This window comes from Rhizobium sp. 10PS4 (assembly GCF_032464805.1).
Lineage (GTDB): Bacteria > Pseudomonadota > Alphaproteobacteria > Rhizobiales > Rhizobiaceae > Rhizobium > Rhizobium laguerreae.
In genome coordinates, this window is the sequence record NZ_JAWDIW010000005.1 from 56,411 (window position 1) to 113,191 (window position 56,781).

Sequence of the window (56,781 nt, forward strand, 5' to 3'; positions counted from 1 at the left end):
CCGTCTTCATCCTCGGCGGCGCACGCTCGGGCAAATCCCGTTTCGCCGAAGACCTCGTCACGGCAACCGGCCTCGATCGCCACTATCTCGCGACCGGCCGCGCTTGGGACGAGGAGATGCAGGCGCGCATCGCCCAACACAAGGCCGACCGGGGTCCGTCCTGGACAACGCATGAAGAGCCGCTCGATCTGGTCGGCAAGCTCGCCGCCATCGACGGCGAAGTGCGCATCGTGTTGATCGATTGCCTGACGCTCTGGGTCACCAATCTGATGATGGAGGAGCGGAACATGGCGACGGAATTTGCCGCCCTTGCCGATTTCCTTCCCGCCGCGAAAGCGCGGCTCGTTTTCGTTTCCAACGAGGTCGGTCTCGGCATCGTGCCCGACAATCGCATGGCGCGGGATTTTCGCGATCATGCCGGCCGTTTGCACCAATCGATCGCGGCGAAGGCCGCCGAAGTTTATTTCATCGCGGCAGGCCTGCCGCTGAAAATGAAGGGTTAAGTCCATGAACCAGCAAAAAATTCCCGCAACCGTCATCACCGGCTTTCTTGGCGCCGGCAAGACGACGATGATCCGCAACCTGCTCACCAATGCCGGCGGCAAGAAGATCGCGCTGATCATCAACGAATTCGGCGATCTCGGCGTCGACGGCGACGTGCTGAAGGGCTGCGGTGCGGAGAATTGCACCGAGGAGGACATTATCGAGCTGACCAATGGCTGCATCTGCTGCACCGTTGCGGACGACTTCATTCCGACGATGACGAAGCTGCTCGAACGCGAACAGCGGCCCGACCATATCGTCATCGAGACTTCTGGTCTTGCTTTGCCGCAGCCGCTGGTCGCCGCCTTCAACTGGCCCGACATTCGCACCCAGGTGACCGTCGACGGCGTCATCACGGTGGTCGACAGCGCTGCCGTTGCCGCCGGCCGTTTCGCTGACGACCATGATGCCGTCGATGCGCGCCGCGCCGAGGATGAATCGCTCGATCATGAAAGCCCGATCGAGGAGCTGTTCGAGGATCAGCTGACCTGCGCCGATCTCATCGTGCTCAACAAGACCGACCTGATCGATGCCGCCGGCCTTGTCAGGGTACGCGACGAGGTCGCCTCCCGCACTGTGCGCAAGCCTGTGATGATTGAGGCGCGGAACGGCGAGGTGTCGGCCGGCATCCTGCTCGGCCTTGGCATCGGCACCGAGGACGATGTTGCCAATCGCAAGTCGCATCACGAGCTGGAGCATGAGGATGGTGCGCCGCACGACCATGACGAATTCGACAGCTTCGTCGTTGAGCTCGGACCCATTGCCGATCCGGCCGGCTTCATCGAAGCGCTGAAAGGCATCATTGCCGCCCATGACGTGCTGCGCCTCAAGGGTTTCGTCGATGTCTCGGGCAAGCCGATGCGCCTGCAGCTCCAGGCCGTCGGCAGCCGGATCGACCATTATTTCGACCGCGCCTGGACGTCTGGCGAAAGGCGCGCCACGCGCCTCGTCGTCATCGGCCTGCACGAAATGGATCAGGACGCGGTGAGAGCGGCGATCGAAGCGCTGGCCTAACGCGATGCATCTGCTTCTGGCTCAACAGGGAACGATCAGCGACGGCGAGGAGGCAATCGACCTTGGGCAGACGCCGGGCGACATCCTGTTCCTGTCGGCGGCCGACAGCGAGCTTGCCGCCATCGCAACCGCCCATCGCGAGCGCGGGGCGGGGCCTTCGCTCCGGCTCGCCAGCCTGATGAGCCTCAAGCACCCGATGTCGGTCGACACCTATGTCGAGCGCACGGCGCGGCATGCCAAGCTGATCATCGTGCGTGCGCTCGGCGGTGCCAGCTACTTTCATTATGCGCTGGAGGCGCTGCATGCGGCAGCAGCGCGCGCCGGTGCGCTGATCGCGGTGCTGCCGGGTGACGCCAGGCCGGATGCGGGGCTGGTGCCTTTCTCCAACATTCACCTCGACGATCTCAACGCGCTCTGGGCCTATCTGATCGAGGGTGGCGATGCCAACGCGCGGGCGTTTCTCGACTATGCCGAGGCGATGCTGTCTGGCGTGGAGAAGCCGGCTCCGGCCGTGCCTTTGATGAAGGCGGGCATCTGGTGGCCGGGGCGCGGGTTGATCGGGGTTGAGGAGTGGCGGCGGGTTGTTGCGGAGGTGTCTTCGCGCGTGGTGCCCGCCTTATCCGCCGAGCTCGAGATACCCCCCTCTGTCCTGCCGGACATCTCCCCCACAAGGGGGGAGATTGGCAAGTCGCTAAGGCTTCCCAAAAAAGAAACGTTGGAGGCTGCCGCACTTTCGTCCGAAGAGATGGAGCGAGACCTCTCATCCCTGATCTCCCCCCTTGTGGGGGAGATGTCCGGCAGGACAGAGGGGGGTACTACGAACTCGACGCAACAGGCACCTCCCATCGTCGCCATCAGCTTCTACCGCGCCCTCGTCCAAAGCGGCGAGACCGGGCCGATCGAAGCGCTCGTCGAGGCACTGGCCGCACTCGGCCTCCGTCCGCTGCCGATCTTTGCCTACAGCCTCAAGGATCCCATCTCCACAGGCATTCTCGAAAGCGTGTTTTCGACGCTGAAACCCGATGTCGTCATCAACACGACGGGCTTTGCGGTCTCCGCACCGGGTGCGGACCGGCAGGCGACGGTGCTGGAGGCGAATGAAGCGATCGTGCTTCAGGCGATCCTGTCGGCCTCGTCGAGGGAGGCATGGCTCTCTTCCTCACAAGGCCTGTCGGCGCGCGATCTCGGCATGAACGTGGCGCTTCCCGAGGTCGACGGCCGGGTGCTGGCGCGGGCGATCTCTTTCAAGACGGCGGCGCGCTACGATGCTGCCGTCGAGACCAATATCGTCGCCAGCCAGGCCGAGGCCGGCCGGGTGCATTATACGGCGGAGCTTGCCGCCAATTGGGCACGGCTGCGGAAGACTTCCGCCGGCGACCGGCGCATCGCGCTCGTCATGGCGAATTATCCGAACCGCGACGGTCGACTTGGCAACGGCGTCGGCTTGGATACGCCGGCCGGCACCATAGAGGTGCTTCGCGCCATGCGGGCGGCGGGTTATCCGGTCGCCGAGATTCCGGCCGACGGGGACGCGCTGATCCGCCACCTGATGGAAGGGCCGACCAATTCCGGTTCCGACGGAAAGATCATCCGCGAGACGCTTTCTCTGAGTCGCTACAACGGCTTCCTGGAATCTCTTCCCAATAAGATTCAGGATGAGGTGAGAGCCCGCTGGGGCAGCCCGCAAGACGATCCGTATTTTCGCGAGGGCGTCTTCGCCCTGCCTTTCGCCCGTTTCGGCGACTTACTCGTCGGCATCCAGCCGGCGCGTGGCTATAATATCGATCCGAAGGAAAGTTATCATTCGCCGGATCTCGTGCCGCCGCACGGCTATCTCGCCTTCTATGCTTTCCTGCGCCGCGAGTTCGGTGCCCATGCCGTCATCCATATGGGCAAACACGGCAATCTCGAATGGCTGCCGGGTAAGGCGCTGGCGCTGTCTGAAAGCTGTTATCCCGAGGCGATCCTCGGTCCGCTGCCGCACCTCTATCCCTTCATCGTCAACGATCCAGGCGAGGGCACGCAGGCCAAGCGCCGCAGTGCTGCCGTCATCATCGACCACCTGACGCCGCCTTTGACGCGGGCCGAGAGTTACGGGCCGCTGAAGGATCTGGAGGCGCTGGTTGACGAATATTACGAGGCCTCCGGCGGCGATCCCCGCCGCATCCGTCTGCTCAGCCGTCAGATCCTCGATCTCGTCACCGATATCGGCCTCGACCGTGATGCCGGCATCGCCAAGGACGAAAGCGAGGGCGAGGCGCTGAAGAAGCTCGACGCCTATCTCTGCGACCTCAAGGAAATGCAGATCCGCGATGGACTGCATGTGTTCGGTGTGTCGCCAGAGGGGCGGCTGCTGACGGACCTCACCGTGGCTTTGGCGCGGGTGGCGCGCGGGCTGGGTGAGGGTGGGGATGCGAGTTTGCAGCGGGCGATTGCGGTGGATGCGTTCGGAAACGCCTCACCCCTTCGCCAGGTAAAAAACCCCTCCCCAACCCCTCCCCACAAGGGGGAGGGACTTACCTCCGCGCTTGCGGCAGACTCAGTTGCCAAAGCTGATGTTGAGACGGCGCATCCTGCAAGCCCCTCCCACCTGTGGGGAGGGGTTGGGGAGGGGGCTTCTTTCGACCCTCTCGACACCGACATGGCCGCCGTTTGGACCGGACCGCGACCTGAGATTCTCGCCGATATCCTCGATGCCCCATGGCGAACCAACGGAGATACCGTCGAGCGCATCGAACTGCTGGCGGCAAAGTTCGTTTCCGGTGAAATGGAGTGCCCGACCCTCTGGTCCCAAAGCAGATTGGTGCTCTCCGAGATCGAGATCCGCCTCAAGCCCTCCATCCTCGCCTGCGGCTCGGCCGAGATCGAAGGATTGCTCAAAGGGCTCGACGGCCGCTTCGTCGCACCCGGACCCTCGGGTGCGCCGACGCGCGGGCGGCCGGATGTCTTGCCAACGGGCCGCAATTTCTATTCGGTCGACAGCCGCGCCGTGCCGACGCCGGCGGCCTACGAGCTCGGCAAGAAATCCGCGGAGCTGCTGGTGCGCCGTTATGTGCAGGATCACGGCGAATGGCCTGTCTCCTTCGGGTTGACGGCCTGGGGCACGTCAAACATGCGCACCGGCGGCGACGATATCGCCCAGGCCCTGGCGCTGATCGGCGTCAAGCCGCTCTGGGACATGAGCTCGCGCCGTGTCACCGGCTACGAGATCATTCCGCCGGCGATGCTCGGCCGGCCGCGCGTTGACGTAACGCTCAGGATCTCCGGCTTCTTCCGCGATGCCTTTCCCGAGCAGATCGCGCTGTTCGACAAGGCGATCCGCGCCGTGGGCGCGCTGGAGGAGGATGCTGCCGACAATCCCATTGCCGAGCGCATGCGCGGCGAGGCGGCAAGGCTTGCGGCTGCCGGTCTTGATGAAGTCTCGGCAAAGCGCCGGGCGGCCTACCGCGTCTTCGGCTCGAAGCCCGGCGCCTATGGCGCCGGCCTGCAGGCGCTGATCGACGAAAAGGGCTGGGAGCGGCGCGCCGATCTCGCCGAGGCCTATCTCGTCTGGGGCAGCTATGCCTATGGTGCCGGCGAGGAGGGCAAGGCCGAACGCGGCCTGTTCGAGGAGCGGCTGCGCTCGGTGCAGGCTGTGATCCAGAACCAGGACAATCGCGAGCATGACCTGCTCGACAGCGATGATTATTACCAGTTCGAGGGCGGCATGGCGGCGGCGGCCGAACAGCTCGCCGGCGCGCGCCCTTCGATCTATCACAACGACCATTCCAGACCGGAAAAGCCGGTGATCCGCTCGCTGGAGGAGGAGATCGGCCGGGTCGTGCGCGGGCGCGTCGTCAATCCGAAATGGATCGCGGGCGTCATGCGTCACGGCTACAAGGGCGCTGCCGAGATCGCCGCTACGGTCGATTATCTCTTCGCCTTTTCGGCGACGACGGGCGCAGTCGGCGAACATCATTTCGAGGCCGTCTACCAAGCCTTTGTCGCCGATGCCGGCGTGCGCGACTTCATGATCGAGAAGAACCCTGCGGCATTCGACGAAATGAGAGAGCGGCTGTGCGAGGCGATCGAACGCAGCCTCTGGACGCCGCGCAGCAATTCGGCCCGGTTCCACCTGGCTGCAAACAACAGAATGAGGTGAGCTATGAGTGACGAGATCCCGGAAAACGAAACCGGCAAGGATGATGCACGCCACGCCGAGAAAATGGCGAAGAAGAAGGCCGCGCGCGACAAAATCATGGCCACCAAGACGGATGGCAAGGGGCTGATCATCGTCCATACGGGCAAGGGCAAGGGCAAGTCCTCGTCTGCCTTTGGGATGATCTTCCGCCACATCGCCCATGGCAAGCCGTCTGCCGTCGTGCAGTTCATCAAGGGCGCGATGTGGACCGGCGAGCGCGACCTGATCGAGAAGCATTTCTCCGATCTCTGCCAGTTCCACACGATGGGCGAGGGTTTTACCTGGGAAACGCAGGATCGCGCCCGCGATGTCGCCGCAGCCTCCGCCGCCTGGGAAAAGGCCAAGGAGCTGATCCGCGACGAGCGCAATTCCATGGTGCTGCTCGACGAGATCAATATCGCGCTTCGCTACGACTATCTCGACACCAACGAAGTCGTCGCCTTTCTGAAGAGCGAGAAGCCCCATATGACGCATGTCGTGCTGACGGGGCGCAACGCCAAGGAAGAATTGATCGAAATCGCCGATCTGGTGACCGAGATGGAGCTCGTCAAACACCCCTTTCGCTCCGGCATCAAAGGGCAGCCGGGTGTGGAGTTCTAAACATCCGGGACTTGTTGATGTCGATAGTGCGCGAAAACCTTGGTGGTGGGGCGTTCATCATGGGTGAAGTGAAATTCGACGCCGTCCGGCGCCTCGTCCTCGGGCTCGGCTGCGAGCGCGGCACGCCGGCACAGGAGGTGTTGGCGCTAGCCGAACAGGCGCTTCGCGAGGCCGGGGTCAGCTGGGAGGCCCTTGCGGCCGTCGCCTCGATCGATAGCCGCACGAACGAGCCCGCGGTGCTTTCAGTCGCCGCCCATTTCTCTGTGCCGGCGGTATTCTTTGCCGCCGGGCGGCTGGAAGAGGAGACGCCGCGGCTCGCGAATCCCTCCGCGATCGTCTTTGCCCGCGTCGGCTGCCATGGTGTCGCCGAGGGTGCGGCGCTGGCTGCGGCGGGGCCGGATGCCGAGCTTGCTGTCGCCAAGATCAAATCTGCACATGCGACGGCGGCAGTGGCCCGCAGCGGGTTGCAGAAAGCCTGATCGGCGTTATGTTGGCGCCAATTCGCGGCGCCGTCCGGCAGCCTCACGGTTCACATCTAGAGGATATCTCATGCACAAGGTCATTTATGACACCGACCCTGGCGTCGACGACGCCATGGCGCTTCTCTTCCTGCACCGTCATCCCGAAATCGACCTTCTCGGCATCACCACGGTCTTCGGCAACGCCTCGGTCGAGACGACGACGCGCAATGCGCTCTTCCTCAAGAGCGAGTGGAATATTCCGGCACCCGTTTCCAAAGGCGCCAGCGTCACCATCGATTCCGCGCGCGCGGAGCGGCCATGGCCGGCCATGGTGCATGGCGATAACGGTCTCGGCGATATCGACGTGCCGGAGACGGTCGACCTGCCGCTCGATCCGCGGCCGGCGTATCGCTTCATCATCGACACGGTGCGCGCCCATCCGGGCGAGGTACGCCTCGTCGCCGTCGGCCGAATGACCAATCTGGCGCTGGCACTGAGGGAAGACCCCGAGATTGCGACTCTGGTCAAGGACGTTGTCATCATGGGCGGCAACTTCTATGTGCCGGGCAATGTCTCGCCGGTCGCCGAGGCCAATATCCACGGTGATCCCGAGGCTGCCGACATCGTCATGACCGCGCCCTGGAAAGTCGCCGTCATCGGCCTCGACGTCACCGCAATCACCACGATGAGCCGCAGCTATCTCGGCGAGATGGCGGCTAGGGGCGACAAGGCGGTCAAGCAGCTCGACGCACTCTCGCAGTCCTACATCGATTTCTACAGCCATGCGGTCGAAGACGGCATGATGGTGCATGACAGCTGCGCCTGCGTCTATGCCGTGGTGCCGGAGCTGTTCTCGTCAATATCGGGTGCGGTGCGTGTCGTCTGCGGCGGCATCGCCGATGGCCAGACGATCGTCAGGCCAGATGCACGGCGTTTTCCGCCTGATGACGCCTGGGACGGCTTGCCGAGCCAGATCGTCTGCACCGGCATCGAGTCGGACAGGGTCCTGGACCTCATCCGCAATACGCTGCTTGCAGCCTGACAAGCTCGAAGGCTGGCAACATCGACAGGCCTCGTTCTTTAGTCGGCGTCATCCTCGGCCTTGTGTGTGCCGAGGATCTGCTGCACCGGCTGCAGATGCTCGGGACAAGCCCGAGCATGACGAAAGAGAAGTTGGCCGACTTTGTCAGCAGTCCGTGCCGTGGCTGGCCGTTCGGGTAATATTCTAATATATTCATATTGTTGCGCGGCTTTTCTGCGTAATCGAATCCGACACTTCACGAAGTGAGTCACGATCATCTCAGCAACTTCAAGTGAGGTGACGAGCGCGGCGTTGACCTTGCCCTTTGCGGGGCCTAGATCAGCAACATGATCGATGCCGCATTCTCCCATCTTCCGGCGCTTGAGCCGGGCAGCGTCTGGCTCGTCGGCGCCGGTCCCGGCGATCCTGGGCTTTTGACGCTGCTCGCCGCCAAAGGGCTTTCCGAGGCTGACGTCATCGTCCACGACGCGCTGGTCAACGAGGAATGCCTGGCGCTGACGCGGCCGGAAACGCTGGTGGAATATGCGGGCAAACGCGGCGGCAAACCTTCGGCGAAACAGCGCGACATCTCGCTGCGGTTGGTGGAGCTGGCGCGCGCCGGCAAGCGGGTGCTGCGGCTGAAGGGCGGCGATCCCTTCGTGTTCGGGCGCGGCGGCGAGGAGGCGTTGACGCTGGTCGAGCACAATATCCCCTTCCGCATCGTGCCCGGTATCACCGCCGGTATCGGCGGGCTCGCCTATGCCGGCATTCCGGTGACGCATCGCGACATCAACCATGCCGTGACCTTCCTTACCGGCCATGATTCCTCCGGCATCGTGCCCGACAGAATCAACTGGGAGGCGATCGGCCGAGGTTCGCCCGTCATCGTCATGTACATGGCGATGAAACATGTCGCCGAGATCAGCGCCAATCTCATCGCCGCCGGCCGGCTGCCGACCGAGCCCGTCGCCTTCGTCTGTAATGCCGCGACCGGCCGGCAGCAGGTGCTGGAGACGACGCTTGGAGAGGCGACGGAGGCCGTTGCCGCCTCCGGCCTGGAGCCGCCGGCCGTGGTCGTCGTCGGCGAGGTGGTGCGGCTCAGGGCCTCGCTCGACTGGCTCGGCGCCCTCGGCGGACGGCGCCTGCAACCCGATCCATTCCGCCGTTCCGGCAAGGTGACGGCATGAGCGGCCTCCTGATCGCAGCACCTTCCTCCGGCGCCGGCAAGACGACGGTGACGCTCGGGCTGCTCCGGGCGCTGCGCCGGCGCGGCATCGCGGTCGCGCCCGGCAAGGCCGGCCCTGACTATATCGATCCCGCCTTCCATGCGGCAGCGAGCGGCACGCTCTGCCTGAATTTCGATCCCTGGGCGATGCGCCCGGAGTTGATCTCGGCCAATGCCGCCCTTCACCGTTCCGGCGACCGCATCCTCGTCATCGAGGCGATGATGGGGCTTTTCGACGGCGCGGCCGACGGAAAGGGAACGGCGGCCGAACTCGCCACTCAACTGGGGCTTTCCGTGGTGCTCGTCGTCGACGCCTCGCGCATGTCGCAGTCAGTGGCGCCGCTGGTTGCCGGTTTTGCCGGCTTCCGCGCCGATGTCCGCGTCGCCGGCGTCATCCTCAACAAAGTCGGCAGCGAACGGCACGAGGCGATGCTGCGACAGGCGCTGGAGGCTATCCGCATGCCCGTCATCGCCGTCATCGGCAGCGACAAAGGGCTTTCCCTGCCGGAACGTCATCTCGGGCTCGTCCAGGCCGGCGAACATGCGACGCTCGACAACTTCATCGACCATGCGGCGGATGCGGTCTCCGAGGAATGCAATTTCGAATTCCTGCTGCGCATTGCAAAGCAGGGGCTCAACCGGCCATCGGCCGCCAATATCGACCGGCTGCCGCCGCTGGGCGCACGCATCGCCGTGGCGCGCGATGTCGCCTTTGCCTTTTCCTACGAGCATATGCTGCTCGGCTGGCGCCGCCGAGGTGCTGCGATCTCCTTCTTCTCGCCGCTCGCCGACGAGGCGCCGGCTTTGGATGCCGACGCGATCTATCTGCCCGGCGGTTATCCCGAGTTGCATGCCGGACGGCTCGCCGAGGCGCAGAATTTCCGCGCCGGCATGCTCGATGCGGCAGCGCGGGACATCCGGATCTATGGCGAGTGCGGCGGCTACATGGTGCTCGGCGACGGGTTGATCGACGCGGAGGGCAAGCGCCATCAGATGCTCGGCCTGCTGCCCGTCGTCACGAGCTATGCCGAGCGCAAGCGCCATCTCGGTTATCGCCGTGTTGTGCCGCTCGACGGCGCCTTTTTCGCGCGGATGATGACGGCCCATGAATTCCACTATTCAACCGTCGTCTCCGAGGGCGAGGGCAAGCGGCTTTTTCAGGTGCAGGATGCGCTCGGAACCGATCTGGGGGCTGCCGGGCTCCGGCGCGACCAGGTAGCGGGCTCCTACATGCACCTGATCGATCTCGCCGGAGCTGCCGGATGAGCGCACCGATCGCCCATGGCGGCGGCATCACCGCCGCTGCCGCCGCCTTCGGTGGTAGGCCGGAAGACTGGCTTGATCTTTCCACAGGCATCAACCCGTGCCCCGTCGCTCTGCCGGATATTCCGGCAAGAGCCTGGCATCGCCTGCCGGACCGGCATCTTTTTGATGAGGCAAGGCGTGCAGCGCGTGACTACTATGGCAGCGGTGAGATCCTGCCGCTGCCGGTGCCAGGTACGCAGTCGGTCATCCAGCTTCTGCCGCGTCTCGTTGATCCGAGCGGACGGATCGCCGTGACGGACAACAGGGTCGCCGTGACGGACAACAAGATTGCCGTGGCGGACAACAGGGTCGCCGTGACGGACAACAAAATTGCCGTGGTATCGCCGACCTACGGCGAATATGCCCGCGCCTTCGCCTCTGTGGGGTTTGCCGTCGATGCGGTCGGCGATATTGCCGCGATCGGCGGTGGGCATCGGTTGGCTATCGTCGTCAATCCCAACAATCCCGATGGGCTGATATGGCCGACCGAAACGCTGATTGCCCTGCATGACAGGATGAAAGCAGCGGACGGGCTTCTCGTCGTCGATGAGGCCTTCGGCGATACTGATCCGGCGCCGAGCCTTACATCCCGTGCGCCGCAGCTTTCCAACCTCATTATCTTTCGCTCCTTCGGCAAGTTCTTCGGGCTTGCTGGCCTGCGGCTCGGTTTTGCGATTGCGCGGGACGATATTCTTGCGCGTTTCGACGACTGGCTCGGCCCCTGGGCGGTCTCCGGCCCGGCTCTTTCGATTGCAGGTTCGCTGCTGCGCTCGGACGTTTCTCCGATTCGCGGCCGCATCGATGAGCGCTGCGCCGGCCTGCATACCGTGCTGGAGGGCGCCGGGTTGCAGATTTCAGGAGGGACGGCACTCTTCACCCTTGTCGCCGATGCGAGGGCCGGCGACATTTACACGCATCTCTGCCGCCATCATATTCTCGTCCGCAAGTTCGACTATGCGCCGGATTGGCTGCGTTTCGGGCTGACGCCTGACCCGGCGGCAGACAGGCGGCTTGGCGAAGCCCTTCAGAGATTTGAGCGATGACGATCGACGAAAACCTTCTCGTACTGCTGCTGGCGCTGCTGCTTGACCGTATCGCCGGCGATCCGCAATGGCTGTGGTCGCGGATGCCGCATCCCGTCGTCATTTTCGGTGCAGCGATCTCCTATGCCGACCAGCAGCTCAACCCGGCAAGCCTCACGGGCTCGCAACGCCGAATGAACGGTATCGCCGCCATCATGGCGCTGCTTCTTTTGGCGGTGGCCGCAGGCTTCGTGTTCAACCGGTTCTTCGCGCTGTTCGGCCTTGCCGGCATCTTGCTGGAGACCGGGCTGGTGGCGATCTTCCTGGCGCAGAAAAGCCTTGCCGATCACGTCGCGGCCGTCGCCGTCGCCTTACGCGACGAGGGGCTTGCCGGCGGGCGGACCGCCGTTTCCCGCATCGTCGGACGCGATCCCGAGACGCTGGACGAGCCAGCCGTCTGCCGCGCGGCGATCGAAAGCCTTGCCGAGAATTTCTCCGACGGCGTCGTGGCGCCGGCGCTCTGGTATGCCGTCTTCGGCCTGCCAGGGCTCTTCGCCTACAAGATGCTGAACACGGCGGATTCGATGATCGGCCACAAGTCGGAAAAATACATCGACTTCGGCTGGGCCGCCGCCCGCCTCGACGATATCGCCAACTGGCCGGCCGCCCGGCTCTCCATCCTGCTGATCGCTGCCGGCGCCTGGATCCGGCGGGGAACAAGCGCCGGGCGCGAGGCGATCCGGGTGGCGATGCGCGACGGGGCCTTGCACCGCTCGCCGAATTCCGGCCGGCCGGAGGCGGCCATGGCCGGCGCGCTGAATGTCCAGCTCGCCGGGCCGCGCATCTATGGCGGCGTCATCGTGGCCGAGCCGATGATCAACGACACCGGCCGCGACGTGGCGACCTCAGGCGACATCGAGGACGGCGTATCGGTGTTCTACGCCAGCTGCATGGTGCTCGCCGGTGTGACGTTCGGGCTTTTCTTGTGTTTTCTGTAGAGGCGGCACGGTACGACCACGCCTCGGTAGACAGCTCCCACTCAAACGTTTATGCGAAACGCCTCCTACCTCCACCAGACCGGAAGCAGAGCGATGACAGTTCAGATTGAATTACCGTGCCCGAAGTGCAAGAGCACCAAGATGAAGTTCCAGCGTCCCGAGATCCGGGAGACCGACATCATCACCTGTGCCGCCTGCGGCCATAATCTCGGCACCATGGCCTCGATCCGCGAGAAGATGAACAAGGCCTACCAAGGGCTCAATCAGGCTGGGGCGAAGCGCAAGCTTCAATAAGCCTGCGGCGCACCCGCTTGCTGCCATGCGCCGTTAAAATTGTGATTACCATTCGGATTAAAGCAATCTAATAAGTATTGCCGTAGTCTCTCTTTCGTGAGGGCGCAATTAAGCTGCGTGTGTTCGAAGAGGGGCTATGATGAAGACGATTTTGGCGGCTGCGGCCGCAAGTTTATTGCTGCAGTTTTCTCCTGTTGCCGCTCAGGCGGCAACGCTGATCGCCAATATCAGCATCGGCAAGCAGACGATGACTGTTTCCGAGAACGGCTTCGTCAAGTATCGCTGGAAGGTTTCGACTGCGCGCAACGGCTATGTCACGCCGACCGGTTCGTGGAGCGCCAAGTGGCTGTCGCGTGATCACCGCTCCAGGAAATACGACAATGCGCCGATGCCGTATGCTGTGTTCTTCAACGGCGGTTATGCCGTTCACGCCACCTTCGACCTGAAGCGCCTGGGCCGGCCGGCCTCGCATGGCTGTGTTCGCCTGCATCCGGACAATGCCGCCCAGTTCTTCTCGCTGACGCGGCAGGCCGGCCTTGCCAATACCCGCGTGGTCATTACGCGCTAACCGAACGGGTTATGCGCTGATCATCCGTTCCAGCTCATCCATGTCATGGACGACGATATGCCGGTTGTTCTCGATGCGGATCACGCCCCGCTTGCGCAGCTTGGTCATCTGGCGGCTGACGGTTTCGATCGTCAGCCCCAGGAAATCGGCGATCTCGGCGCGGGAGAGCGGCAGGTCGAAGGCGGTGCTCGTGGGCGTCTGCGGTTCGGCATGGGTGGCGATGAGGTGGAGCAGGCTTGCGACCTTTTCCTGCGCGGTGCGCCGGCCGAGCGTCAGCATCCATTCGCGCGCGGCATCCAGTTCCCGCAACGCCTGACCGTGCAGGCTGCGCTGCAGTTCCGGTGTCTCCGATATCATGCGGTCCAGCAGGTTGCGCGGGAAGACGCAGATTTCGGCATCGGTCGCGGCTTCCGCCGAGAGCGTGCTTTCGCGCACGAAGGGCCTGCCGACGAAATCGGGGGCGAATTGCAGGCCGACGATCTGCTGGCGCCCATCCGGCATGACTTTGCAGAGCTTCACCACGCCGCACATGATATTCGAATAGAACGAGCTTTCCGACCCTTGAGCGATGATCTCGCCGCCGGCATCGACCTTGCGGCGCAGCGAGTGGCGGCCGAGGTCCTTCAATTGAAGGCTCGACAGTACGCCGCAAACGACGCCGTGCCGCGCCTGGCAGGAACGGCAGGCGACGGGGATGCCAACCTCGAGAACCCCACTGTGTGCGACGTCCATACCCTGATCCCTTCGAAATCCGCGTGTGCCGGGCGTAGCTGCGCATGCCAGGCATACCGTAGACGATTACGCCGCGATTGCGGGTTCGGCTATCCCGATTTCTTCCAGCGCGGCTTGATGATTATCAATTTTGCCGGGATCGCGAGTTGATCCAGATCAAAGTTTCCATGCCATGGCTACGCCCGAAGCGCTTGCGCCGAGAAGAGGCCGTCCGCGGGTTTGATTCGGAGGGCTTCTTCGCCCGGTGGGCGAACGGGTTTTCTGCAGCGGCATCGTCTCGCGCCCTGGGTGACGGCAAAGGCCGGCATTCCATTGCTGTTTAGGCAACACCCAGCCGGCAAATTGCCGCAGCGCTGGGACGAAAGCATTGGCTTTTGAAAAGGATTTGCCTATGAGGGGTTTAAATTGTCATTTCATGAGGTACAGCGCGTGACCGCTACATTCGATAAAGTTGCCGACATTATTGCAGAAACCAGCGAGATCGACCGCGCGACGATCACGCCGGAGAGCCATACGATCGACGACCTCGGTATCGACAGCCTCGATTTCCTCGACATCGTCTTTGCGATCGACAAGGAATTCGGCATCAAGATCCCGCTCGAAAAGTGGACGCAGGAAGTCAACGAAGGCAAGGTTTCCACCGAAGAATACTTCGTGCTGAAGAACCTCTGCGCCAAGATCGACGAGCTCAAAGCAGCCAAGGCCTGAGCGCCATAAAAGTCTTTTTTGAACGCCCTGCCGCCCTGAATATGGCGGCCGGGCGGTTTCGTTCCTAACTAGTGCATGCCGCCCAAAAGTGCGCAGCGGTTTTGGGCGGCATGCATAAAAACAAAGACCTAAAGTGCGAACCAGACGCGCTTTAGGCGTCACCGGCGGGCGGATCTGGCCTGTCGGGCCGGAGGATCCGAATGCTGCTGGAATATTTCCAGATGATTGACCGCGTCGAAGCGGTGGACCTGAAGAAGGGCACGCTTAAGGCGCGATCCGTCGTGCCGGCGAAGAGCCCCGTCTTCGAGGGTCATTTCCCCGGCATGCCGCTCGTTCCCGGCGTGCTGCTGATCGAGACCATGGCCCAGGCCTCCGGCATGCTGGTGCTTGCCGTCACCAATTTTGCCGCCATGCCCTTCCTGATGACCGTCGACGGCGCCAAGATGCGCACTTTCGTCGAACCGGAAGCCGTGCTCGACATCGAGGCGGTGCTGGAGCATGACGGTTCGGGTTTCGCGGTCACCAAGGCTAAAATCACGAGCGGCGGCAAAAAGGTCTGCGATGCGCAGCTGAAACTGCGCACCATGCCGTTTTCCGAGGTGCCGCTCGGCGATATCGTGAAGAAACGTGCCGGCGAGATCGGGCTTCTCGAAGCGATCGCGGCGCAGGGAGTGATTGGATGAGCAAGGCTGCAAACGACGTCGTTATCTCGGGCATCGGTATCGTCACCTGTCAGGGCGTCGGCAAGGATGCGCATATCGCGCTGCTTTCGGCCGCGAGCACGCCGAAGGCGATTGTCGAGACCGAAAAGTTCAAGCCCTATCCGGTGCATCCGCTGCCCGAGATCGACTGGTCGCAGCAGATCGCCAAGCGCGGCGATCAACGCCAGATGGAGAACTGGCAGCGCATCGGCGTCTTCGCCGCCGGCCTTGCGCTCGACGATGCCGGCTTCAAGGATGATATCGAAGCCTGCGGCACGATGGACATGATCGTGGCGGCCGGCGGCGGCGAGCGCGACATCAATGTTGACACACTGATCGTCGACGAAGCGCTGAAGCGCAATGACCGCGAGTTGCTGCTCAACGAGAAGCTGACGACCGAGCTGAGGCCGACACTGTTCCTCGCCCAGCTCTCCAACCTGCTCGCCGGTAACATCTCGATCGTGCACAAGGTCACCGGCTCGTCGCGTACCTTCATGGGCGAGGAAGCGGCCGGCATATCCGCCGTCGAGACCGCCTTCTACCGCATCAAATCAGGCGAATCCTCGCATGCGCTTGTTGGAGGCGCCTTCGCGGCCGAGCGGCCTGACATGATCCTGCTCACCGAAGCGATCGGCGCCCATGCGCGCGGCGACTGGGTGCCGCTCTGGTCGCGCAGGCCGAGCGACGGCGGCGGCATGATCACCGGTTCGGCAGGCGCCTTCCTGGTGTTGGAATCGCGCCAACACGCTAGAGCTCGCGGCGCCCATATCTATGCCGTCATCGACGCGGTCGAGGGTGACCGCGGCAACCGCAATTCCGGCAATCTCGAAGTTCGGCTGGAGCGGCTTTTGGCGCCGGCTGCCGGGCTTGCCACTGAGAGCACGGCGATCTTTTCCGGATCGACCGGCATGCACGATCTTGCCGCCCGCGAGCGGGCGGTGCTCGAACATCAATTGCCCGACGTCGCGATCCGCGGCTTCGGCGGCGTCACCGGCCATACGATCGAGACGCACTTCACGCTGGGTCTGGCGCTTGCCGCCCTTGCCGTCGACGGCAAGGCCAAGGTTCCGCCCTTCGACGCCGCCCATGAGGCGCCGATGCGCGCAGGCGCCACCGCAGCCGTCGTGACTACGGTCGGACACCAGCGCGGCGAGGGCGTTGCCGTTCTTTCCGCAGATGCGTGAGGAGTGAGAGATATGACAGCTTCCGCTTATAGAGATCACCTCGGCCGTCCGATCGTGGCTGTTACCGGTATGGGCATCATCACCTCGCTCGGTCAGGGCCTCAGCGACAACTGGGCAGCGCTTTCGTCAGGCACGTCGGGCATCCACGAGATCAACCGATTCCCGACCGAGGGCCTGTCGACGCGGATCGCCGGCACCGTCGATTTTATCGGCATCCCGGTGCCGAACGCCGTCGAGCGCTCCTATGCCTTCGCCCGCGAAACGACGATTGAGGCGCTTGCCGATGCCGGCCTTTCCGGTGATTTCAACGGCCCACTGTTCCTCGCCGCCCCGCCGATCGAGCCGGAATGGAGCGCGCGTTTCGAGCTTGCCGACCGTTCGCCGGCTTCCGACCATCCGGGGGATGCCTATGAGCGCTTCCTGACGGCGCTGCGTCAGCGTCCGGATCCGGCCTTCCATGAGGCGGCCCTGTTCGGTGCGATTTCCGAGCGCCTTGCCGACCGGTTCGGCACCCGCGGCCTTCCCGTCACGCTGTCGACCGCCTGCGCCTCCGGCGTCACGGCGATCCAGCTCGGCATCGAGGCGATCCGCCAAGGCCGCACCGATCGCGCACTGACGGTCGCGACCGACGGATCGTTGAGTGCCGAAGCGCTGATCCGCTTCTCGCTGCTGTCAGCTCTTTCGACGCAGAACGATCCGCCGACCAAGGCTTCCAAGCCGTTCAGCAAGGATCGCGACGGCTTCGTCATCGCCGAAGGTGCTGCGACCCTGGTGCTGGAATCGCTGGAATCGGCGGTTGCCCGCGGCGCGAAGGTGCTCGGCATCATGAAGGGCGCCGGCGACAAGGCCGACAGCTTCCACCGCACCCGGTCGTCGCCCGATGGCGGCCCGGCAATTGCGACGATCCGCGCGGCCCTTGCCGATGCCGGCATCGACGAGAGTGGCATCGGCTACATCAATGCGCACGGCACCTCGACGCCGGAGAACGACAAGATGGAGTATGGCGCGATGTCGGCCGTGTTCGGCGATCGGCTCGTCGGCATTCCGGTGTCGTCCAACAAGTCGATGATCGGCCATACGCTGACGGCGGCGGGCGCCGTCGAGGCGGTGTTCTCGCTGCAGACGATGCTGACCGGGACGCTGCCGCCGACGATCAACTATAACAACCCCGATCCGTCGATCGTTCTCGATGTCGTGCCGAACAAGAAGCGGGAAGCCCAGGTTTCAGCCGTGCTTTCCAACTCCTTCGGCTTCGGCGGGCAGAATGCCAGCCTTGTCATGGCGCTTGAACCGGCTTAAGCGGTTCGCGACAATTTCAAAACAAGAAGACCGTCTTGAAGGCGAGGGATTTTGCCATGCGCGCTTTGCAACTGATCGATGACCGCAAGCTTGAGATCACCGACCTGCCGGAACCGGACGCTCCTGGTGCCGGCGAGGTGACGCTGCGCGTCAAGGCGGTGGCGCTCAACCATATCGACGTCTGGGGCTGGCGCGGCATGGCATTCGCCAAGCGCAAGATGCCGCTGGTCATCGGTGCGGAAGCTTCTGGCGTCGTCGAGGCCATCGGGCCGGGCGTCGCCAACGTGCTGCCGGGCCAACTCGTCGCGATCTACGGCGCGCGCACCTGCGGCCTCTGCCGCCGCTGCCGCGAAGGCCGCGACAATCTCTGCGAACATGTCTCCGGCGTGCACGGCTTCCATCTCGACGGCTTCGCCCAGGAGAAGGTCAACCTGCCGGCGCGCCTGCTGGTGCCGGCCCCTCCCGGTGTCGACGCGATCGGCGCGGCGCTTGCTCCGGTCACCTTCGGCACGGTCGAGCACATGCTGTTCGACAATGCCAAGCTTGAGCCGGGCGAGACGATCCTTGTCCATGCCGGCGGCTCCGGCATCGGCACGGCGGCGATCCAGCTCGCCAAGAAGATCGGCTGCACCGTCATCACCACGGTCGGTTCGGACGACAAGATCGAAAAGGCCAAGGCGCTCGGCGCCGATCACGTCATCAACTACCGCACCGACCGTTTCGAAGGCGTGGTGCGCAAGCTCACCAAGAAGAAGGGCGTCGACGTCGTCTTCGAACATGTCGGCAAGGACACCTGGGCAGGCTCGATGCTCTGCATGAAGCGCGGTGGGCGCCTCGTCACCTGCGGCTCGACCTCGGGTGTTTCGACAGAGATGAACCTGATGATGCTGTTCCAGCAGCAGCTGAAGCTCTTCGGCTCCTTCGGCTGCCGTATGGAGAACATGGCGGATGCGATGCAGAAGATGGGCCGCGGGCTCGTCCATCCCGTCATCGATACCGAGGTCAGCTTCAGCGATATCGACCGGGCGCTGGAGCGGATGGAATCGCGCCAGATCTTCGGCAAGATCATCCTGAAGATGGACTGACCGCGTGAAGCTCTTCATCACCCGGATCGTTCTGGCGCTGAGGAATTTTCAGCAATGGCTGGTGGCTCAGATGATGTTCGGCTTCCTGAATTTCCTGAAGCTGTTTCCGGCCGATGGCGCGATCCGCTTCGCCGACAGGATGATGCGCCGCCTCGGCCGGCTGACCAGCCGCCACAGACTGATGCTGACCAATCTGCGCAATGCCTTCCCTGACAAGAGCGAGGCCGAGATCGAGGAGATCGCGCTCGGCAGCTGGGGCAATATGGGCCGGCTTGCGGCCGAATACGTCTTCCTCGATCAGCTGTTCGACTATGATCCTGAAAAGGCGGAGCCGGGCAGGGTGGAGGTGTCGGGCGTCCCGATCTTCCTCGACCTGCGCGACAATCCGCGCCCCTTCATCGTCTTTACCGGCCATACCGCCAATTTCGAGCTGCTGCCGGTAGCGGGTGCCGCCTTTGGGCTCAACGTCACCGTGCTCTTTCGCCCACCGAATAATCCTTATGTCGCCAAGAAGGTGTTCGACTTCCGGAGCGCCCGCATGGGCAAGCTGGTGCCTTCGCATGCAGGCTCGTCCTTTGCGCTCGCCCGTCAGCTGGAAGCAGGCCAGGGGGTGGGCGTGCTGGTCGACCAGAAATTCCGCAAGGGGCTGAAGGGCACCTTCTTCGGCCGCGACGTCAAGACCAATCCGCTGCTGCCGAAGCTGGTGCGCCAGTTCGACTGCGAGGTCTATCCGGCGCGCTGCATCCGTCTGCCCGGAAATCGCTACCGGCTGGAAATCGAGCCGCGGCTGGACATGCCGCGCGACGCCAAGGGCAATCTCGACCTGCCGGCCGTCGCCCAGCTGCTCAACGACAAGGTGGAAAGCTGGGTGCGGGAATATCCGGAGCAGTGGCTCTGGTATCACGACCGCTGGCAGATCAAGCAGACGCTCGCGCCTTAGAATAGAATGCTCCAAACGAATAGTTGGAGCATGATGTCGCCCGAAAACCGCTCGGCATCACACTCAAAAAAGGTCCACCACCCCCATTTATCAGCGGTGAAAAGCGGCAGGTGCTCTCGGATTGAAACTGAGGGCGCTTCATGTTACCCGTCACCACCAAGGCGCGAATAATGTCTACCGGAAGGCGCATTTTTGGGGAATGCAGCCATGTGAGGTTTCGGACTCGTCTCTTGGCACAATGGGAGTGGGAGGCGTCTTGCTGGAGCTTTTTCGAGCTTTTTCTTTGCGTTGCGTGCAAATCGAGGAAGCCATACGCCTGGGCGACGACCAGCGCGTCACGGCGCTCGACCGTCATGTCGAGCCGCTGGTCGAGGCAATCCTCGCCTGCCGGGCAGTCAATCTGCTCGAAGTCTACATGCAGCTGCAGTTCGTGAGCCACCTGATCAGCCAGGATGCCGACGATAGCGCCAGCGTCACGGAGCATACGTCGGTGCTTTCCTATCTGCTCGACCGCTATTTCGGGGCGCATGGGCCGGACTGGCGCGTGCCTTCTCCGCAGGATGTGCGCATAGAGCCGCCGCCGGCCTATGTGCCGGATACCGACAATGGCCAGTTCCTCAACGCGGCGATCCTCGAAAGTCTGCCGGATCGCGTGGCGGTGCTGACAAGGGACTATCGCTACCTCTATTCCAATCCAGCCAACAGCGCCCATCTCAACAGGAAGCCAATGGAACTCATCGGCCGCCACCTTTCCGAATTCATCGGCGAGGAGCGGTTTGCCGAATGCGCCAAGCATAAGCTCGACGCCTGTTTTGCCGGTGACCAGATCGACTATACCTATGAGCGCCCGGACGGCAGCGGTGGGTCGCGGCAGGTGCGCTGTCGCATGTCGCCGCTACGCGATGCGGGCGGCACGGTGATCGGCGCCCTGCTCGTCATGGAAGATCTCGACCGGCTGTCGCAGGCTGCCTGATCCCGGTCGGCAGCCTCAGGCAGCCTGACCAACTCGGCAGCCTCGGGTAATCCGGCTAAACGGCCGCCCAGACGGCGAGCTCGTAGCCGTCGCGATCGAGGAAGTGGAAGCGACGGCCGCCGGGAAAATCGGTGATCGGCCGGCAGATCGTGCCGCCCGCTCTTTCGACTGAGGTCAGCACCTCTTCCAGATCATTGGCATAGACGACGACCAGCGGGCCGCCGCCTGTCCGCACCGGTCCGAAATCGGTAAAGCCGCCCTTCAGCCGGCCGTCGTCGAATTCGCAATAATTGGGGCCGTAATCGGTGAAACGCCAGCCGAAGGCCGAGCCGTAAAAGGCTTTGGCGGCAGCGATGTCGGCGACGTTGAATTCGACATAGTCGATGCGGCGGTCGTGGTTTTCTGTCTTCTCGGCCATCTATCTCTCCATCAGGGCTTTCAGCATGGCGAGATCTTTCTCGACATGGGCGGCATCGGCGGAAAACTGCGCGTCGGTCATGCCGGGCAGACGCAGCAGCGTGAACATGACCTCGCAGCCATCGCCGTTCGGCACGATGCGCAGGGCATTATAGACCCTGAGGCCGGATTCGATCGTCACCGTATGGTCGATCACGCCGAATTCATTGGCAGGCACGAAGCTCACCCTGATTTTTCCAAGAGCGCCATCGGCGATCCAGTCGGCACCATCAGGATCGAGCCCGGTCGCAAGGCCGGAGGCCCAGAGCGGCATGTTCTCCGGCTTGCCGGCGAATTCATAGACGTCGCGCCAATCGCGCTCGATCGACCGGTGGATGATTTTCGCGGGCATTGTCGTCATGGCTTGCAAGTCCCTGTCATTTGGTTTCGTCAGAATAACAAACCGGCCGACAGCGTCTTGAACAAAACGGTCAGTCGCCTCTTTTCCGCATGCCGAGCTGATCGAAAATGACGGCGGGCGTCAGCGTCGAAAGCTCGCCGACCTCCCGCGTCATGTGGGACTGGTCGGCAAAGCCCGCTTCGAGCGCAAGGCGGGCAAGCGGCATCGTGCCCGACTTGCGGCAGAGGTCGAGGAAACGCTGGAACCGGCGGATCCGTTCCAGCGTCTTTGCGCCGTAGCCGAAATGATGGTGGCAGCGACGGCGCAGCTGCCTTTCGCTCATGCCGAGCCGGTCGAGCAGGCCGGATGCCGGGCGGCCGCCGTCGGCGGCGGCGAAGATCATGGCGGCGTCGCGGGCGGGCTCCTCCGCATCGCGCGCGGTCCCTTCAAGCAGGCGGCCAAACAGCGCCATCGCGGCCGAGGGGTCGGGACAATCCGCAAGCCGCGCTTCGAATTCGGCGGTGTCCTTCCGGCCGATTTCGGCAAGGGGCACCGAGCAGCCGACCAGCGCCGAGAGCGGCGTCTTCAGCCAGGGTGCTGCAGCGCCAGGTGCAAAACGTGCGCCGATGACGGTCGCGCCCGGCTGGATGACGGGAAAGGCCGCCGTCCTGTCGGGGCCGGCGACGACCAGCCGGCCGTCGATCCAGAGGAGATCGCAATAACCATCCGGCACGACCGCCACCATTGCCGGCGGTCCGTTGTAAAGCGCATGAGACCAGAGGCGGCTGAAATGGCGTCGCAGCGTCGGCGGCGGTGCATATTCGCGGTAGCGGCCGGCGCGGGCCGCCAGGAGGGCCGCCTCTTTTCGTTTTCCCGATGCCAATGCGATATCTCCGGAGGCACTGATGATAACATGAGATAGGGCATTGCGGGCACGACGCGCGAAAAATTTGCGGCTTCGGATTAAGCGGCCGCCGGCGGGTTGTCGGACAAGCGGGCATAGTGCAAGCCTCATTTCATTGGCTTTTGCGAACCGATTAGACCCTTGTGAGACTTGCCGTTTGACCGAGACAGTGCCACAACACCGGTCCAAATGACACATCGGAGGTTTGTCGTGGAAAAGGCAGAAATCGGACTGATCGGCCTTGCGGTCATGGGCTCCAACCTGGCGCTCAACATCGCGGAGAAAGGCAATAAAATCGCGGTCTTCAACCGCACGCCGGAAAAAACCGACGAATTCTACGAAAGCGCCGGCGATCTGAAGAAGCAGATCATTCCATGCAAGACCATCGAGGAATTCGTCGATGCGATCCGGCCGCCGCGTCCGATCATCATCATGATCAAGGCGGGTGAGCCCGTCGACCAGCAGATGGAGTTGCTGCGCCCGCATCTGTCCAAGGGCGACATCATGATCGATGCCGGCAACGCCAATTTCCGCGACACCGTCGCCCGCTTCGATCGGCTGAAGAATACCGATCTGACCTTCATCGGCATGGGTGTTTCCGGCGGCGAAGAAGGTGCGCGCCACGGCCCGTCGATCATGGTCGGCGGCACCGAAGAGTCCTGGAAGCGCGTCGAGAAGGTGCTGACCTCGATTGCCGCCCGCTACAATGACGAGCCCTGCGTCGCCTGGCTCGGCAATGATGGCGCTGGCCATTTCGTCAAGACCATCCATAACGGCATCGAATATGCCGATATGCAGATGATCGCCGAAATCTACGGCATCCTGCGCGACGGCCTCGGCAAGAGCGCCTCCGAAATCTCCGGCATCTTCGGCGAATGGAACAAGGGCCGGCTGAACTCCTACCTGATCGAAATCTCGGAGAAGGTGCTTGCCGCAACCGATCCGGTTTCCGGCGGGCCGATGGTCGACATGATCCTCGACAAGGCCGGCCAGAAGGGCACCGGCAAGTGGTCGGCGATCGAGGCGCAGAACATGGGCATTCCGGCAACGGCGATCGAAGCCGCCGTCGCCGCCCGCAGCCTCTCTTCGATGAAGTCGCAGCGTGAGGCCGCCGAGAAAATCTTCGGAACGCAGGCCGTGTCCTTCCCGATTGCTTACGGCCCCGAGCTCAACAAGGATCTGGAGCTGGCGCTTTTCGCTGCCAAGATCGGCGCCTATGCGCAGGGCTTCGCGGTGATGGCGGAAGCGTCGCGCGAGTTCAACTGGTCACTGCCGATGCCGACGATTGCCAGGATCTGGCGCGCCGGCTGCATCATCCGCTCGCAGTTCCTCGACGAGATCACCTCGGCCTTCACCAAGGCGCCTGACGCTGCAAACCTCATCGTCACGCCGGCTTTCTCCGACATGGTCAAGGAATCGATCCCGGCGCTGCGCCGTGTCGTCGGTGGCGCGATTGCCGCCGGCCTGCCGGTGCCGGCGCTGACCTCGGCGCTGACCTATTTCGACGCCTATCGCCAGGGCAGGGGAACGGCAAACCTCATCCAGGCACAGCGCGACTTCTTCGGCGCCCACGGCTTCGACCGCCTTGATGGTAAGGATTTCCACCACGGCCCCTGGGGCAGCGGTGCCTCGACGTTCTGAGGTTTACCGATTTTCAAGGAGAGGCCCGGCCACAGTGCCGGGCCTCTTGCTGAGATGCCGCGGCCGAGAACCCGGAGGTCTAAGTGACGAGCATTCGGATAGCCGCCGCGCAGACGCCGGAATTTCGGGAGAATCTTGGGGCGGCGCTGGATTATGCCTGCGGGATCGCCGCTCGTGCCGAGGCTGAGGATGTTGCCCTGCTGGTCTTTCCAGAAGGTTTTCTCCAGGGCTACCTGACCGATGAAGCATCGGCGCGGCGGGTTGCCCTCGATCTCGCATCAGCCGAGTTCGCGGCGGTCCTGGATCGGTTGCCGAAGTCGGGACCGGTGCTGGTCATGGGGCTGATCGAGATCGATGATGGGCGATTGTTCAACACCGCCGTCGTCGTCGAGCGCGGCGTTCTCCTCGGTCGCTACCGGAAAACCCACCTGCTGCCCGGCGAGCGGGCTTTCGAGGCAGGAAAGGACAGTCCGCTCTTTGCGATCGGTGCCCTGCGCTTCGGGATCAACATCTGCTACGACACCAATTTTCCGGAGGCAGCCGCAAAGGTTGCTGCGTCTGGCGCATCGCTGATCTTATGCCTGTCCAACAACATGATGCCACGGGAGAAGGCGGAAATATTCAAGCCGCTGCATAATGCCGTTCGCGGTGAAAGATGCCGCGAGGCAGGCCTGTGGCTGATATCGTCCGACGTAACGGGTGAGCGCGACGGGCGCATCGCCTGGGGACCGACGGCCGTGCTGAACCGGCAAGGGCAGGTCGTGGCGCAACTGCCACTGGAGGAGCCCGGCTTGCTGACCTTCGATTTTCCCTGTGGTGGACAAGATGCCGCGGCTCGACTCAAATGACGAGCACTGCTGAATTCGGGAATGTGCGAAAGTTGGATGGGAACTGTATTCGCATCCACTTCTCATGGCTGGGCTAGATCCGCTCGCCAACGTCAATACGGTTGCCATCGGGATTTTCAAATACGAAGGCCCGCAATCCGTAGTCCTTGTTCTGAAGGCTCTTGATGATTCTCAGCCCGTATTGCTGGCAAACCGCGTGCAGGGCATCGACATTGTCGACCATCAGGTGGGCAACATTGAAGTCGGCAGCCTTGTGGTTCGGCTGCAAGGTGAGATGCACTTCGCCCTGGTCGCGCTTCAGGATCATGAAGCCGACAGGATTGCCGTTCTCGAATGTTTTCTTGAAGCCGAGGACATTGGCGTAAAAATTATAGGCCTTGGTCATGTCCTTGACCGGCAGCATGGCGGCAATTCGTCCGAAACGAACACCGTGATCGGCGATATCATTCATCGCAGAACCTCTGATTGCGAAGACGCAAATACCCTTCGGACGGTGCCGACAGAGATGGTACGCTCCGTTGTTTCGATCAGCAGGACGGTGCCCACGAGCTTAGGTCTATAGCCTCGAAATCTTCTACGGAAGAGGGGTAGCGGAATCCCCGCGAGATTTTTCTGGGATCTACGACACTTCGTTTCGATGGGATAAGACATTGTTTGTACGGGCAGCCCTGACGACAACGCGTTTGAGGAATTGACAGAGATGCTTATCCGAGACGAAACGCCTGATGATATCGATGCGATCCATGATCTGACCTCGACCGCCTTCAAGCCAATGCCCTACAGCGACGGTACGGAAGCGGAGATTGTCCGAAGACTTCGCGCGGCGGGCGATCTCACGATATCGCTGGTGGCCGAGCAGGATGGCGAGATTCTCGGGCATGTGGCGTTTTCGCCGGTGACGATCGACGGCGCGCATGATGCCTGGTTCGGGCTGGGGCCGATATCGGTCAAGCCGGAGAGACAGCGGCAGGGTATCGGCAAGGCGATGATTGCACGGGGTCTCGAATTGTTGAACGATATCGGCGCCAGCGGATGCGCGCTGATCGGCAATCCCGAGATCTACAGCCGTGTCGGTTTCAGCAGCGACGGACAGTTGACGTATCTCGACCTCGATAGGCGGCTGGTGCAGAGGATTGTCTTTCGCGGATCTCCGCCAAGCGGGACGTTGCAATTCGCCCCAGCATTTGAAAGCTAGAATATTCCGTTCAACGGCTGAAACTCCAAACTCAAGCTGACAGAGAAGGCGACGACATGTCCCAAGCGGGCGCGATGACCATTCGAACCGAGCGTCTCAAGCTCCGCATGCCTGTTATCGGCGATTTCGCCGCCTATGCTGAGATCATGGCATCGCCGCGATCCGTCGGAATGGGCGGCCCGTTCGATCTGCGCGCGGCGTGGGGGATGTTCTGCCACGACGTGGCTCTCTGGCAGCTTTTCGGGCACGGAGCGCTGACGATCGAGCTTGGCGAAACCGGCGAATGCGTCGGTCAGGTGGGGATCAATCACGGGCCTCTCTTTCCGGAGAAGGAGCTCGGCTGGTTCGTCTATGAAGAATATGAGGGCAAAGGCTATGCGACCGAAGCGGGCTTGGCGCTGCGCGACTGGGCTTTCGCAACGCTCAAGCTGCCATCGCTCGTCAGCTATATCGCTCCCGGCAATGCTGCATCTGTCGCCGTTGCGGAACGGCTGGGCGCGCGTCTCGATCCCACAGCACCCCGAACTGATCCTGCCGATCTCGTTTACCGTCACCTCGCTTCCTGAACGGAGAACATGGTCTTGGGCGCACTGTGATTGGTTGCAGACGTCTCAGTCCCTACATGTTGATCAGCTAGGGAATCGAGTTCCGCAAGAGATGGGCATATCCGATGACGGGCGAGAAGCGGGAACACTGGGACGAGGTCTATCGCACGAAACCTGCCGACAGCGTCAGCTGGTATCAGCCGACGCCCGGGCCTTCCTTGCGGGCGCTTGACGAGCTGCAACTGCCGGCCACGGCCTCGCTGATCGATGTGGGCGGCGGCGCATCGAGCCTTGTCGACCGTCTTGTCGAGCGCGGTTGGTCCGACCTCACCGTCCTCGACATCGCCGCGCCGGCGCTCGATGTCGCCAAGGCGCGGCTGCGGGATGAAGCCGCCCGCATCACCTGGGTGGTTGCCGACGTCACTTCATGGCAGCCCGACCGCCATTACGATGTGTGGCACGACCGCGCTGTTTTTCACTTCCTCACCGAGCCCGAGCAGCGGCTGGCCTATCGCCGCGCGCTCGAAACCGGCACGGCGGCGGGCAGCGCCGTGATCATCGCGACCTTCGCGCCGGACGGGCCGGAACGGTGCAGCGGCTTGCCGGTCCAGCGTTACGACGCGGTGGCGCTTGCGACCGAATTCTCGTCCACCTTCGCGCTTCAGCGTGACTGGCGGGAGGAACACACGACACCCGGCGGTGGCCGGCAGTCGTTCCAGTGGTGCATTTTTCGGAGGCGCTGAGCCCCTTTTGAGAAGGCGGCGGAGAGACGCCCTAGCGATCTCGTCTACTGCTGCCTCGTTTCCCGAGGGAGGCAGTCGAGGATGAAATCCGCCCGGTCGGCGACCGCGATTTTCGGCAGCATGACGACGTCGTAGCCGAGCGTCGGATAGACGGCGACAAGTCGATCATATTCCGCGACCGCCTCGTCGAAGCCATGGCGCCGCTCGGGGTCGGTCGTGTAGATTTCGGGCCATGGCGGCGTGAGAAAAACCCTCGGGTGATAGCGATGAGCGGCGCTCAATTTTTCCAGGGCCGGTTCTCCGGTCAGGTGCTGCAGCGCTGCCGCGGCATCGATCAGCCCGCGATCAAAAAACGTCCAGCCGGCCTGCTCACGCGCAGCCTTGTGATCGGCGATCGCCATCTCGATCGCGCGGCGGGCAAACGCCGCCATGTCGGCCCAGGGCAGGACGGTGCCGCCGCTCTCGATCTCCTGCTTGACGATCCGTCGGCCGGGCTCTTCGACGACGGCATGACCGCGTGCAGCAAGCTCAGCAAGCAGCGTCGATTTTCCGCCGCCGGAACATCCCGAAATCAAGACCGACCCGTTCATCTTCAAGCTCCCGTCTCAGGCGGCTCGTCGGGCGCGCGCCAGGCCGTGGTCCACCAGTCGGTCGATGATTTCGGCGTAGGTGACGCCGCTTGCCGCCATCGCCTTGGAATACATGCTGATATCGGTGAAGCCGGGGATGGTGTTGATTTCATTGACGAGGAACTGCATGTCATCCGTCAGGAAGAAATCTATGCGGGCCATGCCGTCGCAGCCGACCGCCCGGAAGGCTCTTGCGGCCACGTCGCGCATGGCGGTCTCGACCTCCTGCGGCAGTTCGGCCGGCACTTTCAACGCCGCACCGTTCTCGTCGATATATTTGGCATCGTAGCTATAGAAGTCGTGGCTTTCCGCCGGCACGATCTCGCCCGGCCGGGAGACGAAGAGTTCGCCTGCCGCATCCTCGAGCACACTGAATTCGATCTCGCGGCCGCGCACGAATTCCTCGGCGAGCAGCGTGCGATCGTGGCGGAAGGCTTCAGTAAGGGCGGGTGCGAATTCCTGGCTGGCATGGACCTTGGCGACACCGACCGACGATCCCTGGCGCGCAGGCTTGATGAAGAGCGGCAGGCCGAGCTCGCCTTCCAAGGCTGCCAGTGAAGGGGCGGCACTCTCATGGATCGTCACCGCGCGCGCCACCGGCAGGCCCGCCGCCCTCAGCAGGCGTTTGGCGATGTCCTTGTCGAGCGCCGTGGCCGAACCGAGGATGCCGCAACCGGCGAGTGGAACGCGGGCCACCTCCGCCGCGCCCTGTACCGATCCGTCTTCGCCATGCTGGCCGTGAAGGACAGGAAACAGGATGTCGACCTTTGCTAGGTCATGCGGCGCGCCATGAGTTGGGATCGCCAGCACCCGGCCGCGCCCACCCGGCACCAGGCAGATTTCCGTGCCTGATGAAGGTGTCGCCAGCACGCCATCCTCAAAACTGCTCAGCAGCCACTGTCCGTCGCGCGTGATGAAGACGGGGACTGCGTCGTATTTCTCGGGCATGAGCGCGCCCATGACATTGGTTGCCGAGAGCACGGAAACTTCATGCTCGGCCGAGCGGCCACCGAAGAGCACGGCAATGCGCAGCCTGTTTGGGGATGGGGTCATGAAAGCCTCCGAAACGATCTGGTGTGAAAAGGGTCAGGCGTCGACCGATATGCCGCGATTGGCGAAGAAGCGGTCGAATACGGCAAGCGGCAGCGTCACGTCAGCCTGGCTCGCCTCGTCATGGCCGGACGGGTTGTGAAAGCGGATTGTCTCGTCGCTGGCTGCCGTCACCAGCACCAGGTGTCCGCCCTTCGAGGGCGGTTCTCGCTCCGGCCAGCGGATGCCAGAGTTCACCGAGGCGATGAAGAACCGGCGTTTCGCGAGATGCCCGGGAATGGCCGATGTCTCGACGCCGGTCATCGTCTCCGCGCTAAGTCCGAAGCGCTCGGCTGCGAAGCGGACGAAGGGCGCGTAAATCAGCCCTTTGATCGAGGCGTCGATCTCGTTGACCACATAACCGCCATAGGCGGTGCAGGCGTGGGCAAGCTCGATGGTCGGATGGATTTCACCGCGGGCGGCAAGAATCATCTTCAGGCAGGCCATGCCGCAGACATTGACCGCCCAGCGCGCATATTCCTCGATCGTCGCGGCTCCCGAATGGCGCCAGAGCGGGTCGCTGAGCAAGGCCTGCGATCCCTGGGCAAGCACCGGCAGCGTCATGCCCGGTGTTTCCCACTGGCTAAAATAGGGCACACCGTTTTGCTGCATCCTGTCGATTCCCCCGTGGCTCGTCTCTGAGATGGCGGGCAATCTGGGCTTTTTCGAGCCGATGTGGCACACCCTGATCATCTAGTCGCTGGCGCCATCCGTCCACCGCGCTATCCTGCGGTGACGCGGCGGGCGAGGCAGTCACCCGAAGATCGCGGCGGTGCTCCGATCAGCTGGTAAGAAACCTGGCGGATCTGAACGGAGCTTTTCGTGCAATACACTCTTGGCATGAGCGATCTTATCGGGCACTCTTGGCCTATGACCATGGCAACTCAAGCACCAATCGCCCGCAGAAGCGGTGCACGACTTATCACCACGGCCTCCTGATCGGAGCCGGGTCAACGCTGTCGTTTGCTTTCCGTTTATTTGCCTGAGTTACCGTCCATGGACATCACATCGTTTCCCAAGCCGTATTGTGCCTTTTCCGTTCTGCAGGCGGTACTGAGATTCCGTGCCGCAACTCCGGGCGCGTTTCGACTTAGCCGCGGCTGCCGGACGTCACCGGAGCACCGGCAGCCGTAGCTGCTCCTGAACCAAAGAACGCCTCCATTTTTCAGGACACGCCACCGCATAGCCGGCCGGCGCCAGGAGTGATGCATGCCTTATGATCCCAAGACGATCGAACCGAAGTGGCAGGCCTATTGGGCCGACCACCATACCTTCCGAGCGGAAATCGATCCGGCCAGACCGAAATTCTACGCGCTCGACATGTTTCCGTATCCTTCAGGCGCAGGCCTGCATGTCGGCCATCCCCTTGGCTACACGGCCACCGACATCATGTGCCGTTACAAACGCATGTGCGGCTTCAACGTCCTGCATCCGATGGGATGGGACAGTTTCGGCCTGCCGGCGGAGCGCCACGCGATGCGGACTGGTGTGCATCCCGATATCACGACGAAGCGCAATATCGAGACGTTTCGCGGGCAGGTGCAGAGGCTGGGCTTCTCCTATGACTGGAGCCGCGAGTTTGCCACCACCGATCCCGCCTATGTGCACTGGACGCAGTGGATCTTCCTGAAGCTGTTCGAGAAGGGCCTCGCCTATCAGGCGGAGGTCGCGGTCAACTGGTGCCCGGCCCAGAACGCCGTGCTTGCCGACGAGGAGGTCAAGGACGGGCGTTATGTCGAGACCGGCGATCCCGTCATTCGCCGCCGGATGCGCCAGTGGATGCTCCGCATCACGGCCTATGCCGATCGGCTGCTGCAGGGACTGGACGGCCTCGACTGGCCCGAAAACCTGAAAACCATGCAGCGCAACTGGATCGGACGCTCCGAGGGCGCCGAAATCCGGTTTCCGCTCGAGCACGGCAAAGAGGTCATCACCGTCTTCACGACGCGCCCCGAGACCCTGTTCGGAGCAAGCTATATCGTGCTCGCGCCGGAGCATCCTGCAGTTGCCGCCATCGTCGAGCCCGCAATGCGCGAGGCGGTGGCCGCCTATATTGCCGAGGCCGAAGAATTGGAAGAGACGGTGCGGGCCGATGCCGGGCGAGAGAAGACGGGCGTCTTCACCGGCGTCTATGCGATCAACCCTGCCAACAGAGCCCGGCTGCCGGTTTGGGTGGCCGATTACGTGCTGGCTGGTTATGGGACCGGCGCCCTGATGGCGGTGCCGGCTCATGACGCGCGCGACTACGCTTTTGCCCATACGCACGAGCTGCCGATCATTCGCGTGATCGACAGCGAGGGCGATATCGATAAGGCGGCTTATGAGGGCGAGGGGGCGATGGTCAACTCCGGCTTCCTGGATGGCCTGGGCCCGCCGGAGGCGAGATCCGCCATCATCGCCTGGCTGCAGGCGAACGGCGCGGGCTGGCCGAAGGTCACCTACCGCCTGCGCGACTGGCTGTTCTCCCGCCAGCGCTACTGGGGCGAGCCGATACCGGTGCTGCATCTGGCGGACGGCTCGGTGATGCCGCTGCCTGAAGAATGCCTGCCGCTGCTGCCGCCGGAACTCGACGATTACGCCCCGACGCCGGATGGCGAACCGCCGCTTGCCCGTGCGCAGGCCTGGGTCGAAACGATCGTGCCGGGTACCGACATTCCGGCACGGCGGGAGACTAATACGATGCCGCAATGGGCGGGCTCCTGCTGGTATTATCTCAGGTTCCTTGATCCGGAGAACGCCAGCGAACCCGTCGGGCGCGAGGCCGAGCGCTATTGGATGCCGGTCGATCTCTATGTCGGCGGTGCCGAGCATGCGGTTCTGCATCTGCTCTATGCCCGCTTCTGGCACAAGGTGCTCTACGATATCGGCGTCGTTTCGACGGAAGAGCCGTTCGAGCGGCTGTTCAACCAGGGCATGATCCTTGCCCATTCCTACCGCGATGCAGCAGGCCGGTATTACGCGCCGTCTTCCGTCGTCGAAGGGAAGGGCAGATGGTTCGCCGGGCCGGTCGAGGTGCAGCGCGCCGTCGAGAAGATGTCGAAGTCGCAGTTGAACGTCGTCAATCCCGACGTTGTCGTCGAACAGTTCGGGGCCGACGCGTTGCGGCTGTACGAGATGTTCATGGGGCCGCTGGATGCGGCAAAGCCCTGGCAGACCGCCGGCGTGATCGGCGTGCGCCGGTTTCTGGAGCGCGCCTGGCGCATCGTCTGCGACGAGCGTGACGAACTCTCGCTGGCGGTGCGGGAGGAAACTGCGAGTCCACAGCTTCTGCGCTTGCGCCACCAGACGGTGAAGGCCGTGACCTCGGATATCGAAGCAATGCGGTTCAACACCGCCATTGCCCGGCTGATGGAGCTGGCCAACGCGCTGACGGCGGAGATCGTGCGACCGCAGGAGGTCGTCGAGACGTTCGTGCTGTTGCTGTCACCTTTTGCGCCTCACATCGCGGAGGAGTTATGGGGTAAGCTCGGTCATCGGGAAACGCTGACATGGGTTTCCTGGCCGGCCTTCGACCCTGCAATGGTCGAGATGGAGACCCGCAACTACGTGGTGCAGATCAACGGCAAGGTTCGCCACCGCTTCGAAGCCGCCGCCGATCTTGGCGAGGCGCTGCTCGCAGCCGTGCGATCCGACCCTGCCGTCATAGCCTTGCTCGACGGCAGAATGGTGGTCAAGGAAATCGTGGTCCCGGGGCGATTGGTGAATTTCGTCGTCGAGGACCCGTGATACCGCAAGCCGATCGTCGGATTGAGCCCCGACGGTCGGTTCTCGCCAGCCGCGGCGGCCGGACTTCGTAAACACCCCCCACGAATCACAAACCCCCGGATTTCTCCGGGGGTCTGGCAGCAATCCGGGCCAGACAATTCGCCCGGCCTCCATGTCATTTCCCGGCGGCCTGCGCGGCGTACATGTAGCTGTCGTAGCTGTATTCGGCGACGCGGAACCATTCGAAGGATTCGTCGCGGAATTTTTTCCAGCCGGGATAGATCTTCGCCCAGGCGGGGTGCTTCTCTCCGTATTCCGCATAGAGTTCGAAGGAGGCCTTGTAGGCGGCGTCCATGACGTCGCGCGGCAGCGGGCGGAGCTTGACGCCCTTGCCGACGAGCGAGCGGATCGCCGTGGTGTTCTTGACGTCGTAGAGCGACTGCATGTTGACGTTGGCCGATTTGCAGGCGGCGTCGAGTGCGGCCTTGTAGGCATCCGGCAGGGCTTCGTACTGGGCCTTGTTGATGAAGAAGTGGATGGTCAGGCCGCCTTCCCAGTAAGCCGGGTAGTAGTAGTTCGGAGCGATCTGATAGAAGCCGAGACGTTCGTCGTCATAGGGGCCGATCCACTCTGCCGCATCGATCGTGCCGCGCTCGAGGGCGGGGTAGATGTCTCCCCCCGGCAGCTGCTGCGGGATAACGCCGAGCCTTGACATGACCTCGCCGGCAACGCCCGCGATGCGCATCTTGACGCCCTTGAGATCGGCGACGCTCTTGATTTCCTTGCGGAACCAGCCACCCATCTGGGCGCCGGTGGCGCCACCCGGAATGCCGACCACGCCATAGTCTGCGAGGAACTCGTTATAGGCCTCGTTGCCGCCGCCGTGATAGAGCCAGGCATTCTGCTGACGGCCGTTGAGGCCGAAGGGGATGGTCGAGCCGATCGCGAATGTCGGATCCTTGCCGGTGAAGTAATAGCCGCAGGTGTGCGCGATTTCGACCGTATTGGCCTTGACCGCGTCGATCGCCTGCGGACCGGGAACCAGTTCGCCGGCCTGGAAGACCTGGATCTGGAACTTGCCTTCGGTGATCTTCGACAGGGCATCGGCCATGACGACCGCGCCGCCATAGATGGTGTCGAGATTGTTGGGGAAGCCTGATGTCAGGCGCCATTTGATCGTCGGCAGTTCCTGCGCAACGGCAGGTGCTGCAAGTGCTGCGCCGGCCACCGTGGCTGCGCCGCCGATCGCGCCTTTCGTCAGAAAGTTACGTCGATTGATCGTGTTGGTCATGTCGTCCTCCTCGGGTTGATCAATGGGCTCAGGCGATCACCTGGGCATTCATTTCGTAGGTTCTGCAGGCGGTGCGCCGAAGCTCGGCGTTGGCGATCCGAAATCGGGTGCGGGCGCGTCGAATGACGGTGCGGTCGGCTCGCCGGTGGAAGGCTCGGGCGCGCCGAACGGCTGGGTAGGGGTGCCGAACGGGTTTTCTCCGCCTTGGCCTGGCATCGGCACGTTGAGCTGAATCGTCGAGGGATCGACGGTCACCTGTCCCGCCTTGTAGTGGGTGACGAGGCCGGGGAAGGCGATGACGATGGTGACCATGACCAGCTGGATCGCCAGGAAGGGCAGGGAACCCATGTAAATCTGGCCAGATGTGACCGGCTGTATCGTCGCGCCGGTGATCCGGTCCTTGTATGCGCGGCTCGGGGCGACCGATCTCAGATAGAAGAGCGAGAAGCCGAAGGGCGGATGCATGAACGAGGTCTGCATGTTGATCGCCAGCATCACGCCGAACCAGATCAGGTCGATCCCGAGCGCGTCGGCGACGGGTGCCAGCAGCGGGATGATGATGAAGGCCAGCTCGAAATAATCGAGGAAGAAGGCGAGAAAGAACACCAGCAGGTTGGCGACGATCAGGAAGCCGACCTCGCCGCCGGGGATCGACGTCATCAGGTGCTCGACCCAGACATGGCCGTTGACGCCGTAGAAGGTCAGCGAAAAGACGCGGGCGCCAAGCAGGATGAAGATCACGAAGGACGAGAGCTTGGCGGTCGCGTAGAGCGCCGACTTGATCATCGTGAGATTGAGACGACGGTTGAATGCCGCAAGCAGCAGTGCTCCAACCGCGCCCATGGCGCCGCCTTCCGTCGGCGTCGCCAGGCCGATGAAGATCGTGCCGAGAACCAGGAATATCAGGACGAGCGGCGGGACGAGGGAGGTGACGACCTTGCCGAGCAGCTTCCATCCGCGCAGGGATCGGGCTTCCGGCGGCAGTGCGGGAACGCTTGCCGGGCGAATGAACGACATGACGATGATGTAGCCGGCATAGGCGGCGACGAGCAGGAGGCCGGGAACAAGCGCGCCCTTGTACATGTCGCCGACGGACCTGCCGAGCTGGTCGGCGAGAATGATCAGCACCAGGCTCGGCGGGATGATCTGCGCCAATGTTCCGGAGGCCGCGATCGTGCCGGCGGCGACACGCCGGTCATAACCGTAGCGCAGCATGATCGGCAGCGAGATCAGGCCCATCGAGATGACGGAGGCAGCAACCACACCTGTCGTCGCCGCCAATATCGCGCCGACGAAGATCACGGCAAAGGCGAGGCCACCGCGGATCGGGCCGAAAAGCTGGCCGATCGTGTCGAGCAGGTCTTCGGCCATGCCGCTTCGCTCGAGGATTAGGCCCATGAAGGTGAAGAAGGGGATGGCGAGCAGTGTCTCGTTCGACATCTGGCCGAAGATGCGATCCGGGATCGCGCCGAAGAGGTTGATCGGCAGCAGGCCCATCTCGATGCCGATGAAGCCGAACACGAAGCCGACGAAGGCGAGCGCGAAGGCGACGGGATAGCCGAGCAGCAGCACGACGATCAGCGACAGGAACATGATCGGCGCGAGGTTTTCCGCGAAGAAGGCAAACATAGGCATGTTCCTGGATTTAGAGCGCTTGTGCTTCGGCGTCGGCCAAGGCGACGGCGTCAGGCATTGCCCCGGTGAGGATGGCGATGCGCTTGATGAGTTCGGACAGACCCTGCAGGGCAAGCAGCCCGAACCCTGCCGGGATCAGGGCCCATACCGGCCAGAGGATCAGGCCGCCGGTGTTGTTCGACACCTCGCCACTCTGGAATTTGGCGACCACGATCGGCCAGGACAGATAGATCGTCACCAGGCAGAAGGGCAGCAGGAAGAAGATCGTGCCGAAAACCTCGACCCAGAGCTGCGCGCGGCGCGGCAAATGACCGTAGACCAGATCGACCTTGACGTGTTCGCTGCCGAGCAGCGTCCAGGCGGCGGCGATGAGGAAAGCCGCCGAGAACAGATACCATTGCGCCTCGAGCCAGGCGTTCGAGCTGAGATTGAAGAGCTTGCGGGTCGTCGCGTTGACGGCGCTGATCAGCACGGCGGCGAGCAGCAGCCAGGAGACAGCCTTGCCCAAAAAGGTGTTCAACGCGTCGATCGCACGCGATAGCGTCAGTAAGCCAGACATCGAATAATCCTCCCGACGGCAGCACGAAGCGCGCCGTCCGCCAAGTGCTATCGGCGTGCGGAGATCCGAACAAGGAGCCGTTCCGGGCAAAAACCGATAGCCTACCCAGTAGTGGGTATGTCTGCCTCCGGGGAGGTGAGGCCGTTGTCGATCGCGAAACGAACGAGGCCGGCCGTCGTGGCGATGCCGAGTTTTTTCTTGATCTTCTTGCGGTGCGTCTCCGCCGTGGCTTCGGAAATGCCGAGCGATTGGGCGATGTCGCGGTTGCTCCGGCCGGCTGCGATCAGCAGCAGGACGTCATGTTCGCGGGTTGTCAGAGGCACCGGCGATGCATTCGACCGCTTTTCGAGCAAGACCTCGGAAACGCCTGACGAGAAATAGGTCTTCCCCGAAGCGACCGCCTCGATGGCGGAGACGATCTCATCGGTGGAGACGTCCTTGAGGATGTAGCCGGCGGCGCCATGAAGCACCGAGGTCGAGATATATTCCCGACTGTCGTGCATCGAAAGCATCAGGATACGCGTTCGCGGCAGGCTCTCCCTGAAGAGCTCGATGGCGTCTATCCCGCTCAGCTGCGGCATGTTTATGTCCATCAGGACGACATCGGGCCTGGTGCGCAATGCGAGCTCCAGTCCGGTTCGCGCCATGCCGGCTGTGCCGACGACCTCGATGTGATCATAGGTCTTCAACAGCGCTTCCAGCCCCTCCAGGACGAGCGGGTGGTTGTCCACCAGCAGCACCCTGATGGTTCCCGGCGCGTTCATGCAGCCTCCTTAGCCCCGTCGGGATTTGCCCCGGCGGATTTCGGAAGCATCGCAGTCAGCGTCGTTCCCTCCGATGTGGAGTTGATCAGCAGGACGCCGCCAAAATGCGCCATGCGCTCCTGCATGTTGCGCAGCCCGAGCCCGCCCGTTGGTGAAGCCTGGCTTACCGCGCCATGATCGAAGCCGAGGCCGTTATCGGCAATGATCATCCGAACGCGGCCGCGAACGGTCCAGACCCTGATCGAGCCGGCAGTGGCGCCCGAGTGCTTTTCGATATTGTGAAGCGCTTCCTGGGCGACACGGTAAAGCGCTGTCGCCGCCTCCGGCTTGAGATTGCCGCGGAAGGGCGTGGCATCAAGGGACATGTCGATGCCGGTTCTTTCGGTGAAGGCCGCAAGCAGCGCCTGGAGTGCGGCGGCAAGACCGAGGTCGTCGAGCGCGCGCGGACGAAGATCGTGGGACAGCCGGCGGACCTCCTTGATCGCTCCATTCAGGGCCTCGGCGCCCCGATCGATCGCGCCGGAGGCGTCGTCGCTTTTGCTGCGGACCTTCCTGCTTGCCAGGTCGATCGCATATCTGACGCCGACGAGATTCTGGGAGATGCCGTCATGCAGCTCCCGGGCAAGGCGGGCGCGCTCCTGCTCCTGCGTATCGATGATCCGCTTCGTCAGTTCTTTGAGCTTGCCGTCCGCCATTCGGCGCTCCCTTAGCGTCACCAGCATGCAGGCCGCAAAGACCAGAAGCACGGAGGGAACCGCGATCAGCGCCACGACCATGAAGGTCTTGCGGATATTGGCGCGAAGATCCGCCTTGGCGGCGGCGGTCTGGGCGAAGACGTCGTCGAGATAGACGCCGGTTCCGAGCATCCACTGCCACTTGTCGAGCCCGACGGCGAAAGAGAGCTTGTCCGCCATCTCGCCGGAGGAGGGTTTCTGCCATTTGTACTGATGGAGGCCGCCGCCTTCCTTGGCTTTCTCGATCAGGTTGGCGATGACGGGATCGCCGTCCGGATCGACGAGGTCGAGCCAGTTGCGGCCCGGGCGGAACGCCTGCCGGGGGTGGACGATGTTCTTGCCTTCATAGTCGTAGACGAAGAAATAGCCGTCCTTGCCGTAATCGAGCGACGTCAGTATCTCCCGCACCTTCTCCTTGGCCGCCTCGTCTTCAGGCCCGGCCGCATCATAGGTGCTCTGGATCGCCGACAATGCGAGGTTCGTCAGATTGAGCAGCTCGGTTTCCTTGGCTTTCAGCATGTTGCGCTCGAACGTGCCGATACTGCTGCCGACAAGGGTGGCCGACTGCCAGGTGATGAAAGCGGTGACGGTCAAAATCGCGATCACGAGCGGGATGACCGTCAGTGCGATGATCTGATGTCTGAGGTTCATGACGTCTCCTCCGCGCCCGTCCTGCCGCTATATGCAGCAGATTGACCTGGAACCTCAAGCGTTTTGGCATTCGGCGGCGGTGAGCCTTATCTGCCGCTGTTCGGCCAGGTCGGCTGGCTGATGCTCTGCAGCAGCTCCGGCTCGACGCCGTCGATGCGGGCGATGACGGCTTTGGCCATTTCGCGGCCGGCTTGGCGAACGTCTTCCTGGGCGGTGATGATCTCGGGGCGGATCCAGTTCAGGATCGGTACCGATTGCTTGGAGACCATGTCGAGATCGCGGCCGAGCGCCTTGCCGGCGGCTTCGATGCCGGCATTGACGGCGATCGCCGCGCTACCGGCCGAACAGACGATGCCGTCTGGGGCGTTGGCCGAGCGCATCATCACCTCGACGATGTCGCGGATGTCGGCGAGCGGTGCGTCGGTGTTGACGCGCAGCGGCACTTCCTCGGCGCCGTAATCATGCAGGCCGGTTTGGAAGCCGATGCGAATATGGGCGTAGTAGGTGAGCTTACTCGGTGGCTGCAGCAGGGCGATGCGGCGGCGGCCGCGCTTGACGAGCTTTTCCACCGCCTGATGAGCGAAGGCCTCGTTGTCGAAATCGTGGAAGGGGTGGGTGAGACCCGCATCGGTGCGCCCATGCGTGGCGAAGGGCATGCCACGCTCCGTCAGCAGCCGCACACGCGGATCATCCGGCTCGATGCGGGAGATGATGACGCCGTCCGCCGAGCCGGTATCGAGGATATAGCGAACCGGCTGCATTGGATCCTTGCTGTGGGAATGCGGCGTGATGACGATATGATAGGGCGTGCCGGACAGCACCTCGGAGATGCCGAAGACCATCTGGCTCGAGAAGCCCATGATCTCCTCGTCGATGCTGAGAACAAGGGCGATGACGTTGGTCTTGCCGGTGCGCAGGCGCACGCCCGCCCTGTTCGGCTGGTAGCCGAGCTGGCGGGCGACCATGCGCACGCGCTCCTTGGTCTCGGCCCCGATATCCGGCGCATCCTTCAGCGCGCGTGACACCGTCGTCACGCCAAGGCCGGTCATGAAGGCGATCGTCTTCAATGTCGGGCGCTCGCGCGCCGTCGGTGCCGATGCCGCCTGCCCGAAATTTCCCTTGTTTTCCATCCCTGTAAGCCTGCCTCGCGCGAATTGGTGTCGCTTATAGAGGCTTTCTCAAGCGCGCTAAGCCCGCCCACCTGCCAAAATCGCGCCTCCCTAAGGAATGCAATCTGTAACGATACAGTAGAAATGTCGAGGACTTTTTCTTGTGTGCATTGCTGGATGCCACGCATAGGTTGAATCGGTGATTTATGACCCGTTTTTCTGCAGTTGCGAAAAGGATAATAGGCGGAACGCAAACATTGTTCGGAATATATGGTTAAAATCCAATAGTTTATACCAGGAAACGCAAGCGCGATGGCGCTTGGTCGAGAATCGATTCAAGGCACGCGAATGCCAGCCTTTCAACAGGCATAAGTAGCAACTGTAGTGCTCACGGAAAAATTTGCAGGCGAGCAGTTGCGTGAAGAAATCGATTGATCTAAGTTTTTCCGGCAACGTTTCAGTGAGGGAGGAAAACTCATGAAAATCCGTCTAATGGCAGCCCTGCTTGCCACTTCGGTCGCGCTTCCGCTGGGAGCCGCCAACGCCACCGATCTTGAAGTCACCCACTGGTGGACATCTGGCGGCGAAGCTGCAGCGGTCGCCGAGCTGGCCAAGGCATTCGACGCCACCGGCAACCACTGGGTCGACGGCGCGATCGCCGGCTCCGGCGGCACTGCTCGCCCGATCATGATCAGCCGCATCACCGGCGGCGACCCGATGGGCGCGACCCAGTTCAACCATGGGCGCCAGGCCGAGGAACTCGTCCAGGCCGGCCTGATGCGCGATCTGACCGACGTGGCGACCGCCGAGAAGTGGAAGGATATCATTCGTCCGTCGAGCCTGCTCGATTCCTGCACCATCGACGGCAAGATCTACTGCGCTCCCGTCAATATCCACTCCTGGCAATGGTTGTGGCTTTCGAACGCCGCCTTCAAGAAAGCCGGCGTCGAGGTTCCGAAGAACTGGGACGAGTTCGTCGCTGCGGCTCCGGCTCTCGAAAAGGCCGGCATCATTCCGCTCGCGGTCGGCGGTCAGCCGTGGCAGGCGACAGGCGCCTTCGACGTGTTGATGGTCGCGGTTGCCGGCAAGGATACCTTCAACAAGGTCTTCAAGGACAAGGATGCGGAAGTTGCTGCCGGTCCTGAAATCGCCAAGGTGTTCAAGGCCGCCGACGATGCTCGGCGCATGGCCAAAGGCAGCAACGTCCAGGATTGGAACCAGGCCACCAACCTTGTCATCACGGGCAAGGCCGGCGGCCAGATCATGGGCGACTGGGCGCAGGGTGAATTTGCGCTGGCCGGTCAGAAGGCCGGTACCGACTACACCTGCCTGCCGGGCCTCGGCGTGAACGAGATCATCTCGACGGGTGGCGACGCCTTCTACTTCCCGCTGCTGAAGGACGAAGAAAAGTCCAAGGCGCAGGGCGTGCTTGCCAAGACTCTGCTCGATCCCAAGACCCAGGTTGCCTTCAACCTGAAGAAGGGTTCGCTGCCGGTTCGCAGCGACGTCGATCTCGCTGCCGCCAACGATTGCATGAAGAAGGGTCTCGAAATCCTTCAGAAGGGCAACGTGATCCAAGGTACCGACCAGCTGCTTTCGGCCGACAGCCAGAAGCAGAAGGAAGACCTTTTCTCCGAATTCTTCGCCAATCCGTCGATGACGCCGGAAGACGCTCAGAAGCGTTTCGCCGGGATCATCGCTTCTGCTGACTGATCAGCAGACTTGCTGCCTTGCGGTCCGGCTCCTATGGGGCCGGATCGGTCCGGACGGCCGGTGATCGTCCGGAGGGTGGCGGCGTCTCTCCGGTATCTTCAACAGGTTCGGAGATGGGGACGACAGACGGCGTCTTGCCGTTTTGTTACTGTCGCAGTTGCGATTGAGGAGAAGTGTTTATGACGGGTCAAGCGCGAGCAGGCCGGCCAAACAAGTTACTGCGCAATCTGAATGCTAAGATTGCGTCTATCCCGATGATCCTGACAGCGTTGGTGATCTTTGTCGGCGGCACGTTCTGGACGATCTTTTATTCTTTCACCAATTCCAAACTGCTTCCGCGGTTGAGCTTTGTCGGATTCGATCAGTACCAGCGCCTCTGGGCGGCACCCCGCTGGGTGACGGCGATCGAGAATCTGGCGGTCTACGGCATCCTCTCGCTGATCTTCAGCCTGGTCATCGGTTTCATGCTCGCCGCGCTGATGGACCAGAAGATCCGTTTCGAAAACACCTTCCGCACCATCTTTCTTTATCCCTTCGCGCTGTCCTTCATCGTGACGGGCCTCGTCTGGCAATGGGTTCTGAACCCTGACTTCGGCATTCAAGCGGTGGTGCGCTCTATCGGGTGGACGAGCTTCACCTTCAATCCGCTCTATACGCCTGAAATCGTCATCTACGGCATTCTGATCGCGGCGCTGTGGCAAGGAACGGGTCTCGTCATGTGCCTGATGCTTGCCGGCCTCCGCGGCATTGACGAGGACATCTGGAAAGCGGCGCGCGTGGACGGTATTCCGATGTGGAGGACCTATCTCTTCATCGTCATCCCGATGATGCGGCCGGTCTTCATCACCACGATCGTGATCATCGCCTCCGGCATCGTCAAGGTCTACGACCTCGTGGTCGCGCAGACATCGGGCGGACCGGGCATTTCCTCTGAAGTGCCGGCGAAATATGTCTACGACTACATGTTTCAGGCACAGAACCTGGGGCAGGGCTTTGCCGCCTCGACGATGATGCTGGTCACGGTCGCGATCATCATCGTTCCGTGGGCCTATCTGGAATTCGGTGGAGGGCGCAAGCGTGGCTAATATAGAAGCTCTCAACACCGTTGCTGCCGGCATCGACGCCGTTGCGCCGAAGCTTGGCGACGGCCCCAGTGGCCCGAAGCCACGCCCGGCGCTGTCGGCGCGCAACATTATGCTCTACGGTACGCTGATCGTCGCAGCGCTTTACTATCTGCTGCCGCTCTATGTGATGGTCGTGACTTCGCTGAAGGGCATGCCGGAAATTCGTCTCGGCAACATCTTCTCGCCGCCGGTAGAGATCACTTTCGAACCCTGGGTGAAGGCCTGGGCGCAGGCTTGCACCGGCCTGAACTGTGATGGTCTGTCGCGTGGGTTCTGGAACTCGGTTCGCATCACAGTGCCGTCGGTCATCATCTCGATCGCAATCGCCTCGGTGAACGGCTATGCGCTGGCCAACTGGCGCTTCAGGGGATCCGAGCTTTTCTTCTCGATCCTGATCATCGGGGCATTCATTCCCTATCAGGTGATGATCTATCCGATCGTCATCATCCTGCGCGAAATCGGCATCTACGGCACGCTGACCGGCCTCGTCATCGTCCATTCGATCTTCGGCATGCCGATCCTGACGCTGCTCTTCCGCAACTATTTCGTGTCGCTGCCGGAGGAACTGTTCAAGGCGGCGCGTGTCGACGGGGCGGGCTTCTGGCAGATCTTCCTGCGGATCATGCTGCCGATGTCGCTGCCGATCTTCGTCGTCGCGATGATCCTGCAGGTGACCGGCATCTGGAACGACTTCCTGTTCGGCGTGGTTTTCACCCGGCCGGATACCTATCCGATGACCGTGCAGCTCAACAACATCGTCAATTCCGTCCAGGGCGTGAAGGAATACAACGTCAACATGGCGGCAACGATCCTCACCGGTCTCGTGCCGCTCATCGTCTACTTCGTGTCGGGACGGCTTTTCGTCCGCGGCATCGCCGCCGGCGCAGTGAAGGGTTGATCTCATGAATATGAATGCAAGCGTCTCCATCAAGGATCTGTCCCTGAACTTCGGCTCGGTCAGCGTGCTGAAGGATCTCAATCTCGACATTAACGACGGCGAATTCCTGGTTCTGCTCGGCTCGTCCGGCTGTGGCAAGTCGACCTTGCTCAACTGCATCGCCGGCCTGCTCGACGCCTCGGAAGGGCAGATCTTCATCAAGGGCAAGAACGTCACCTGGGAAGAGCCGAAGGACCGCGGCATCGGAATGGTGTTCCAATCCTATGCGCTCTATCCGCAGATGACCGTCGAGAAGAACCTGTCCTTCGGTCTTCGCGTCGCCAAGGTGCCGCAGGCAGAGATCGACAAGCGGGTGGCGCGTGCCTCCGAAATCCTGCAGATTCAGCCGCTCCTGAAGCGCAAGCCGGCCGAGCTTTCCGGCGGCCAGCGCCAGCGCGTGGCGATCGGACGGGCACTGGTGCGCGATGTCGATGTCTTCCTGTTCGATGAGCCGCTGTCCAATCTCGACGCCAAACTCCGCTCGGAGCTGCGCGTCGAGATCAAGCGCCTGCACCAGTCGCTGAAGAACACGATGATCTACGTCACCCACGACCAGATCGAGGCGCTGACGCTTGCCGACCGCATCGCTATCATGAAGAGCGGCATCATCCAGCAGCTCGACGATCCGACGACGATCTACAACAGGCCGCGTAACCTCTTTGTCGCGGGCTTCATCGGCTCGCCGTCGATGAATTTCCTGCGCGGCGAGCTGGTCAAGTCAGGCGACGGCATTGCCTTTTCGGCCAATGGCGTCATTTTCTCGCTCGCTGCCTACGACGCTAGCGAGGCGCTGCAGCCCGGCCGCAAGGTGGTGCTCGGCGTTCGTCCGGAACACATCAAGGTCAACGAGAACACCGGCGGCGAAGAACATGACGCCACCGTCGATATCGAGGAGCCGATGGGCGCGGACAATCTTCTGTGGCTGAAACATGCCGGTCACACGATGTCGGTACGCGTCAACGGCGCGCGCCGCTTTAACGTCGGAGCCAAGGTGAAGCTCAGCTTCGACATGTCGGTCGCCTCGGTCTTCGATGCCGAAACGGAGGACAGGATTTGATTGGCCGTCGGGCCTCCCACCGCTCCTGTCCGCTCCCCTGGCTCCAGCGGAGAAGAAGGGGACCAAGGCGCTGCTACACATCTCTTCTCCCCAGCGGGGAGAAGGTGCCGGCAGGCGGTTGAGGGGGTGAGCGACGACAGGAGCGAATGCACTGAGCGTAAGCGAGGGGCAATGAAGGGTGTGCCGTGTGGCCCCCTCATCCGACCCTTCGGGCCACCTTCTCCCCGCTGGGGAGAAGAGGGGAGCAAGCCGGAACCTCAGTCATCCACCGGACCCTGACGAACGACAGCTACCGGACGACGACCATGCGCCGTCTCTTTCAAAAACGTAAATCGGAAACGATATCGTGACGCATCGATCAACTACTCCCAACATCGACCTTTCCGGTTCGTGGCAGCTCGCCTCTGTCGACGGCGAGATCCGCACAGCGATCATGCTGCCGGGCGACGTTCACACGGCGCTTCACCGGGCAGGGCTGATCCCCGATCCTTATTTCGGCCGCAACGAGGAAAAGGTGCAGTGGGTCGCCGAGCGCGAATGGGCGGTCGAGCGTAGCTTCACACTGCAGGAGGTCGAGGGCGACTGGTATCTCGATATCGACTATCTCGACACGGTTGCCAGCGTCCACGTCAACGGCTTTCTGGCGCTCGAAGCCGATAACAGCTTCCGCCGCTACCGGCCCGATGTCTCCAGCATGCTGAAGTCAGGCGATAACAGCATCCGCATCGTCTTTGCCTCCAACGTCGCCGTCGGCGCCGCGCGACAGAAGCAGCAGCCCTTCTACATTCCCTACAGCACGGGCAACTCGCCGATCCCCGACGGCAACATGCTGCGCAAGCCGCAATGCCATTTCGGCTGGGACTGGAACATCGCCATTGCCCCGCTCGGCCTCTACGGGACGATCGCACTGAAGAAGCTCGAAACTGCGCGCATCGAACATGTGGTCACCCGCCAGACCCACAATAACGATGGCTCGGTCGACCTCAAAGTGACGGCGACGCTGTTTTCCAAGGGGCCAGACATTGCTCAGGTTTATTTCGACCTCGATGGCGAACGCGTGCGCCTGGATGTCGGCGTCAATGGGGAGACCCATGTCAACCATCTCTTCCATATCGACAATCCGCGCCTCTGGTGGCCCTCCGGCAGCGGCGAGCAGGCGCTCTACAGGCTTTCCGTCGAATTGCCGACGGATGAGGTGATCAAGCAGATCGGTCTTCGCACCGTCGAACTGGTCACCACGCCGGATGCGGCCGGCAGCCGCTTCGCGTTCAAGGTCAACGGCCGCGAGATCTTCTGCCGCGGCGCCAACTGGATACCGGCCGACGCGCTGTTTTCGCTGTCTTCGCCTGAGAAGACCGAAGACCTGCTGCAATCGGCCAAAGCGGCCAACATGAACATGATCCGCGTCTGGGGCGGCGGCTTCTATGAGCAGGATCATTTCTACGATCTCTGCGACCGGCTGGGCCTGATGGTCTGGCAGGACTTCATGTTTGCCTGCAACCTCTATCCGTCGACCGAGGACTTTCTCGACAATGTGACGATCGAGGTCGATTACCAGGTGCGCCGGCTCTCCTCGCATCCCTCGATCGTGCTCTGGTGCGGCGACAACGAACTGGTCGGGGCGCTCACCTGGTTCGAGGAATCGAGGAAGGACCGCGACCGCTATCTCGTTTCCTATGATCGCCTCAACCGCACGATCGAGCAGGCAGTGAAAAAGGCGCTGCCCGGCGCGCTGTGGTGGCCGTCGAGCCCGGCTTCCGGTTATCTCGATTTCGGCGATGCCTGGCATGCGGACGGGTCCGGCGATATGCATTACTGGTCGGTTTGGCACGAGAACAAGTCGTTCGACAATTACCGCTCGGTGCGTCCACGCTTTTGCTCGGAATTCGGTTTCCAGTCCTATACGTCGCTGCCTGTGATCAAGACCTATGCCGAGGCGAAAGACATGAACGTCGCTTCCCCGGTCATGGAGCTGCACCAGAAGAATGCCGGCGGCAACGAGCGCATCGCCGGCACGATGTTCCGTTATTTCCGATTCCCCAAGGATTTTCCGAATTTCGTCTATCTCTCCCAGATCCAGCAGGGGCTGGCGATCAAGACGGCGGTGGAATACTGGCGGTCGCTCAAACCCCATTGTATGGGCACGATCTACTGGCAGCTCAACGACACTTGGCCGGTCGCCTCCTGGTCGAGCCTCGATTATGGCGGCCGCTGGAAGGCGATGCACTATCTCGTCAAGCGCTTCTTCCAGCCGGTCGCGGTCGCTGCCATTCCTTCCGACGACGAGAAGACGATCCGCTTCTCGCTGGTCAACGATACGCTTGCCGATGTCAGCGTCGACCTTTCGATATCGCTGCTGACGACGCAGGGCGAGCGCCGGCACCTGAGAGACGTACAGGCCATATGTTCGCCGGATGCGGCCGTCACAGCGACGAGCATCGACGTTTCCGATATTCCCGAGGGAACGTTGCTTGCCTGGCGTTTCACCGCATCGAACGGCACCGGCGGCGAGGGGCACCATGTCAAAGGTACCTACAAGGCGCTGGAACTGGAACCTGCGGGGCTGACAGTCACCCACGAATATGTCGAGGAGAATGGCTCCGTCGACATCAACGTCACCGCAAAGGGACTTGCGCTTTTCGTGATGATCGAAACCGAGACCGACGGCAAATATTCCGACAACGCCTTCGATCTTGCGGCCGGCGAGAGCCGCCGCATCACCTTTACCCCGGCACGACCGCTTGATCGTGGCGCGCTTCCGGAGTTCCGGTTCTACGACCTGTATTCCTGCCAGTCGGCGGATTGATCTTGCAAGAATGGGCACGAGGCCCAAGGAGAACATGATGACGAAACTCAGCTACCAGCTCTATAGCGCCCGCAACTTCCAGCCCTATTCGGCGATCTTCAAAAAGCTCGGCAAGGCTGGCTATGCCGAAGTCGAGGGCTTCGGCGGCATCTATGCCGATCTCGACGATGCCGGGCTGAAGAGCCTTCGCGCCGACCTCGACAAGAATGGCCTGGTCATGGCGACCGGCCATTTCAGCCCTGATTTTCTGGAGAAGGAAGTCGAGAAGTCGCTTGATATTGCCAAGATTCTCGGCATGGATTCGATCTATGCGCCGCATTTGGCCGCCGACCAGCGGCCCTCCGACGCCGCCGGCTGGGTCGCCTTCGGCAAGCGTCTGCAGGAGATAGCCAAGCCCTACAAGGCTGCCGGCTACGAATTCGGCTGGCACAATCATGATTTCGAATTCTTCAAGCTGCAGGACGGCTCGCGGCCGATCGAGCGCATCTTCGAAGGCGCGCCCGATATTTCCTGGGAAGCCGACATCGCCTGGGTTATCCGCGGTGGCGCCGATCCCTTCGGCTGGGTCGAGAAGCTTGGGTCCCGCATCACCGCCGTGCACGTAAAGGACATCGCGCCGGCCGGCGAAGCGAAGGACGAGGACGGCTGGGCCGATGTCGGTCACGGCAAGGTTGAGTGGGCCAGGCTGATGACGGCATTGCGCGCCACCAAGGCCAAGCACTACGTCGTCGAACACGATAACCCGAATGACATCGACCGCAATATCAGCCGCTCGATCGCATCCTTCCAGACCTACTGAGGCTTCATCATGACCAGGGAACTTGGCGTCGGCATCATCGGATGCGGCAACATCTCCACCACTTACTTTTCGCTGGCACCGCTCTTCAAGGGGCTGAAGGTGCTGGCTTGCGCCGATATCAACGTGCAGGCGGCCGAAGCGCGCGCCAAGGAATATGGCGTCAAAGCGCAGACGATCGACGAGCTTCTCGTCAATGACGAGATCGACGTCGTCGTTAACCTGACGATCCCGGATGCGCATTTCCCGGTATCGAAGGCGATCCTCGAGGCCGGAAAACACGTCTATTCCGAAAAGCCGCTGGTGCTTTCGCTCGAAGAGGGCGAGGAGCTTCGTCGCATCGCCAAGGAAAAGAACCTCGCCGTCGGCTGCGCCCCTGACACGTTCCTCGGCGGCGCCCATCAGCTCGCCCGCAAGTTCATCGACGACGGCGGCATCGGCCGGGTGACCTCGGGCGCCTGCTACGTGATGAGCCCCGGCATGGAAATGTGGCATCCGAACCCGGATTTCTTCTTCCTGCCGGGCGGCGGCCCGATCCTCGATCTCGGTCCTTATTACATCGCCAACCTGATCAACCTGATCGGTCCGGTCAAACGTGTCGGCAGCATGACCTCGATGGCGTCGCCGACCCGCACCATCACCAGCCAGCCGCGCAACGGTGAAATCATCCCGGTCAAGACGCCGACGACGATCCAGGCGCTGCTCGAATTCGTCAACGGCGCCACGGTGACGCTGACGGCGAGCTGGGACGTGTGGTCGCACCGCCATGCCAATATGGAACTCTATGGCACCGACGGCTCGCTCTACGTGCCGGATCCGAACTTCTTCGGCGGCGTAGTCGAGGCAAGCGGCCGTGACAAGGACATCAAGCCGCTCGATGCCTGGGAGCATCCGTTCGGCAAGATCAACCAGGAAAGCCCGAGCGGATCGCGCGCCAACTACCGCACCGCCGGCTTGGCCGACATGGCCATGTCGCTGATCGAGGGCCGCGATGCGCGCTGCTCGCTCGACCGCACGCTGCATGGCGTCGACGTCATGACCTCGATCCTAAAGTCGGGCGAAGAGGGCCGTTTCATCGACCTGACCACGACCTGCACGCAACCGGCCGCGCTTGGTATCGAAGAAGCGCAGGCGCTTTTGAAGTAGAGGTGAGGCTTGGTTTGGGGCTTGGCTAAAGCCGGTCCCGGATCATCATCAGGGCACCACGCTAGCGTCGTCATCCTCGGGCTTGTCCCGAGGACCTACTGATGGCGCGGCAGATCCTCTGGACAAGCCCGAGGATGACGGTGTTTGAGGGCAGGGCCTGCCAGTGCCGACGCGCTCGGTCTGACATGAGGGCGGCGACGTTTTTAGCTTTCGACCGCCGCTCTAGGCGGATACGAAAGAGAAGCAATTTTTATAAGTTGAGGAGACATTCAGATGAGCTGGCAACCGGCCGCAGACCGTTATTCGAAAATGAAATATAACCGCACGGGCCGTTCCGGCCTGAAGCTGCCGGCTGTCTCGCTCGGCCTTTGGCATAATTTCGGCGGCGACACGCCGCATGACCGCAAAATCGATATGTGCCGCACGGCCTTCGACCTCGGCATCACCCATTTCGACCTCGCCAACAATTACGGCCCGCCTCCCGGCAGCGCCGAGACCGCCTTCGGCGAAATCATGCGCACCGAATTCGTCGGGCTTCGCGACGAGCTGATCATCTCCTCCAAGGCCGGCTACGACATGTGGCCCGGCCCTTACGGCGAATGGGGCAGCCGCAAGTATCTGATCGCCTCCTGCGACCAGAGCCTGAAGCGGATGGGCCTCGACTATGTCGACATCTTCTATTCACACCGCTTCGACCCGGAAACACCGCTGGAAGAGACCTGCGGCGCTCTCGACCATATCGCCCGTTCCGGCCGGGCACTCTATGTCGGCATTTCCTCCTATAATTCGCAGCGCTCGCGAGAAGCCGCCGCAATCCTCAAGGAGCTCGGTACGCCGTGCCTGATCCACCAGCCGAGCTATTCGATGCTCAACCGCTGGGTGGAGGATGACAGGCTGCTCGATACGCTGGATGAGGTCGGCATGGGCTCGATCGTGTTCTCGCCGCTTGCCCAGGGCATGCTGACGACGAAATATCTCGGTGGCATTCCGGAAGACAGCCGCGCGGCGCAGAACCACTTTCTCAAGCGCGACTACATCCGCCCCTCGATCATCGACAATATCCGCAAGCTCAACGAGATCGCCGAAAGACGCGGTCAGACGCTGGCGCAGATGGCGATCGCCTGGGTACTGCGCGGCGGCCGTGTGACTTCGGCGCTGATCGGCGCAAGCCGCTCGTCGCAGATCGTCGATTGCGTCAAGGCGCTCGACAATCTCGAATTCAGCGTCGAGGAGCTTGCAGAGATCGATGTCTATGCCCGCGAGGCCGACATCAACCTCTGGGCCAAGTCCGCCGAACGCGAATAGTCATCTCAGGCCCGGAGGCAAGTCTTCCGGGCCTTTTTCTGCTATAATCTGATGTACGTACAGCAAAGCACCGCCGGTCGGAGGAGACCCTGTCATGATCCGCAATCCCATCCTGCCCGGGTTCAATCCCGATCCGTCGATCTGCCGCGTTGGCGCGGATTATTACATCGCCACCTCGACCTTCGAATGGTACCCCGGCGTGCAGATCCACCATTCGCGTGACCTGGCGAACTGGACGCTGGTGCGCCGGCCGCTGGAGCGGAGATCGCAGCTCGACATGCGCGGCAATCCCGATAGCTGCGGCATCTGGGCGCCGTGCCTGTCCTATGCCGACGGGCAGTTCTGGCTGGTCTATACCGACGTCAAGCGCTACGACGGCAATTTCAAGGATGCGCCGAACTACATCGTCACGGCACCCACGATCGAGGCCGAATGGTCCGAGCCGGTCTATGTCAATTCCTCCGGCTTCGATCCCTCGCTGTTCCACGACGATGACGGCCGGAAATGGTTCGTCAACATGCAGTGGAACCACCGCACCGAAAGCTATGGCGGCTCGCCGAAATCGCCGGCCTTCGACGGCATCCTGCTGCAGGAATGGGATCCGGTGGCAAAGGCGCTGAAGGGGCCGATCAAGAACATCTTCGCCGGCAGCCCGCTCGGCCTCGTCGAAGGCCCGCATCTCTTCAAGCGCAACGGCTGGTATTATCTGACCACCGCCGAAGGCGGCACCGGCTACGACCATGCCGTCACCATGGCGCGGTCGCGTGATATCGACGGACCCTATGAGATGCATCCGAACATGCATCTCATCACCTCCAAGGATCATCCGGGCGCAGTGCTGCAACGGGCAGGGCATGGCCAATATGTCGAGACGCCGGAGGGGGAGGCCTATCACACCCATCTATGCGGCCGCCCGCTGCCGCCGAAGCGGCGCTGCACGCTGGGGCGCGAGACATCTTTACAGAAATGCGTCTGGCGCGACGATGACTGGCTCTATCTTGAAAACGGCACCTCAGTGCCCGATGTCGATGTGCCGGGCCTCTTTGGCGCGGTGCCGGTGGAAAAGCCGATGCGCAGCGAATACAGCTTCGATGGCGGCACGCTGCCCGCCGATTTCCAATGGCTGCGCACGCCAGAGCCCGCGCGCATCTTCAACCTGACGGATCGTCCCGGCCATCTGCGCCTGATTGCGCGCGAAAGCATCGGCTCCTGGTTCGAACAGTCGCTGGTTGCCCGCCGCCAGGAGCATCACAGTTTCCGTGCCGAGACCGTGGTCGAATTCTCGCCTGACACCTACCAGCAGGTGGCGGGGCTGACGCATTACTACAACCGCCACAAATTCCACGCCGTCGCCGTGACGCGGCACGAGACACTCGGCCGCTGCGTGACAATCCTCTCTTGCAACGGCGACTACCCGAACGGACGCCTGAGTTTTCCCGCCGAAAGCGGCGTGGCGATTGCCGCCGAAGGTCGTGTCCAGCTCGCCATGGAAATCCGGGAGAACGACCTGCAATTCTTCTGGCAGACCGAAGGCAAGGGCGCCTGGCAACCGATCGGCCCAGTCCTCGATGCCGGCGTGATCTCAGACGAGGGCGGGCGCGGCGAACACGGCTCCTTCACCGGCGCTTTCGCCGGCGTGTTTGCCTTCGATACCTCAGGCCGGGCGAAGGCCGCGGATTTCGACTGGTTCAATTACGACGAGCTGTGAGGGATACCCTTAGTCCCTTTCATCCGCAGCGAGTCACGGAAAGAGCGAGGTGCGGAGGAACGAAAAAAGAAAGCCGGCACAGGGCCGGCTAAGACGAACGCGGCTGAACAGGGATACTGGCCGGTTCCAAGCACTTCGTGACTGAACAATAACTTTCACTACAAGCCGAGGCAGCAAAAAAGGGGCGCAACGAGAACACCCAAGACGGCTCCGCAAAGGGGTGGGCGGCGGGGCGGATACCGGTGCTGGCCTCGGTTCTCTTATCGGGCACGAAGATCACCGGATGATGACATCTGAAACCAGCTGCCGCTTTTCTTTTCGCCGGTGAGGTCGGCTTCCTGGGAAGACCCGATGCCGGCTATCTCACCAGTGGGTCGCCTAAGCCCTCCGGGCCAACTGTGTTAACGGCGCGCGAATGCAGTGTTCATGCGCTTAAGGATGTTAAAGCGTTACAAAGGGACTATATAGCGGGCCGAAGTAACTTCCGAGAATCCGCAAGAGTCCCGCATGGCCCCCATCATTTCCGTTCAGAACCTCACCAAGACCTACTCCAATGGGTTCGAGGCCCTGAAGGGCATCAATCTCGACGTCGAAAAGGGTGAGATTCTTGCGTTGCTCGGGCCGAACGGCGCGGGCAAGACGACACTGATCTCGATCATCTGCGGCATCGCCAATCCAAGCGGCGGCCGGGTGCTGGTCGCCGGCCACGACGTCGTGAAGGATTTCCGCGCCACCCGCGGGATGATCGGGCTGGTGCCGCAGGAGCTGACCACCGATCAGTTCGAGACGGTGTTCAATACAGTCAGCTTTTCGCGCGGGCTGCACGGCAAGAAAGCCGATCCTGCCCATATCGAGAAGGTGCTGCGCGCGCTCTCGCTGTGGGACAAGAAGGACAATATGCTGCGCCAGCTCTCCGGCGGGATGAAGCGGCGCGTGCTGATCGCCAAGGCGCTCTCCCATGAACCGGATATTCTTTTCCTCGACGAGCCGACCGCCGGCGTCGATGTGACGCTGCGCAAGGACATGTGGCATGTCGTCGAAGAGCTTCGGGCCTCCGGCGTCACCATCATCCTGACCACCCATTATATCGAAGAGGCCGAGGAAATCGCCGACCGTGTCGGCGTCATCAACGGCGGCGAGTTGCTGCTCGTCGAGGACAAGGCGGCGTTGATGGCCAAGCTCGGCCGCAAGCAGCTCATCCTCGATCTCACCGAACCGCTCAACCGGCTGCCGGATTGTTTTGCCGGCAACGGGCTGACGCTGGAGGCAGACGGCAACCGGCTGACCTATGATTTCGACACTGACGACGAGCAGGAGAGCATTGCAGCTCTGCTGACCAGGCTCGGCGAGAACAATATCCATTTCAAGGATCTCTCGACGCGGCAAAGCTCGCTCGAGGACATCTTCGTGGCGCTGGTGGGAGCGGAAAAATGAACGTCGAGGCCGTCAAATCGATCTATTTCTTCGAGATGGCGCGCACGCGCCGCACGCTGCTGCAGAGCGTCATCTCGCCCGTCATCTCGACCTCGCTCTATTTCATCGTCTTCGGTGCCGCTGTGGGATCACGCATTCAGGAGGTGGAGGGCGTGTCCTACGGCGCCTTCATCACGCCCGGCCTGATCATGCTGACGCTGCTCGGCCAGTGCATCAGCAACGGCTCTTTCGGCATCTATTTCCCGAAATTCACCGGCACGATCTACGAGGTGCTTTCCGCGCCGGTGGCGATGACGGAGATCCTGCTCGGTTATGTCGGTGCGGCGGCGACCAAGGGCATGATCATCGGCTTCATCATCCTCCTCACCGCCACTCTCTTCGTCGACGTCAGGATCGAGCATCCCTTCATGATGATCCTGTTCTTCCTGTTGACGGCGATCACCTTCAGCCTGTTCGGCTTCATGATCGGCATCTGGGCCGGCAATTTCGAGCAGTTGAACCTCATTCCCATGCTGGTCGTGCCGCCGCTGACCTTCCTCGGCGGCAGCTTCTATTCGGTCAGTATGCTGCCGCCCTTCTGGCAGGCGGTCAGCCACCTCAACCCGGTGCTTTATCTCGTCAGCGGCTTCCGCTGGAGTTTTTACGGGATCGCCGACGTCAACCCGGCGATCAGCCTGGCGATGATCACGGTGTTCCTGGTGATCTGCCTGGGAACCCTCGGCTGGATCTTCAAGACCGGCTACCGGCTGCGGAACTGATCAATCCACGCGAACACGCGCCATCGGAAAACCCGATGACACCATCGGTTTCTTCCGTTTTTCTTCGACTCTGATCCGAGGCATCTGCTGCATCAGCCGAGAAGGAGATGGCAGATGACAGATATCAGGATCGAAGGCGCGAAGATCGTTATTGTTGGCGGCAGTTCCGGAATGGGCCTGGCGCTGGCGAGGCGTTTGCTCGGGGAAGGGGCGGCGGTGACGATCGCCGGACGCAGCGAAGATAAGCTTACGGCGGCCCGTCGCGATCTCGGCGAGCATCCTGGATTGGCGACGGTTGCCGTCGATATATCGCGCGAGGAAGAAGTCGCGGCGCTGTTTTGCAATAGCGGGCCGGTCGATCACATCGTCAGCACGGCGGCCGATATCGAAGGCGCCTATCAGCTGCTGCCGTCGATCGAACTTGCGGCGGCGCAAAGGGTGGTCGAAAGCAAGTTCTACGGGCCGCTGCTGCTGGCGAAATATGGTGCCGTCCATCTGCCGCCCTCAGGATCGATTACCTATACGTCAGGTGTCGCGGCCTACAGGCCGGCGGCGCGTGGATCGGTGGTCGCAGCCGTCAATGCGGCGCTCGAAGGCCTGGTCAGGGCGCTGGCGGTCGAGCTGGCGCCGATCCGGATCAACGCAGTGTCGCCCGGATGGGTGGATACCCCGATCTGGAGCTTCGTCGCCGGCGACGCCAAACAGGCGACACTTGATGCGATGGCGCAGCGCCTGCCGGCCGGACGCGTTGGACGGCCCGATGATATTGCCGATGCGATCCGCTTCCTGATCGGCAACGGATTCACGACAGGCACTATCCTGCATGTCGAAGGCGGGCATCGCCTGGTCTGAGCGGCGAGAGTTCTTCGCTTGCCGATTGCAGCAGGAGGGTAAGCGCCGGCGGCTGCACGCGCCTGCGCCGCCACATCATCACCAGCGAGGCTGCGGGTGGTTTGCCCGGCCATGGCAGTTCGACGATGTTGTCCCGCATTGCCGCCGGGCCGACGGCAATGCGGGGGACGAGGCTAAAGCCGGCGCCGGATGCAACGAGCCGGACGATTGTCGCGATGCTGTCGGCTTCAGTCACGATTGGTGGTGCTGCAATATGTGCTTCGGCAAAGGCAGCGTCGAACAGGTGACGGTAGACGCAGCCGGTTTCGGTGGCGACGAAGGGGGCGGTGCTCAGCGCCGCGAGGCTCTCCGGTGGCCGGGCTTGAAAATCGCGACCGGCAATCAGCACCAGCGGTTCGCTGCAGATGCGGCGCGTCAAGAAGCGCTCATCCTGCTGTCCGCGATCGAAGGTGAAGGCGATGTCGATCGCGCTCTGCTGCAATTGCGCAAGCAATTCGCCGCTGCTGGTGACCTTGAGCTTGAGGCCGACGTCTGGGTTGTCCTTGCGAAACAGTGACAGCCAGGGCGCCAGCCGCCCGGAGGCGATGGTTTCGAGCGTACCCAAGGTGATGGACTGTCCGGCGCTGCCGGCTGCAGCACTGACGGCAGCCTTCGCCTCGTCGTTCAGCGCCAATATCTCTTCGGCATAGGCCTTGAGGACTGCACCTGCGGGTGTCGGGATGACGCCCTGCAGGGAGCGGAGGAAGAGCTCTGCGCCCAATTCCTCTTCCAGCGCCTGTATCTGGTCGCTGAGGCTTGACTGAGCGAGATTGACCTCGGCAGCGGCGCGCGTGAGACTTTCGTGCCGGATCACCGCGAGGAATGATTTCAACTGTCTTGGGTTCATGTCGGGCTCCGGTATGGGCGCAGAAGCGCCTTGACGGCAGGATATCAACAAAGCTGAAGGAGCTGCAACGCAGGAGCATGTGGCGGCGAACTGCTCGTCTTCTGCTGCTGCATATTGCGCCAGTTTTCCGTCAGGCGCTGCTGACGAGAAGGGCGCCGGAGATGATGAGTAGGGTGCCGGCGACGAGCTTTACGATGTCGAGCTCGGAGGCTTCGCCGAGAAAGACGGCGCCGATCGCCAGTGTCACCAGCACGTTGCAGCTCCAGATTGGGGCGAGTTTCGAGACCGGGACACCATAAGTGAAAAGCGCAAAGCTGATGAGGCCGGTGCCGACGGCAAAGCAGGCGCCTGATGTAGCGGCAAAGCCGAGACCTTCGGCGGTCCAGGGGGCGGGGCGCCAGATCAAGGCGGCGATCAGGCCGGCGAGCGCGCAGGTAGCGCCGAAGGCGATCAGGTAGACGGCCGAGCCGGTGGCAGCCGTGGCGCTCTGCTTCTGGAAGATGGCGGTAATGCCCCAGAACAGGGCGGGCAGAACGCCGCCGATAACGATCGGCCAGAGTGAATTCAT

The 56,781-nt window shown here is 62.4% G+C and carries 53 protein-coding genes (1 of these 53 running past the window's edge); 37 read left to right on the forward strand and 16 right to left on the reverse strand.

Annotation, left to right across the window (positions count from 1 at the left end):
• The 12 genes from cobU to RWJ89_RS10700 form a co-directional block, all read left to right on the forward strand.
• A protein-coding gene (gene cobU / locus RWJ89_RS10645; protein ID WP_077978435.1) for a bifunctional adenosylcobinamide kinase/adenosylcobinamide-phosphate guanylyltransferase crosses the window boundary here: on the forward strand, nt 1–503 show its 3' portion. It extends 22 nt beyond the left edge of the window; only the last 503 of its 525 coding nucleotides appear in the window; its start codon lies beyond the left edge, outside the window; its stop codon occupies nt 501–503.
• A gap of 4 nt (nt 504–507) precedes the next feature.
• On the forward strand, nt 508–1,557 hold the full coding sequence (gene cobW, locus RWJ89_RS10650) for a cobalamin biosynthesis protein CobW (protein ID WP_077978434.1): 1,050 nt from the start codon (nt 508–510) through the stop codon (nt 1,555–1,557).
• Nucleotides 1,558–1,561: 4 nt separating this feature from the next.
• The gene (gene cobN / locus RWJ89_RS10655) at nt 1,562–5,698 is read left to right on the forward strand and encodes a cobaltochelatase subunit CobN (RefSeq protein WP_222061059.1); all 4,137 of its coding nucleotides are present in this window, start codon (nt 1,562–1,564) and stop codon (nt 5,696–5,698) included.
• A 3-nt stretch (nt 5,699–5,701) separates the two neighbouring features.
• Entirely contained in the window at nt 5,702–6,337 is a 636-nt protein-coding gene (gene cobO / locus RWJ89_RS10660) for a cob(I)yrinic acid a,c-diamide adenosyltransferase (protein WP_316030904.1), read from the forward strand.
• A gap of 59 nt (nt 6,338–6,396) precedes the next feature.
• Nucleotides 6,397–6,816: a cobalamin biosynthesis protein gene (locus RWJ89_RS10665; RefSeq protein ID WP_316030979.1), complete on the forward strand. Its 420-nt coding sequence runs from the start codon at nt 6,397–6,399 to the stop codon at nt 6,814–6,816.
• 70 nt (nt 6,817–6,886) lie between these two features.
• Nucleotides 6,887–7,840 (forward strand): nucleoside hydrolase, encoded by a 954-nt coding sequence (locus RWJ89_RS10670; RefSeq protein ID WP_168284931.1) that lies wholly within the window; start codon nt 6,887–6,889, stop codon nt 7,838–7,840.
• A 326-nt stretch (nt 7,841–8,166) separates the two neighbouring features.
• On the forward strand, nt 8,167–9,006 hold the full coding sequence (cobA, locus tag RWJ89_RS10675; protein ID WP_221998035.1) for a uroporphyrinogen-III C-methyltransferase: 840 nt from the start codon (nt 8,167–8,169) through the stop codon (nt 9,004–9,006).
• On the forward strand, nt 9,003–10,310 hold the full coding sequence (locus RWJ89_RS10680) for a cobyrinate a,c-diamide synthase (RefSeq protein ID WP_221998037.1): 1,308 nt from the start codon (nt 9,003–9,005) through the stop codon (nt 10,308–10,310). Before cobA ends, RWJ89_RS10680 begins: the two co-directional genes overlap by 4 nt.
• On the forward strand, nt 10,307–11,392 hold the full coding sequence (locus tag RWJ89_RS10685) for a threonine-phosphate decarboxylase (RefSeq protein ID WP_222061063.1): 1,086 nt from the start codon (nt 10,307–10,309) through the stop codon (nt 11,390–11,392). Before RWJ89_RS10680 ends, RWJ89_RS10685 begins: the two co-directional genes overlap by 4 nt.
• Entirely contained in the window at nt 11,389–12,369 is a 981-nt protein-coding gene (cbiB, locus tag RWJ89_RS10690) for an adenosylcobinamide-phosphate synthase CbiB (RefSeq protein WP_316028623.1), read from the forward strand. Before RWJ89_RS10685 ends, cbiB begins: the two co-directional genes overlap by 4 nt.
• A gap of 93 nt (nt 12,370–12,462) precedes the next feature.
• Entirely contained in the window at nt 12,463–12,663 is a 201-nt protein-coding gene (locus tag RWJ89_RS10695; protein ID WP_316030905.1) for an ECs_2282 family putative zinc-binding protein, read from the forward strand.
• 139 nt (nt 12,664–12,802) lie between these two features.
• Nucleotides 12,803–13,231: a L,D-transpeptidase gene (locus RWJ89_RS10700; protein ID WP_168321650.1), complete on the forward strand. Its 429-nt coding sequence runs from the start codon at nt 12,803–12,805 to the stop codon at nt 13,229–13,231.
• Between the two features lie 9 nt (nt 13,232–13,240).
• Here RWJ89_RS10700 and RWJ89_RS10705 read toward each other — a convergent pair whose 3' ends face one another.
• Nucleotides 13,241–13,963, reverse strand: a complete 723-nt coding sequence (locus RWJ89_RS10705) for a Crp/Fnr family transcriptional regulator (protein WP_222061066.1) — start codon at nt 13,961–13,963, stop codon at nt 13,241–13,243.
• A 429-nt stretch (nt 13,964–14,392) separates the two neighbouring features.
• Here RWJ89_RS10705 and RWJ89_RS10710 point away from each other — a divergent pair, with 429 nt between their 5' ends.
• The 7 genes from RWJ89_RS10710 to RWJ89_RS10740 all read left to right on the forward strand — a co-directional run bounded on the left by RWJ89_RS10710 (nt 14,393) and on the right by RWJ89_RS10740 (nt 20,853).
• Nucleotides 14,393–14,671: an acyl carrier protein gene (locus RWJ89_RS10710; RefSeq protein WP_003540486.1), complete on the forward strand. Its 279-nt coding sequence runs from the start codon at nt 14,393–14,395 to the stop codon at nt 14,669–14,671.
• Between the two features lie 200 nt (nt 14,672–14,871).
• Nucleotides 14,872–15,354, forward strand: a complete 483-nt coding sequence (locus RWJ89_RS10715; protein WP_003540474.1) for a 3-hydroxyacyl-ACP dehydratase FabZ family protein — start codon at nt 14,872–14,874, stop codon at nt 15,352–15,354.
• Nucleotides 15,351–16,556, forward strand: coding sequence for a beta-ketoacyl-ACP synthase (locus tag RWJ89_RS10720; RefSeq protein WP_222061069.1), 1,206 nt, complete (start codon nt 15,351–15,353; stop codon nt 16,554–16,556). Before RWJ89_RS10715 ends, RWJ89_RS10720 begins: the two co-directional genes overlap by 4 nt.
• Nucleotides 16,557–16,568: 12 nt before the next feature.
• A complete protein-coding gene (locus RWJ89_RS10725) occupies nt 16,569–17,855 on the forward strand; it encodes a beta-ketoacyl-ACP synthase (protein ID WP_003540471.1) in 1,287 nt (428 codons plus the stop codon).
• Nucleotides 17,856–17,911: 56 nt separating this feature from the next.
• Nucleotides 17,912–18,940, forward strand: coding sequence for a zinc-binding dehydrogenase (locus RWJ89_RS10730; RefSeq protein WP_221943828.1), 1,029 nt, complete (start codon nt 17,912–17,914; stop codon nt 18,938–18,940).
• 4 nt (nt 18,941–18,944) lie between these two features.
• Nucleotides 18,945–19,880: a lipid A biosynthesis lauroyl acyltransferase gene (locus RWJ89_RS10735; protein ID WP_222040266.1), complete on the forward strand. Its 936-nt coding sequence runs from the start codon at nt 18,945–18,947 to the stop codon at nt 19,878–19,880.
• Nucleotides 19,881–20,136: 256 nt separating this feature from the next.
• Nucleotides 20,137–20,853: a PAS domain-containing protein gene (locus RWJ89_RS10740; RefSeq protein WP_222040265.1), complete on the forward strand. Its 717-nt coding sequence runs from the start codon at nt 20,137–20,139 to the stop codon at nt 20,851–20,853.
• A 55-nt stretch (nt 20,854–20,908) separates the two neighbouring features.
• Here the strand turns inward: RWJ89_RS10740 and RWJ89_RS10745 are convergent, their stop codons facing one another.
• From RWJ89_RS10745 to RWJ89_RS10755, 3 genes are all read right to left on the reverse strand, one after another.
• Nucleotides 20,909–21,271, reverse strand: coding sequence for a VOC family protein (locus RWJ89_RS10745; protein ID WP_020050327.1), 363 nt, complete (start codon nt 21,269–21,271; stop codon nt 20,909–20,911).
• Nucleotides 21,272–21,670 carry a polyketide cyclase gene (locus RWJ89_RS10750; RefSeq protein ID WP_020050326.1) on the reverse strand — a complete coding sequence of 133 codons (399 nt, stop codon included), beginning with the start codon at nt 21,668–21,670 and terminating at the stop codon, nt 21,272–21,274.
• A 70-nt stretch (nt 21,671–21,740) separates the two neighbouring features.
• Complete coding sequence (locus tag RWJ89_RS10755; RefSeq protein ID WP_222040264.1) at nt 21,741–22,532, reverse strand: helix-turn-helix domain-containing protein; 792 nt, start codon at nt 22,530–22,532, stop codon at nt 21,741–21,743.
• A 210-nt stretch (nt 22,533–22,742) separates the two neighbouring features.
• On the opposite strand from RWJ89_RS10755, the gene gndA reads away from it, so the two are divergent.
• Together gndA and RWJ89_RS10765 are read left to right on the forward strand one after the other, a co-directional pair.
• Nucleotides 22,743–24,194: an NADP-dependent phosphogluconate dehydrogenase gene (gndA, locus tag RWJ89_RS10760; RefSeq protein ID WP_205937790.1), complete on the forward strand. Its 1,452-nt coding sequence runs from the start codon at nt 22,743–22,745 to the stop codon at nt 24,192–24,194.
• An 83-nt stretch (nt 24,195–24,277) separates the two neighbouring features.
• Nucleotides 24,278–25,042: a carbon-nitrogen hydrolase family protein gene (locus RWJ89_RS10765; protein WP_316030906.1), complete on the forward strand. Its 765-nt coding sequence runs from the start codon at nt 24,278–24,280 to the stop codon at nt 25,040–25,042.
• Between the two features lie 73 nt (nt 25,043–25,115).
• Here RWJ89_RS10765 and RWJ89_RS10770 read toward each other — a convergent pair whose 3' ends face one another.
• Complete coding sequence (locus tag RWJ89_RS10770) at nt 25,116–25,493, reverse strand: VOC family protein (protein WP_316030907.1); 378 nt, start codon at nt 25,491–25,493, stop codon at nt 25,116–25,118.
• Between the two features lie 249 nt (nt 25,494–25,742).
• Here RWJ89_RS10770 and RWJ89_RS10775 point away from each other — a divergent pair, with 249 nt between their 5' ends.
• The 3 genes from RWJ89_RS10775 (at nt 25,743) to RWJ89_RS10785 (ending at nt 27,525) form a co-directional block, all read left to right on the forward strand.
• Entirely contained in the window at nt 25,743–26,237 is a 495-nt protein-coding gene (locus tag RWJ89_RS10775) for a GNAT family N-acetyltransferase (RefSeq protein WP_206989686.1), read from the forward strand.
• A 56-nt stretch (nt 26,238–26,293) separates the two neighbouring features.
• Complete coding sequence (locus RWJ89_RS10780) at nt 26,294–26,803, forward strand: GNAT family N-acetyltransferase (RefSeq protein ID WP_222061076.1); 510 nt, start codon at nt 26,294–26,296, stop codon at nt 26,801–26,803.
• A gap of 104 nt (nt 26,804–26,907) precedes the next feature.
• On the forward strand, nt 26,908–27,525 hold the full coding sequence (locus tag RWJ89_RS10785) for a class I SAM-dependent methyltransferase (RefSeq protein WP_132609091.1): 618 nt from the start codon (nt 26,908–26,910) through the stop codon (nt 27,523–27,525).
• A 44-nt stretch (nt 27,526–27,569) separates the two neighbouring features.
• Here RWJ89_RS10785 and RWJ89_RS10790 read toward each other — a convergent pair whose 3' ends face one another.
• Genes RWJ89_RS10790 through RWJ89_RS10800 form a run of 3 tightly spaced genes read right to left on the reverse strand, consistent with a single transcriptional unit; the run spans nt 27,570 to nt 29,855 of the window.
• A complete protein-coding gene (locus RWJ89_RS10790) occupies nt 27,570–28,115 on the reverse strand; it encodes an AAA family ATPase (protein WP_316028620.1) in 546 nt (181 codons plus the stop codon).
• Between the two features lie 15 nt (nt 28,116–28,130).
• Nucleotides 28,131–29,207 carry a D-alanine--D-alanine ligase family protein gene (locus RWJ89_RS10795; protein WP_131642356.1) on the reverse strand — a complete coding sequence of 359 codons (1,077 nt, stop codon included), beginning with the start codon at nt 29,205–29,207 and terminating at the stop codon, nt 28,131–28,133.
• 33 nt (nt 29,208–29,240) lie between these two features.
• The gene (locus RWJ89_RS10800) at nt 29,241–29,855 is read right to left on the reverse strand and encodes a C39 family peptidase (protein ID WP_131642357.1); all 615 of its coding nucleotides are present in this window, start codon (nt 29,853–29,855) and stop codon (nt 29,241–29,243) included.
• A 597-nt stretch (nt 29,856–30,452) separates the two neighbouring features.
• On the opposite strand from RWJ89_RS10800, the gene leuS reads away from it, so the two are divergent.
• Nucleotides 30,453–32,969 (forward strand): leucine--tRNA ligase, encoded by a 2,517-nt coding sequence (gene leuS, locus RWJ89_RS10805; RefSeq protein WP_316030908.1) that lies wholly within the window; start codon nt 30,453–30,455, stop codon nt 32,967–32,969.
• A gap of 154 nt (nt 32,970–33,123) precedes the next feature.
• Here the strand turns inward: leuS and RWJ89_RS10810 are convergent, their stop codons facing one another.
• From RWJ89_RS10810 to RWJ89_RS10835, 6 genes are all read right to left on the reverse strand, one after another.
• A complete protein-coding gene (locus tag RWJ89_RS10810; RefSeq protein ID WP_025394893.1) occupies nt 33,124–34,239 on the reverse strand; it encodes a TRAP transporter substrate-binding protein in 1,116 nt (371 codons plus the stop codon).
• A gap of 48 nt (nt 34,240–34,287) precedes the next feature.
• The gene (locus tag RWJ89_RS10815; protein ID WP_316028618.1) at nt 34,288–35,868 is read right to left on the reverse strand and encodes a TRAP transporter large permease; all 1,581 of its coding nucleotides are present in this window, start codon (nt 35,866–35,868) and stop codon (nt 34,288–34,290) included.
• A 16-nt stretch (nt 35,869–35,884) separates the two neighbouring features.
• Nucleotides 35,885–36,433: a TRAP transporter small permease subunit gene (locus tag RWJ89_RS10820; RefSeq protein WP_077978406.1), complete on the reverse strand. Its 549-nt coding sequence runs from the start codon at nt 36,431–36,433 to the stop codon at nt 35,885–35,887.
• 101 nt (nt 36,434–36,534) lie between these two features.
• On the reverse strand, nt 36,535–37,197 hold the full coding sequence (locus tag RWJ89_RS10825) for a response regulator transcription factor (RefSeq protein ID WP_020050312.1): 663 nt from the start codon (nt 37,195–37,197) through the stop codon (nt 36,535–36,537).
• Complete coding sequence (locus tag RWJ89_RS10830) at nt 37,194–38,582, reverse strand: cache domain-containing protein (RefSeq protein WP_316028617.1); 1,389 nt, start codon at nt 38,580–38,582, stop codon at nt 37,194–37,196. The genes RWJ89_RS10825 and RWJ89_RS10830 overlap by 4 nt, the downstream gene beginning before the upstream one ends.
• Nucleotides 38,583–38,668: 86 nt before the next feature.
• Nucleotides 38,669–39,712, reverse strand: coding sequence for a LacI family transcriptional regulator (locus RWJ89_RS10835; RefSeq protein ID WP_077978404.1), 1,044 nt, complete (start codon nt 39,710–39,712; stop codon nt 38,669–38,671).
• Nucleotides 39,713–40,168: 456 nt separating this feature from the next.
• Here RWJ89_RS10835 and RWJ89_RS10840 point away from each other — a divergent pair, with 456 nt between their 5' ends.
• From RWJ89_RS10840 to RWJ89_RS10895, 12 genes are all read left to right on the forward strand, one after another.
• Entirely contained in the window at nt 40,169–41,404 is a 1,236-nt protein-coding gene (locus RWJ89_RS10840) for an ABC transporter substrate-binding protein (RefSeq protein WP_025394888.1), read from the forward strand.
• 179 nt (nt 41,405–41,583) lie between these two features.
• Nucleotides 41,584–42,489, forward strand: a complete 906-nt coding sequence (locus RWJ89_RS10845; protein WP_012757807.1) for a carbohydrate ABC transporter permease — start codon at nt 41,584–41,586, stop codon at nt 42,487–42,489.
• Nucleotides 42,482–43,426, forward strand: a complete 945-nt coding sequence (locus RWJ89_RS10850; protein ID WP_017960808.1) for a carbohydrate ABC transporter permease — start codon at nt 42,482–42,484, stop codon at nt 43,424–43,426. Before RWJ89_RS10845 ends, RWJ89_RS10850 begins: the two co-directional genes overlap by 8 nt.
• A gap of 4 nt (nt 43,427–43,430) precedes the next feature.
• Nucleotides 43,431–44,522 carry an ABC transporter ATP-binding protein gene (locus tag RWJ89_RS10855; RefSeq protein WP_222061093.1) on the forward strand — a complete coding sequence of 364 codons (1,092 nt, stop codon included), beginning with the start codon at nt 43,431–43,433 and terminating at the stop codon, nt 44,520–44,522.
• A 346-nt stretch (nt 44,523–44,868) separates the two neighbouring features.
• Complete coding sequence (locus RWJ89_RS10860; protein WP_316028616.1) at nt 44,869–47,328, forward strand: beta-mannosidase; 2,460 nt, start codon at nt 44,869–44,871, stop codon at nt 47,326–47,328.
• A 37-nt stretch (nt 47,329–47,365) separates the two neighbouring features.
• Nucleotides 47,366–48,127, forward strand: coding sequence for a sugar phosphate isomerase/epimerase family protein (locus RWJ89_RS10865; protein ID WP_222061095.1), 762 nt, complete (start codon nt 47,366–47,368; stop codon nt 48,125–48,127).
• A gap of 9 nt (nt 48,128–48,136) precedes the next feature.
• The gene (locus RWJ89_RS10870; RefSeq protein ID WP_222061096.1) at nt 48,137–49,270 is read left to right on the forward strand and encodes a Gfo/Idh/MocA family protein; all 1,134 of its coding nucleotides are present in this window, start codon (nt 48,137–48,139) and stop codon (nt 49,268–49,270) included.
• A gap of 273 nt (nt 49,271–49,543) precedes the next feature.
• Complete coding sequence (gene mgrA / locus RWJ89_RS10875) at nt 49,544–50,575, forward strand: L-glyceraldehyde 3-phosphate reductase (protein WP_221943784.1); 1,032 nt, start codon at nt 49,544–49,546, stop codon at nt 50,573–50,575.
• Nucleotides 50,576–50,669: 94 nt separating this feature from the next.
• The gene (locus RWJ89_RS10880) at nt 50,670–52,283 is read left to right on the forward strand and encodes a glycoside hydrolase family 43 protein (protein ID WP_316028615.1); all 1,614 of its coding nucleotides are present in this window, start codon (nt 50,670–50,672) and stop codon (nt 52,281–52,283) included.
• A 507-nt stretch (nt 52,284–52,790) separates the two neighbouring features.
• Nucleotides 52,791–53,717, forward strand: a complete 927-nt coding sequence (locus RWJ89_RS10885) for an ABC transporter ATP-binding protein (RefSeq protein ID WP_025394881.1) — start codon at nt 52,791–52,793, stop codon at nt 53,715–53,717.
• Entirely contained in the window at nt 53,714–54,475 is a 762-nt protein-coding gene (locus tag RWJ89_RS10890; RefSeq protein ID WP_020050299.1) for an ABC transporter permease, read from the forward strand. Before RWJ89_RS10885 ends, RWJ89_RS10890 begins: the two co-directional genes overlap by 4 nt.
• Nucleotides 54,476–54,589: 114 nt before the next feature.
• Nucleotides 54,590–55,327 (forward strand): SDR family oxidoreductase, encoded by a 738-nt coding sequence (locus RWJ89_RS10895; RefSeq protein ID WP_131642366.1) that lies wholly within the window; start codon nt 54,590–54,592, stop codon nt 55,325–55,327.
• Here the strand turns inward: RWJ89_RS10895 and RWJ89_RS10900 are convergent.
• Both RWJ89_RS10900 and RWJ89_RS10905 read right to left on the reverse strand, forming a co-directional pair.
• Nucleotides 55,290–56,213, reverse strand: coding sequence for a LysR family transcriptional regulator (locus RWJ89_RS10900; protein WP_131642367.1), 924 nt, complete (start codon nt 56,211–56,213; stop codon nt 55,290–55,292). The genes RWJ89_RS10895 and RWJ89_RS10900 overlap by 38 nt on opposite strands.
• 130 nt (nt 56,214–56,343) lie before the next feature.
• The gene (locus RWJ89_RS10905; protein WP_025394880.1) at nt 56,344–56,781 is read right to left on the reverse strand and encodes an EamA family transporter; all 438 of its coding nucleotides are present in this window, start codon (nt 56,779–56,781) and stop codon (nt 56,344–56,346) included.

Bases quoted from the DNA above. Each gene is read 5' to 3' on its own strand.
- cobW (WP_077978434.1), top strand. From the start codon at position 508: ATGAACCAGCAAAAAATTCCCGCAACCGTCATCACCGGCTTTCTTGGC.
- cobN (WP_222061059.1), top strand. From the start codon at position 1,562: ATGCATCTGCTTCTGGCTCAACAGGGAACGATCAGCGACGGCGAGGAG.
- cobO (WP_316030904.1), top strand. From the start codon at position 5,702: ATGAGTGACGAGATCCCGGAAAACGAAACCGGCAAGGATGATGCACGC.
- RWJ89_RS10665 (WP_316030979.1), top strand. From the start codon at position 6,397: ATGGGTGAAGTGAAATTCGACGCCGTCCGGCGCCTCGTCCTCGGGCTC.
- RWJ89_RS10670 (WP_168284931.1), top strand. From the start codon at position 6,887: ATGCACAAGGTCATTTATGACACCGACCCTGGCGTCGACGACGCCATG.
- cobA (WP_221998035.1), top strand. From the start codon at position 8,167: ATGATCGATGCCGCATTCTCCCATCTTCCGGCGCTTGAGCCGGGCAGC.
- RWJ89_RS10680 (WP_221998037.1), top strand. From the start codon at position 9,003: ATGAGCGGCCTCCTGATCGCAGCACCTTCCTCCGGCGCCGGCAAGACG.
- RWJ89_RS10685 (WP_222061063.1), top strand. From the start codon at position 10,307: ATGAGCGCACCGATCGCCCATGGCGGCGGCATCACCGCCGCTGCCGCC.
- cbiB (WP_316028623.1), top strand. From the start codon at position 11,389: ATGACGATCGACGAAAACCTTCTCGTACTGCTGCTGGCGCTGCTGCTT.
- RWJ89_RS10695 (WP_316030905.1), top strand. From the start codon at position 12,463: ATGACAGTTCAGATTGAATTACCGTGCCCGAAGTGCAAGAGCACCAAG.
- RWJ89_RS10700 (WP_168321650.1), top strand. From the start codon at position 12,803: ATGAAGACGATTTTGGCGGCTGCGGCCGCAAGTTTATTGCTGCAGTTT.
- RWJ89_RS10705 (WP_222061066.1), bottom strand. From the start codon at position 13,963: ATGGACGTCGCACACAGTGGGGTTCTCGAGGTTGGCATCCCCGTCGCC.
- RWJ89_RS10715 (WP_003540474.1), top strand. From the start codon at position 14,872: ATGCTGCTGGAATATTTCCAGATGATTGACCGCGTCGAAGCGGTGGAC.
- RWJ89_RS10720 (WP_222061069.1), top strand. From the start codon at position 15,351: ATGAGCAAGGCTGCAAACGACGTCGTTATCTCGGGCATCGGTATCGTC.
- RWJ89_RS10725 (WP_003540471.1), top strand. From the start codon at position 16,569: ATGACAGCTTCCGCTTATAGAGATCACCTCGGCCGTCCGATCGTGGCT.
- RWJ89_RS10730 (WP_221943828.1), top strand. From the start codon at position 17,912: ATGCGCGCTTTGCAACTGATCGATGACCGCAAGCTTGAGATCACCGAC.
- RWJ89_RS10745 (WP_020050327.1), bottom strand. From the start codon at position 21,271: ATGGCCGAGAAGACAGAAAACCACGACCGCCGCATCGACTATGTCGAA.
- RWJ89_RS10750 (WP_020050326.1), bottom strand. From the start codon at position 21,670: ATGACGACAATGCCCGCGAAAATCATCCACCGGTCGATCGAGCGCGAT.
- gndA (WP_205937790.1), top strand. From the start codon at position 22,743: ATGACACATCGGAGGTTTGTCGTGGAAAAGGCAGAAATCGGACTGATC.
- RWJ89_RS10770 (WP_316030907.1), bottom strand. From the start codon at position 25,493: ATGAATGATATCGCCGATCACGGTGTTCGTTTCGGACGAATTGCCGCC.
- RWJ89_RS10775 (WP_206989686.1), top strand. From the start codon at position 25,743: ATGCTTATCCGAGACGAAACGCCTGATGATATCGATGCGATCCATGAT.
- RWJ89_RS10780 (WP_222061076.1), top strand. From the start codon at position 26,294: ATGTCCCAAGCGGGCGCGATGACCATTCGAACCGAGCGTCTCAAGCTC.
- RWJ89_RS10785 (WP_132609091.1), top strand. From the start codon at position 26,908: ATGACGGGCGAGAAGCGGGAACACTGGGACGAGGTCTATCGCACGAAA.
- RWJ89_RS10790 (WP_316028620.1), bottom strand. From the start codon at position 28,115: ATGAACGGGTCGGTCTTGATTTCGGGATGTTCCGGCGGCGGAAAATCG.
- RWJ89_RS10795 (WP_131642356.1), bottom strand. From the start codon at position 29,207: ATGACCCCATCCCCAAACAGGCTGCGCATTGCCGTGCTCTTCGGTGGC.
- RWJ89_RS10800 (WP_131642357.1), bottom strand. From the start codon at position 29,855: ATGCAGCAAAACGGTGTGCCCTATTTTAGCCAGTGGGAAACACCGGGC.
- leuS (WP_316030908.1), top strand. From the start codon at position 30,453: ATGCCTTATGATCCCAAGACGATCGAACCGAAGTGGCAGGCCTATTGG.
- RWJ89_RS10810 (WP_025394893.1), bottom strand. From the start codon at position 34,239: ATGACCAACACGATCAATCGACGTAACTTTCTGACGAAAGGCGCGATC.
- RWJ89_RS10815 (WP_316028618.1), bottom strand. From the start codon at position 35,868: ATGTTTGCCTTCTTCGCGGAAAACCTCGCGCCGATCATGTTCCTGTCG.
- RWJ89_RS10820 (WP_077978406.1), bottom strand. From the start codon at position 36,433: ATGTCTGGCTTACTGACGCTATCGCGTGCGATCGACGCGTTGAACACC.
- RWJ89_RS10825 (WP_020050312.1), bottom strand. From the start codon at position 37,197: ATGAACGCGCCGGGAACCATCAGGGTGCTGCTGGTGGACAACCACCCG.
- RWJ89_RS10830 (WP_316028617.1), bottom strand. From the start codon at position 38,582: ATGAACCTCAGACATCAGATCATCGCACTGACGGTCATCCCGCTCGTG.
- RWJ89_RS10835 (WP_077978404.1), bottom strand. From the start codon at position 39,712: ATGGAAAACAAGGGAAATTTCGGGCAGGCGGCATCGGCACCGACGGCG.
- RWJ89_RS10840 (WP_025394888.1), top strand. From the start codon at position 40,169: ATGAAAATCCGTCTAATGGCAGCCCTGCTTGCCACTTCGGTCGCGCTT.
- RWJ89_RS10845 (WP_012757807.1), top strand. From the start codon at position 41,584: ATGACGGGTCAAGCGCGAGCAGGCCGGCCAAACAAGTTACTGCGCAAT.
- RWJ89_RS10855 (WP_222061093.1), top strand. From the start codon at position 43,431: ATGAATATGAATGCAAGCGTCTCCATCAAGGATCTGTCCCTGAACTTC.
- RWJ89_RS10865 (WP_222061095.1), top strand. From the start codon at position 47,366: ATGACGAAACTCAGCTACCAGCTCTATAGCGCCCGCAACTTCCAGCCC.
- RWJ89_RS10870 (WP_222061096.1), top strand. From the start codon at position 48,137: ATGACCAGGGAACTTGGCGTCGGCATCATCGGATGCGGCAACATCTCC.
- mgrA (WP_221943784.1), top strand. From the start codon at position 49,544: ATGAGCTGGCAACCGGCCGCAGACCGTTATTCGAAAATGAAATATAAC.
- RWJ89_RS10880 (WP_316028615.1), top strand. From the start codon at position 50,670: ATGATCCGCAATCCCATCCTGCCCGGGTTCAATCCCGATCCGTCGATC.
- RWJ89_RS10885 (WP_025394881.1), top strand. From the start codon at position 52,791: ATGGCCCCCATCATTTCCGTTCAGAACCTCACCAAGACCTACTCCAAT.
- RWJ89_RS10890 (WP_020050299.1), top strand. From the start codon at position 53,714: ATGAACGTCGAGGCCGTCAAATCGATCTATTTCTTCGAGATGGCGCGC.
- RWJ89_RS10895 (WP_131642366.1), top strand. From the start codon at position 54,590: ATGACAGATATCAGGATCGAAGGCGCGAAGATCGTTATTGTTGGCGGC.
- RWJ89_RS10900 (WP_131642367.1), bottom strand. From the start codon at position 56,213: ATGAACCCAAGACAGTTGAAATCATTCCTCGCGGTGATCCGGCACGAA.
- RWJ89_RS10905 (WP_025394880.1), bottom strand. From the start codon at position 56,781: ATGAATTCACTCTGGCCGATCGTTATCGGCGGCGTTCTGCCCGCCCTG.